General features: G+C 68.9%; 41 protein-coding genes. 14 read left to right on the plus strand and 27 right to left on the minus strand.

Annotated features, from left to right (window positions below; genetic code table 11):
• Window positions 1-31: 31 nt before the first annotated feature.
• The 3 genes from ABLE53_RS24520 to ABLE53_RS24530 all read right to left on the minus strand — a co-directional run bounded on the left by ABLE53_RS24520 (window position 32) and on the right by ABLE53_RS24530 (window position 2294).
• Window positions 32-646, minus strand: coding sequence for an SAF domain-containing protein (locus ABLE53_RS24520; RefSeq protein ID WP_348861819.1), 615 nt, complete (start codon window positions 644-646; stop codon window positions 32-34).
• Between the two features lie 68 nt (window positions 647-714).
• A complete protein-coding gene (locus ABLE53_RS24525) occupies window positions 715-1536 on the minus strand; it encodes a hypothetical protein (RefSeq protein WP_348861820.1) in 822 nt (273 codons plus the stop codon).
• Window positions 1537-1670: 134 nt separating this feature from the next.
• The gene (locus ABLE53_RS24530; RefSeq protein ID WP_348861821.1) at window positions 1671-2294 is read right to left on the minus strand and encodes a hypothetical protein; all 624 of its coding nucleotides are present in this window, start codon (window positions 2292-2294) and stop codon (window positions 1671-1673) included.
• A gap of 688 nt (window positions 2295-2982) precedes the next feature.
• Here ABLE53_RS24530 and ABLE53_RS24535 point away from each other — a divergent pair.
• From ABLE53_RS24535 to ABLE53_RS24545, 3 genes are all read left to right on the plus strand, one after another.
• Window positions 2983-3330: an ArsR/SmtB family transcription factor gene (locus ABLE53_RS24535; protein ID WP_348861822.1), complete on the plus strand. Its 348-nt coding sequence runs from the start codon at window positions 2983-2985 to the stop codon at window positions 3328-3330.
• A gap of 269 nt (window positions 3331-3599) precedes the next feature.
• Entirely contained in the window at window positions 3600-3974 is a 375-nt protein-coding gene (locus ABLE53_RS24540) for a hypothetical protein (protein ID WP_348861823.1), read from the plus strand.
• A gap of 551 nt (window positions 3975-4525) precedes the next feature.
• Entirely contained in the window at window positions 4526-6733 is a 2208-nt protein-coding gene (locus ABLE53_RS24545) for a hypothetical protein (RefSeq protein WP_348861825.1), read from the plus strand.
• Window positions 6734-6987: 254 nt separating this feature from the next.
• Here ABLE53_RS24545 and ABLE53_RS24550 read toward each other — a convergent pair whose 3' ends face one another.
• The 13 genes from ABLE53_RS24550 to ABLE53_RS24610 form a co-directional block, all read right to left on the minus strand.
• Window positions 6988-7776: a hypothetical protein gene (locus ABLE53_RS24550; RefSeq protein WP_348861826.1), complete on the minus strand. Its 789-nt coding sequence runs from the start codon at window positions 7774-7776 to the stop codon at window positions 6988-6990.
• A 32-nt stretch (window positions 7777-7808) separates the two neighbouring features.
• Entirely contained in the window at window positions 7809-8135 is a 327-nt protein-coding gene (locus ABLE53_RS24555; protein ID WP_348861827.1) for a hypothetical protein, read from the minus strand.
• 281 nt (window positions 8136-8416) lie between these two features.
• A complete protein-coding gene (locus ABLE53_RS24560; protein ID WP_348861828.1) occupies window positions 8417-9373 on the minus strand; it encodes a ParA family protein in 957 nt (318 codons plus the stop codon).
• A gap of 605 nt (window positions 9374-9978) precedes the next feature.
• Complete coding sequence (locus ABLE53_RS24565; RefSeq protein ID WP_348861829.1) at window positions 9979-11406, minus strand: type II toxin-antitoxin system HipA family toxin; 1428 nt, start codon at window positions 11404-11406, stop codon at window positions 9979-9981.
• Window positions 11403-11672 carry a helix-turn-helix domain-containing protein gene (locus tag ABLE53_RS24570; RefSeq protein ID WP_348861830.1) on the minus strand — a complete coding sequence of 90 codons (270 nt, stop codon included), beginning with the start codon at window positions 11670-11672 and terminating at the stop codon, window positions 11403-11405. The genes ABLE53_RS24565 and ABLE53_RS24570 overlap by 4 nt, the downstream gene beginning before the upstream one ends.
• A gap of 44 nt (window positions 11673-11716) precedes the next feature.
• Window positions 11717-12286, minus strand: coding sequence for a DNA N-6-adenine-methyltransferase (locus tag ABLE53_RS24575; protein WP_348861831.1), 570 nt, complete (start codon window positions 12284-12286; stop codon window positions 11717-11719).
• A 37-nt stretch (window positions 12287-12323) separates the two neighbouring features.
• Window positions 12324-12776, minus strand: coding sequence for a hypothetical protein (locus tag ABLE53_RS24580; RefSeq protein WP_348861832.1), 453 nt, complete (start codon window positions 12774-12776; stop codon window positions 12324-12326).
• Complete coding sequence (locus ABLE53_RS24585) at window positions 12773-13477, minus strand: hypothetical protein (protein WP_348861833.1); 705 nt, start codon at window positions 13475-13477, stop codon at window positions 12773-12775. The genes ABLE53_RS24580 and ABLE53_RS24585 overlap by 4 nt, the downstream gene beginning before the upstream one ends.
• A gap of 120 nt (window positions 13478-13597) precedes the next feature.
• Window positions 13598-15061, minus strand: coding sequence for a hypothetical protein (locus ABLE53_RS24590; RefSeq protein ID WP_348861834.1), 1464 nt, complete (start codon window positions 15059-15061; stop codon window positions 13598-13600).
• Between the two features lie 149 nt (window positions 15062-15210).
• Window positions 15211-16614 carry a P-loop NTPase family protein gene (locus ABLE53_RS24595; protein WP_348861835.1) on the minus strand — a complete coding sequence of 468 codons (1404 nt, stop codon included), beginning with the start codon at window positions 16612-16614 and terminating at the stop codon, window positions 15211-15213.
• Window positions 16615-16667: 53 nt separating this feature from the next.
• Window positions 16668-17051, minus strand: coding sequence for a hypothetical protein (locus ABLE53_RS24600; protein WP_348861836.1), 384 nt, complete (start codon window positions 17049-17051; stop codon window positions 16668-16670).
• A 169-nt stretch (window positions 17052-17220) separates the two neighbouring features.
• Window positions 17221-22968: an SNF2-related protein gene (locus ABLE53_RS24605; protein WP_348861837.1), complete on the minus strand. Its 5748-nt coding sequence runs from the start codon at window positions 22966-22968 to the stop codon at window positions 17221-17223.
• A 71-nt stretch (window positions 22969-23039) separates the two neighbouring features.
• Window positions 23040-23387, minus strand: coding sequence for a hypothetical protein (locus ABLE53_RS24610; protein WP_348861838.1), 348 nt, complete (start codon window positions 23385-23387; stop codon window positions 23040-23042).
• A 399-nt stretch (window positions 23388-23786) separates the two neighbouring features.
• On the opposite strand from ABLE53_RS24610, the gene ABLE53_RS24615 reads away from it, so the two are divergent.
• The 5 genes from ABLE53_RS24615 to ABLE53_RS24635 all read left to right on the plus strand — a co-directional run bounded on the left by ABLE53_RS24615 (window position 23787) and on the right by ABLE53_RS24635 (window position 34939).
• Window positions 23787-25073, plus strand: a complete 1287-nt coding sequence (locus ABLE53_RS24615) for a DUF1173 domain-containing protein (RefSeq protein WP_348861839.1) — start codon at window positions 23787-23789, stop codon at window positions 25071-25073.
• Between the two features lie 111 nt (window positions 25074-25184).
• A complete protein-coding gene (locus ABLE53_RS24620) occupies window positions 25185-26162 on the plus strand; it encodes a hypothetical protein (protein ID WP_348861840.1) in 978 nt (325 codons plus the stop codon).
• A 175-nt stretch (window positions 26163-26337) separates the two neighbouring features.
• The gene (locus ABLE53_RS24625) at window positions 26338-30348 is read left to right on the plus strand and encodes an Eco57I restriction-modification methylase domain-containing protein (protein ID WP_348861841.1); all 4011 of its coding nucleotides are present in this window, start codon (window positions 26338-26340) and stop codon (window positions 30346-30348) included.
• Entirely contained in the window at window positions 30345-33842 is a 3498-nt protein-coding gene (locus ABLE53_RS24630; RefSeq protein WP_348861842.1) for an SNF2-related protein, read from the plus strand. The genes ABLE53_RS24625 and ABLE53_RS24630 overlap by 4 nt, the downstream gene beginning before the upstream one ends.
• Entirely contained in the window at window positions 33842-34939 is a 1098-nt protein-coding gene (locus ABLE53_RS24635; protein ID WP_348861843.1) for a DUF3320 domain-containing protein, read from the plus strand. The genes ABLE53_RS24630 and ABLE53_RS24635 overlap by 1 nt, the downstream gene beginning before the upstream one ends.
• A 35-nt stretch (window positions 34940-34974) precedes the next feature.
• On the opposite strand, the gene ABLE53_RS24640 is transcribed toward ABLE53_RS24635, so the two are convergent.
• The 6 genes from ABLE53_RS24640 to ABLE53_RS24665 form a co-directional block, all read right to left on the minus strand.
• Window positions 34975-35145, minus strand: a complete 171-nt coding sequence (locus ABLE53_RS24640; protein WP_348861844.1) for a hypothetical protein — start codon at window positions 35143-35145, stop codon at window positions 34975-34977.
• Window positions 35146-35165: 20 nt separating this feature from the next.
• On the minus strand, window positions 35166-36098 hold the full coding sequence (locus ABLE53_RS24645; RefSeq protein ID WP_348861845.1) for a hypothetical protein: 933 nt from the start codon (window positions 36096-36098) through the stop codon (window positions 35166-35168).
• 372 nt (window positions 36099-36470) lie between these two features.
• Complete coding sequence (locus ABLE53_RS24650; RefSeq protein WP_348861846.1) at window positions 36471-37526, minus strand: DUF4192 domain-containing protein; 1056 nt, start codon at window positions 37524-37526, stop codon at window positions 36471-36473.
• Window positions 37527-37608: 82 nt separating this feature from the next.
• Window positions 37609-38226 carry a hypothetical protein gene (locus ABLE53_RS24655; protein WP_348861847.1) on the minus strand — a complete coding sequence of 206 codons (618 nt, stop codon included), beginning with the start codon at window positions 38224-38226 and terminating at the stop codon, window positions 37609-37611.
• 30 nt (window positions 38227-38256) lie between these two features.
• The gene (locus ABLE53_RS24660; protein WP_348861848.1) at window positions 38257-38916 is read right to left on the minus strand and encodes a hypothetical protein; all 660 of its coding nucleotides are present in this window, start codon (window positions 38914-38916) and stop codon (window positions 38257-38259) included.
• Window positions 38917-38927: 11 nt separating this feature from the next.
• Window positions 38928-39086 (minus strand): hypothetical protein, encoded by a 159-nt coding sequence (locus ABLE53_RS24665; RefSeq protein ID WP_348861849.1) that lies wholly within the window; start codon window positions 39084-39086, stop codon window positions 38928-38930.
• Window positions 39087-39241: 155 nt separating this feature from the next.
• Between ABLE53_RS24665 and ABLE53_RS24670 the strand changes: the two genes are divergently transcribed.
• The 3 genes from ABLE53_RS24670 to ABLE53_RS24680 all read left to right on the plus strand — a co-directional run bounded on the left by ABLE53_RS24670 (window position 39242) and on the right by ABLE53_RS24680 (window position 40958).
• Window positions 39242-39712, plus strand: a complete 471-nt coding sequence (locus ABLE53_RS24670) for a hypothetical protein (RefSeq protein ID WP_348861850.1) — start codon at window positions 39242-39244, stop codon at window positions 39710-39712.
• A 194-nt stretch (window positions 39713-39906) separates the two neighbouring features.
• The gene (locus ABLE53_RS24675; protein WP_348861851.1) at window positions 39907-40194 is read left to right on the plus strand and encodes a hypothetical protein; all 288 of its coding nucleotides are present in this window, start codon (window positions 39907-39909) and stop codon (window positions 40192-40194) included.
• 206 nt (window positions 40195-40400) lie between these two features.
• Window positions 40401-40958 carry a helix-turn-helix domain-containing protein gene (locus ABLE53_RS24680; RefSeq protein WP_348861852.1) on the plus strand — a complete coding sequence of 186 codons (558 nt, stop codon included), beginning with the start codon at window positions 40401-40403 and terminating at the stop codon, window positions 40956-40958.
• A 34-nt stretch (window positions 40959-40992) separates the two neighbouring features.
• On the opposite strand, the gene ABLE53_RS24685 is transcribed toward ABLE53_RS24680, so the two are convergent.
• Both ABLE53_RS24685 and ABLE53_RS24690 read right to left on the minus strand, forming a co-directional pair.
• Window positions 40993-42396, minus strand: coding sequence for a hypothetical protein (locus ABLE53_RS24685; protein WP_348861853.1), 1404 nt, complete (start codon window positions 42394-42396; stop codon window positions 40993-40995).
• Between the two features lie 127 nt (window positions 42397-42523).
• Window positions 42524-43684, minus strand: a complete 1161-nt coding sequence (locus tag ABLE53_RS24690) for a competence protein CoiA family protein (protein ID WP_348861854.1) — start codon at window positions 43682-43684, stop codon at window positions 42524-42526.
• A 446-nt stretch (window positions 43685-44130) separates the two neighbouring features.
• Between ABLE53_RS24690 and ABLE53_RS24695 the strand changes: the two genes are divergently transcribed.
• Genes ABLE53_RS24695 through ABLE53_RS24705 form a run of 3 tightly spaced genes read left to right on the plus strand, consistent with a single transcriptional unit; the run spans window position 44131 to window position 45411 of the window.
• The gene (locus tag ABLE53_RS24695; RefSeq protein WP_348861855.1) at window positions 44131-44682 is read left to right on the plus strand and encodes a TIGR03086 family metal-binding protein; all 552 of its coding nucleotides are present in this window, start codon (window positions 44131-44133) and stop codon (window positions 44680-44682) included.
• 22 nt (window positions 44683-44704) lie between these two features.
• Entirely contained in the window at window positions 44705-45097 is a 393-nt protein-coding gene (locus ABLE53_RS24700) for a hypothetical protein (protein ID WP_348861856.1), read from the plus strand.
• 8 nt (window positions 45098-45105) lie between these two features.
• Window positions 45106-45411, plus strand: coding sequence for a hypothetical protein (locus ABLE53_RS24705; protein WP_348861857.1), 306 nt, complete (start codon window positions 45106-45108; stop codon window positions 45409-45411).
• 198 nt (window positions 45412-45609) lie between these two features.
• Here the strand turns inward: ABLE53_RS24705 and ABLE53_RS24710 are convergent, their stop codons facing one another.
• From ABLE53_RS24710 to ABLE53_RS24720, 3 genes are all read right to left on the minus strand, one after another.
• On the minus strand, window positions 45610-45960 hold the full coding sequence (locus tag ABLE53_RS24710) for a hypothetical protein (protein WP_348861858.1): 351 nt from the start codon (window positions 45958-45960) through the stop codon (window positions 45610-45612).
• Window positions 45961-46078: 118 nt separating this feature from the next.
• Entirely contained in the window at window positions 46079-46843 is a 765-nt protein-coding gene (locus ABLE53_RS24715) for a hypothetical protein (RefSeq protein WP_348861859.1), read from the minus strand.
• A gap of 81 nt (window positions 46844-46924) precedes the next feature.
• A partial coding sequence (locus tag ABLE53_RS24720; RefSeq protein ID WP_348861860.1) for a hypothetical protein occupies window positions 46925-47820 on the minus strand: 896 nt, incomplete at its 5' end.

The following is a 47820-nucleotide window of genomic DNA, read 5'->3' on the forward strand; positions in this document are numbered from 1 at the left end:
GGTCAGAGCAGACAGCGAACAGCACGCGCGATCACTCCTTGGCCGTGGAGATCGGCGCCTGAACGATCGTCACCTGACCCGCCGCGGAGTACGCGGCGATCGACTCGGCGACCGAGTCCTTCACCAGCACAGTGACGACCTTGTTGCCGTCGGGCGTCTTCCCGACCGACTGCACCTGGGCGCCATCGGTGAGCGACTGCGGGTCCTGCAGCTGGCTCGCGCTCGCAGCGGAACCGTCCTGCGGGGCCACGAGCACGCTCACCACTGCGCCAGGCGCCAACCCGCCCGGCACCCGGCCCGGCGGCAGCTGGAGCGCGACCAGCCGCTGCCCATCGCCCGGGATCGGCTCACCGGTCACCGCGCCCGGCGTCAGGATCTGGCCCTCCACCAGGCCCGTCGACGCGCGCTTCCCGACCACGGAGTCGATATCGGATGCGGCGATCGCGTCCGGCACGCCAGCAACCTGGATCGCGTGCACGTCGCTCGCCTCGATCACCTGGCCGGCAGGAACCGGCTTCGTCACCGCCAGCACCTCAACCCGGTTGCCCTGGGCCTGAAACAGCGCCAGCAGACCGATCACCACGAGGACAACGAACAAGATCGCCGCCGCCCACGAACCCAGCCTCCGCGGGGCCTTCTGCGTCACCTGGCCGAACGTTGAACGAAGGTCCAGTCCACCGGCCTGGCCCATGCGCTGGCCGTTAGTCGTCGTACTCAATGGGTCACCACCGTCTGGCGCTGTCGCACCTCAATAGAAGTCGTCTGGCCCGCCGGGGCCGTTATCTCGCCGAGGTCGCCCGACGGCGTCAGGCACGTGCCGGTGCATGCCCACGTCACGGCGTACACCAGCTGCGCCGAGACGGTGTGCGTGTCGCCGTCGGGGTTCGTCAATGACGTGTAGGCGTAGCTGCAGGTCGTCTTCGCCGACTCGCCCATGCCGGGCGTTGAGGGCCGGCCCGCGTCCGCGCACTGCTTGGTCTCGCCGTTGCCCATGTTCCAGTCCACACGAACCGGCGCGGCCGTCACCGTCACCGTCGTAGGACCTGCCGAGACCGACAGGTTCAGCGTGTGCCACTGCTCCGGCGGGATCCACAGCCAGTTGTCGATGTTGATGTAGGTGTGGAAGTTCGGGCCCGGCGCGATCTTCGCGTCAGCAGTCACCAGCTTCATCCGCCCCAACGCACGCTGCGCCAGCACCGCCGGGTCCACCACCGTCGGCCCCTGACCGTTAGGCACGAAGAACGTGTTGCCGTTATTCGCGAAGTCCGTATCGCAGCCCCACACAGAGCCCTCGGACGGATCGTGCCCTTCCCACAGCGGGGAACCGGGCTTCGGCTGCGGCTGGAGCATGTAGGCGTTGCACCCGGCACCGTTCATCGCGTTCGGGAACCATGCGCCAGCGTTCGGGTCGGTGCACGGAACTTCCTCCCCCGTATAGATGTCGTCGCAGGTCGCCGGCACCGTCGACCCAGAGCCGCCGCCCGGACCCGGGTCGGTGTCGGTACCGCCTGGCGTTCCCGGAACGGTGACGACCACGCAGATCCATCCGCCGGGAATCTGGGAGGGCGTCTGCCCGGGCGGGCAACTCGGCGCGCCTCCATCCGCGCGAGCAGGGCCAGCTTGCATGAGGAGACTGCTCAGGATGAGACCGACGGTTGCGGCGATCACTCTCAGGGCTTGCATGGCTTCGGCTTCCCACTTGAGGCGTCCTCGATGCCGTAGATCAACCAGTCGTAACCCTTGGGCTTCGAGAGACTGATCGTCCGCAGGTTCGGCCGTTGCTGTGCCTTGACCGGCTTGGCGGGCTTGCCGTGCTGGGTCACCTTGATCTGCGTGTTGTCAACGCACTGGGTGATCTCGACACTGCCGCCGTCCTTCGACACTGACTTGGCCTTCGACCAGTAGATGCCGGGCGTGCCGCTCACCTTGACGTCGACCTGCTCGTAGGAGGCGAGTCGCTTGTACTGGTTCTGCCAGAACGGCGACGGGAAGTACTCCTTGAAGAGATTGGCAGCGGCCTCGGTGGCCTTGCCCCGCGCCCAGATCGGCTCGGAGCGCTGCTCGTACTCGGTCCAGCGGGCGAGGGCGTCCTGGTAGGCCTTCAGCTGCGCCGGGGTGTACTTCTTCTTCCAGGCGTCTGAGGTCGGCGACGGGCTGCTGGTTGGCGAGCTGCTCACCGTGGGCGACGGGCTGTCGTCGCTCGTCGGGTCGTCGCCGCCCCCGCAGGCAGCGGTGCCGAGCATGAGTACTGCGGCCCCAAGGGCCGCTGCGGTCTTGCGATGAAAGCGGCGCATCAGCACCGAACCTCCCGAGTGGTGTGCGACTGTCCAGTCGCAGCGTAAGGCGCCTCGGAGACAGGACGGCTCTGCAACGGGGTCATGACGGCGCTGCCTGTCGTGTCCGATCCATTGCGAGTCCTCTCCACCTGCCGGTATGCCCTCTCAGTCGGGATGGCAACCACGGCGTCGGTGGATCGGACATGCCTCTGGCAGATTCCTTCAGATTCGTCTCCCGTGGCGCTCCCGCCTGTCGCTCGAGCTGGCGGGAGCGCCACGGTCGCCTGAGTCGTTCCCGCGTTTGAGGGCGGTGGGGAACAGGCCAGGCGGGAAGGACGCCGGCGCGGCGTGGGGACGACGGTGATCCCGCCGGGCTGGCGGGTGTTGCTGCCTTCCGAGTGACCGCGGAGGTGGGCGGCAGGATCGGTGGCGTTGGCAACGCGACCGCGCCCGGGCAGGCCAGAGGCCCGCGGGTGAGGAGGTCGCCGAGTCGTCTCCACGATGTGCCCTTCCGAGACGCCCGCCCCGGTGGGGCGAGCGGATCTTCATTGTGAACGAGACCGGTGGTTCGGTCACGCCCCTCTCTTCCGTCGCTCAGCGTGGGTTGCTTCGCCTGACCCGCGCGTTGCTGTACCGTCATCATCACACAGAAACGGGTGATTACAACCCCATTAGGCCGATCGACGTGTCGGGCACAATGCGACGCATGCCGCAGCAGCCGACACCGCCTGAGATGCCCGAGGAGGTGATCGCGATCATCGATGCAGTCGGCAACCGTGTACGCACGGAGGTTCTGCGGCTTCTTGCGCTCGAGGCGCAGACGGCGGCCCAGCTGGCTGAGGCCACTGACTCGGACTATCGACAGATGCGCCGCCACCTCGCGGTACTCGAGGCCCAGGGCCTGGTCACCGCGGATACGCCCCCTGACGAGCGTGGCCCCGGCCGGCGCGGCGTGCTGTGGCGAACCAACATCGAACGGGCGGAGGAAGTGGGCCGGATGTGGGTCGACTACGTCACCGGTCGCCACTCCCCCGCCGCAAAGCAGGACGGCTAGGGCCACGCGTGCCGACGATCTCTCGGGGCGGTGTCCGATCTGGCGTGCCTGTTGTTGCCAGTCCCGACGTGAGTGTCTTCCCCCACTCAGCAGCAGCGGATGCTGCTCCGCCGAACATCCGTCGAGCTCGGAACCTCGAACACTCTCCTTTTTCTGAAATTTTGCGACACGCCGCGTGGCCGCGGTTGCAGGGCGGTCGACTGCGGAGCCGATTGGATATGCGCATGGGTCGCAAGTCCAAGGGTGAGCGCCACACGTTCATGACTAGGGTGCCGGAGCTCGCCGGGAGGCGGGTCCGGCGCGAGGCCGTTGCGCTCGGGTGTCACTACACCGACTACCTGGCGTACGTGGTGTGCCGTCACGTCGACGTGCCGATGGAGGTTCCGACTGGCGGCGTCGTCGACCACGCCTTGCCGCCGGCCGTCGACGACGGCCGGGTCCAGTTCATCGCCCGAGTGCCCATGGCGGCCGCGGCGATCGTCAAGGCCGAGGCCGAAGACATGGGCGTCTCGCTGAGCGACTACATCGCCAAGGCGATCTGCGACTTCCACGACGTCCCCTTCGAACCGAGGGTGATGAAGAAGGCTTTGAGAGCGCGGACGAAGGCCACGAGGGCCGGAGAGCAGATGCCCATGACCGGATGACCGGGTCAGGGCAGTGCCCTGAAAAACGACAACGGCCCCGTTGCAGCGGGGCCTAGTCGGAAGCTCCACCGGGTTGCCGCCCGGATTCGCAAAGTCTGAGAACCACTCAAGTAGGAGAGGAGGTCCTGTGCTACCCAAAAGAGGTTGGCGATGGCCACTGTACGACAGCTCCCCGCGAAGCGGCAGTCATTCCAGCCCCCGCGTGTCGAAACTGACAGGGCGCACTACCTCCACTCCCGCGAGTGGACGGGACGCTCTGCGACTCCAGGCCGGAGCCGAGGTAGAGAGCGCTCGGTCCACGCACTTCCTGCCCCTGCGAGCACGGAAGGCGGTGGTGGCCGGCTGCGTCCGGGACGGCCCATAGGCCCAGAAATGACGAAAGGCCCCGTTGGCGCGGGACCTGACCGTCTTAGTGAAGACCGGGAACCAGTTGGCGCTGGTGACCGGGGACCTCTGAAAGGAGGTTGCTGAAGTTGTTGCCGGTAACTGTACCGGCGTCGCGTGGCGATGCCGCACACCCTGATTCGGGTCGGCGTGTCTCGCCGGCGCTGTTGGCGCTGGATGAGCACCTGTTCAACCCCGACGCGTCGCAGTGGTTGTTGATCGACGCTGGCAACGAGGCGGTCAAGAACGCTGTCGTACCGACGCTGGTCGACGGGCTCGAGCTGATCGGCAAGGGCAGGGTCGCAGCGTTGGTGGGTCACCTGCGTGCCGGCGCTGGTGTGGTCGACATCGACGTTCCTGGCGCGTTCGGTGACTGGTTCGCGGCCGAGATCTGCGACTGGCTGCGCCGCCGGGACTGTTGGGTGCTGGAGCGTCCCTCGGGCGGCGCCACGGGCCGCGCGCACATCTTCTTCGCCCGCCCGGACTACCGGTACGCCCCGAAGGCGTCGCGGACCGGGTTCGCGGCCGAGGTCACCGAGTTCCTGACGGCCCTGGCGTTGGATGTGAAGGTCCCGCCGGGCGAGCTCGACCTGCGCGACGCCGTCCGCCCCCTTTCCTCGCCTCACCGCCACGGCGCGGTGACCAAGCCCGTCGGCGACCTGAGACAGGCGCTGCGCGACTTGAAGCGGGTCCTCCCCCAGCGCCCTGAGCCCTCCCCGCTGCGGCCACGAGCCAAGGCCAAGGCCGCGAAGATCAGCACGTCGACCACAGCGGCGGGCGCCGCGACCGGGTCCGGGCTGGTGGTGCCGCTGGCGCTGCAACGGTGGAAGCGCCAGCTGCGCGGTGAGTGGCGCCAGTACCTGCTGACCGGGCAGGTCCCGGATGGTTCGTGGTCGGCGGCTGCGACGAAGACCCGTCAGGCGGTCGAGGTCGACCGGTCGCTAGTCGAGGCTGCCTGCACCCGAGAGATGGTGTGGGCGATCGGCGACCCGGAGCTGGCGTGGCGGCTGATCCGCGAGTCCCATCCGCGAGCGATGACCAAGGCCAAGCACCAGGGCTACTCGTGGTGGCTGACCTATGTGTGGAACGAGCTGGTCCGCACGGCCGCGGAGTTCCACACCACACCCGACCACAAGCCCCGCCCGGTCGCGGCACCGCCGAGGCACGTCGTCGATGCCGTGGCCGCCGGCCGCCTCGAGCTGGAGCGGCTGATGTGGACGGTCTCGGCGCGTCAGCGGCCGGCGCTGCTCCAGGTCGGCCACCAGCTGCTGGACCGGGTCCTGCGTGAAGGCCGCCTGCGCGTCCCGTGCCCCGAACGCGACTTGCTGCTCGACACGGGCCTGGGCGACCGCAAGACCATCCGCGCGGCTCTCGCCCGCCTCAACGGACGCCTGGGGACCTTGCACACCGACTGCCTGTCGGCCACCGAGCGGGACTCCACCTCCTATGAGTTCGAAATCAACACCGCCCCCGAGCAGGGGGGACGGCAAATCCCCCCACCTGCTCTTGACCCACCCCCGGTCGCTCGCGGCCTCTGGACCACCCTGCCCCGCTCCAGCCACAGCCTCTGGCGTGCCTTGCTGACCTGCCTTGAGCCCACGGACCTGGGTGAACTGGCAGTGAAGGCAGGCCTGGTGGAAGAGGCCACGGACAGCCCGTCGAAGTCACAGCGATCCACGGCGAAGGCGGCCCTGGTCGCGCTGGCGAAGGCGGGGATGGCAAGGGTCGACGAGGACGGCCGCTGGCAGGCGGCCACCCGACCCCGCTCCCTCCAGGTCGAAGAAGCCGCAGCCGCGGCGTACGCCCGGCAACTGGAGACGGTGGAAGCCGAACGAGCCGCCTACCGGGCCCACACGACCTCGAGCTGGACCACCGGCCGTGCACGGGCCATCAAGGCAGCCAAGGCGCGGGAGAAGGCCTGGTGGGACAACCTCTCCCCCGCCGCACGCGCCGAACGAGCCGCCGCCAAGCGACTCGAGTTCGAACAGATGTCCCTCACGCAGCAGGCACAGCGGAAAGCCGAGCTCGCAGAACGACGCATCCGCGCCGGGCTGGACGAGCTCGAGAACTACCAGGCCTGGCTGCGCAGCCTTCCACCCGACGAATACGTCCAGCGAAGCCTCGAACGAAAGCAGCGGTTCAAGGAGCTCTCCCCCGCCGAACGCAGCGCCTCAGTCGCGGCATGGAACCGACACCGGCTCCGCTACGGCCTCACCGCCCAGCGACTCACCACACCCGTCGTCGACGAGCGCCCGCTGCGGCCCGAGGTCGAACAGGCTGCGCTGCTGCCCGACGGCGCCGCCGCACGCGACGCCGCGTTCCTCGAACGCCAGGGCAACCTGCTCGAACCAGACCAGCAGCAGGCCGCTGGATAAGCCGCGGGAGTGCGCGACGGCCGGCGATCAGAGCACCGCGGCCAGGTCGCCCAGAGGCACCTCAAGCGCCGTAGCGACGGCGAACAGCGTGTCGATGGGGGGTGTCTTGATGGCACCCTCGATGTTGATTGACAGTGCGGCGACCCACCCCGGACTGCTCCGCGAGCCGGTCGATGCTCCAGCCCTTCGACAGCCGGGCCTTCGCGACCTCGACACCCAGCAGATCGAGCCTCGGCGGCCGAGACGACAGGTCACTACCCCGGTGCCACGGCGAGTGATCGCGGCTCTTCGCTCGAGGTGAGTACCCGGCGGCGGTGCAGCACATCCACCAAAGCCGATGCCAGCGGGCCGCGGACGCCGAGTGCCTCGGCGAGCTCACGCCAGGTCGGCCCCTCCCCCGTGTCAGCCCACACCCGTGCGACGTGCTCGCGTGCCGCGGCCGCATGCTGGTCGGCCAGGTCCTCTGCTTGCCGACGTAGCTGCGCGGCCCGAGCCCGCCGGGCTTCGCGGCGTCGCTTCTCCTCGGCGTAGATCTCACGCACGTGGGGCACTTCCCCGCGGCCCTGGGCGCTGTTGAGCAGGGCGACCGCCGCCTTCCAGCGCGGAAGCCCCGGCTTGCCGGCGTGGGTCGCGAACCGGCGATGGGCCTCCAGCACCTCCGGGGTGATCTCCTTGTTGAACCCGGCGGCGCGCAGGAGTTCCTCGACCCGCCCGTCGTCGACCTTGGGTCGCGGCCTCCGCTCGTGCGGCTTCCTTCCATCCGGGCCAGGACGAGCATCGTCGGAGCCGGTGGTCGACGGCGTCGCGTCGGCCGGCTCAGCGGTCGGCGTCTCGTGCTCAGGCTGCTTGGGTCGTCCCCGCACGGCATGCCCGCACGACAGGCACACCGCGTAAGGCCACTCCCCCACCCCGGCCGGCCGGCGCGGATCTGCTTCTCGCCGGATTTCGACCCAGGTGTTCGTCGACCCGCAAGCTCTGCATGAGGCGCCGAGTCGGCGCCGCGCATGCGTGACCTTCCCTGCCGTGGCCGCGGCGATGCTCACCAAAGACCTCCCCCGGGCGTCGTGAACACGGTCTACTGCAGGTACGCGGACAGTGCGGCGGCGATCAGCTGTGACCGCGATTCGGCGCCGTGCTTGTCCGCGAGCTGGTCGATGACATCGAGGTTGCGCGACTTGATCCTCAACGAGACCCCGACGAACCGCTCCCCCTTCGTGCCAGGGGTCCGGTCAAACAGCCCGTCGCTCACCGTCGGCTTCTCCCCTCGCGCCGCGACCAGCTCCCCCAGATCATCTTGATGAGCAACCAAGGCGTCGAGCAGCACGTCGACCTGGGAGGTGCGGTCGCGCCTCGCGCGGTCACGCCACGCCTCAGCCAGGGTGAGCGGCACTGACGCCGACACCGGCTTCATCGTGTCCGCGCTCGCGCTCCGAGCCGGCGACATGGCCTTGTCCGCCGGCGTCTTCCGCGGCCGACCCGCTGGCTTCGACGTTGACTTCGCCCGGGCACCAGACTGCTTCGGTGCCTCAACCGGCCGCCCGTCGGCGGCCTGGTCGTCGACGGGGTCCGGCGTCGGCTCGGGACTCGGCTCCGGGACCGGCGCCAAGGTTCGGGGCCGGGGGCTGGGTGCGGGAAGGGTCGGCTTCTTCAACCCGGCGATCGGGGTCATCGGCTCGCGGCGGCTCATGCCGTCGCCCCCTGCCGCTGCTCCTCCAGGGCTGCCTCGAGCTCGTCGACCCGGGTCAAGATCGCGTTCGTCAACAGCAGGTGGTCGTCAGCGAGCGCTCCGACGCTACCCGGGATCCGCTCAGGCCGACGGCCCTCCCGAAGCGCCTTCCACCACGGCTCCCCCGCGTCTTCCTCGTTCTTGATCTCCGCGAGCTCGTGGACCAGCTTGCCGGCCGCCCGCGCGTCCACGGCCGCCACCGAATGCCGGATCGTGATGACCTCACCGGCGTCATCGAGGAACAGCGACGCGGCGCCGTCGAGCACGGTCTTGATGTCCTCCATCGCATCGCGGTTCACCCGCGTTGCCTGCTTGTCGAAGTCGAACGGCACCACGCCAAGGACCTCGACATGCGGATTGACGCGCCGCACCTCTTCCAGCTCGGCGGCAAGCTCAGCCAAGTTCCCGATGCTGGAGCGGTCACTCTTCGTGGGCACCACCAGCCACCGGGTCGCGCCCAGCACCAGCTGCAGCACCGCCGGCCGAGTCGGCGGCGTGTCGATCACGATCAAGTCGTAGTCCCGCGCCAGCGGCGCCAGCGCCTCGGCCAGCATGAGCCGGTACTCGGTTCCGCGCCGCTCCTTGCCGGCAAGAACGTCCTCGATGTTCTTCAGCGCCTCACGTCCCATCGGGACCACGTCGAGATTCGGGCGCACATCGCGCAGCACCGGCTGCAGCGGCTTGTGCTCGTCGAGCACCTCCAGCATGTGCGCGCCCTGGTCGTTGGCGGCGTCCCGCTTGTAACCCAGATCGTCGCCCGCATCGCCCTGCGGGTCGAACTCCAGGAACAGGGTGCGCCACCCCGCGGCGGCGCTCAGGCCCGCGAAGTTGGTGGAAGTCGTGGTCTTGCCGACGCCGCCCTTGCCATTGGCGAAGGTGATGACTCGGCTGAGCACGTCCTGGGTCAAGGCCATCGGGGAAGAGCCTCTCTGTGCGATTGCGTGCGAATTCGGGACCGATGATTCCGCAGCGCACCACCGCAACGCGGTAGCGACACGCGGTAACGGCGTGCGGTAGTGCACGGCGGTACCGCGCCACCGTGATGCAGGCGCTAGCGCACAGCGGTACCGCGGTCCACGACTGCGCAGCACCAGCGCAAAGCACCAGCGGGACACAACAGTCCCATGCGGCGGTGCGGACGATGGTGCACAGCAACACCGCCACGCGTCGCCGCCACGCATGACCGCCGAGCACTACCGATGACCGCTACCGCCCGCCGTACCCCAAGACAGCACATCGCGGCGGCACCGCACAGGAGTATCGCGCGCGGCACCGTGGCGCGGTGGTGCGCGCGGTAGTGGCCTGCGGTAGTGAGGCGCAATAGTGGTGGGCGGTAGTGAGGCGCGGTAGTGCGCCGATGCGCTCTCGAGTCGGCCGCGGCTCTGAGGGCCGCACCTCGTGAGGCGTGGTTGGGCCCATCGTGGCGCCCAAAGGGCGCCAGAGGCCCGTTCTCGGGCTTCTGGCGGGGCGTTTTGGGAAGGCCGTGAGCCCCGTGGAACAACAGCGGTGGGATTCGCCCTCAGGAGACTCGCGGCCCCGGGTCCGGTGGGGGAGTGCCGGGAGGCGGTGGGCCGTGCGGATCGGGTGACTTCGTTTGCTCGAGTCCCGCGGCCTGCAAGGCGGCGGATCGTTGTGCAGCGCCGGGCTGGCGGCCCGTTCCGGTGCGTGCAACGGGGTCGTCGAGTCGTTCGAGCACCAGCCGGGTGTGCGTTGCGATCGCGTCGATACTCCGCCCCCGGATGCTTTCCGCCTCGGGCGTCTCAAGGCTCCTAAGCGCATCGGAGAACCCGTCGGGGAACGCGCGAGCAAGGGAGCGGGCACGCTCGCGGTACTCGGGGGCAGGGATGCCGAGCTGTTCGGCGGCCCGGTCCCAGTGCTTGCCGAGGACCTGACCGAACTTGCGTCGACCGCCGATGCCGACGGCGACCTGACGGAACTCCGGGTTCTTGGTGTCGTACGGCAAGCCGGTGGCCAAGTCGTACAGCGGCGCCACCCGGGTCTCGTGCGGGAGCAGGAGCAGCGAGATGTTCTTGGCGTGACCATCGGGCGAGCCGGACACGTAGTTGAAGGCCACGAAGTCCCCGACGGCCCGTACGGCCGCGGCGCGATGGGTGGCCACCTGATTGACAGTGCGTGCCATGTCCCGCAGGCCCGGACCGCCGTCGGACTCGTACTTCCTCGCCGGCAGGCGGCCCGCGGCCGAGCAGAAGTCCTCCTGGTGGAGGCGAACCACGGTGTCATCCTCGAGTACGAGCCGGTCATAGCGCTCGACCACGATCGCCGGCTCCTCGCCGAAGTAGACGAACTCGGTGTTCGCCACCGCGAGACCGCAGGCCGCGGCCGCGCGCATGGTGGCGTGCTCGACCAGCGCCTGGTGGTGGAGTCGGCCGATACCGGGCTTGATGATGTGCGTCGTTGCCGCCGAGCCGTGTGCCTCGTGCCAGCCGTCCCGAAGCCGAGTCAGGGCGATCTTTGCCTGCTGGCCGGGCAGCGACCAGTGCTCATCGGGCAGCGTCCAGCTCGCTTCACCCGTGGTGCGCAGGTCGCGGAGTCGAGCGGCGATCGCCTCCTCCGAAACCGCAGGCAGGTCGTGGTTGCGGGCGAGCATCTCGTCGAGCTCGTCGACGGCGCTGAACTGCACCGCGCCCGGGCAGTCCCACCCCATCTGGGACAGCAGGCCGACGTAGTCGTCGGACTCGACCTCGAGCTGGGCTGCCCAGCGTTGTCGGATCTGCGGGTCCTCCGGCAGCAGGCCCTCCAGGAACGCCTGCACGCGCACGCCGCGGTAGGTCGTCGCAGCGACCGGCATCAGCACCGACAGGGGAGTGCGCCCCTGCTCGACGTAATCGGCGTCGTAGGTGAACTCCGGCTCGGAGGACCGGAACGGCTGGCGGATGTGGCCGACGACCTGGCCGTACATCACCACCGCGAGCTCGCGCTGCCTCACTGCTGGTTTCGCTTCGCCAGTGCCGCCATCACCTCGGCCTCGGCGGGGGAGACCCGACGGGCCGCGAGGCTCAGGTCGAGATCGAGCGCAGCCAGGACCCGGAAGACCTGCTCCAGGCTGGCGGCCGGATGGCCGGTCTCGAAGCGGGCCAGCCACGCCCGCGAAACGCCACTACGCTCGGCCAGGACGGCCTGGCTCCAGTCGCGGCGCTTGCGCTCCGCGCGCACCGCCCCGCCGAGCTGCCGTGCGCTGCTGATCGCGGCCATCACGCCTCCTGTCTACGAACGTAGGCATTCTAGTTTGTCTTCGTTCATAGACCAAATGGAATGTCTACGTACGTGGACGGCGGTGGGTTGCCCAGGAGCACCGCCGACCCCAGCTGGTGTGCCTGGCGCAGATCGACGTTCCAGCCGACCAGTGCCGAGGGGTGCGACGCGGCGACCTGTCGTCCATTGCTGCGCGCGAGGCCGAACTTCACCCGGCCCCGGATGAACAGCAGAGAGGTGGCCGAGGCCATCGCCTCGTGCCAGATCCGGGTGTCGGTGTGGGCGGGCATGAGCAACACGACCCGGGAGCCAGCGGCGCCGGCCTCGGCACACCGGCGTACCCAGCGCACCCGGACCTCGCCGTAGGGTGGGTTGCAGAACACCGTCGCGGCCGACCAGGGCAGGGCAGCTCCGTCGTCCGGCAGCGCATAGAACCGCTCCGCCCCGACCGGGTTGTCCGGAGTGGTGCACGGGTCCAGCTCGATCCGGCCACCCAGGGCGGCGCGGACCGGCTCCAGCACGTAAGGCGGGGTCAGGTGCACCTGTTCGGCGGCATCCTCGGTGCGACGCCGGAGCCCGTTGTCGAACCGGAACAGGGCGAGCTCGGTTCTCACGACCACCACCCAGCCCTCAGCACGGGCCGCCGCCCGATCACGGGCTCGGCGTCCGGGCCGGCGTCGCAGTGGGGGAGGGGAGCGGGGTCGGCGCCGGCGCGACGGTGTGCGGCGGACGCAGCGCGGCCGCCTGCAGGGCCGCCGGTGGATCCGGTGCCCAGGCTGGCTGATCGGGAACCGGCTGATCGGCCGGTGTCGCTGCCCGCTGGTCGAACCACGCATGATCTTGGCTGCCGCCCATGGCCAGCGGCACCAACGTCCGAGCCTCCAACCGCACCGCGTCCCAGGCGGCCAGCCGCTCCGGCGCCGCGTCGCCGCGCTGCAGGGGCATGATCCGGTACTCGCGCCGCACCTCCATCACCGCGGCCGAGGCCGCACGGTAGCCCGACGCCGCTGCGGTCTCCCGCGCGATGCGGCGGATGTGGTCGACCGCTGCGATCGGGTCGGTGAAACGGGTCGCGTGGTCGGTGCCGAACGGCTCGCGGTTCATCGGCCCGGCCCCGAGGGCGGCTGTGACGTCGAGGTGATCCCGACTCGGGCCGGTGCGGGCGTGTCCGGGGCGGTTGTGAGCGCGGAGCGCATCAGCGGTACACCCGTCGAGGTAGCGGGCGGGCTCGGCTCGAGAGTGGGCGAGGGCTGCCCGGTCAGTTCGGCGAGCAGGGCGATCGCTCGGTCGGCCAGGTCGCATCCGGCGTCATCGCTGTCGTGCCACTCCGATGCCGCGGGGAAGTCGCTGGCAGACTCGGCGGCCGAGGGGCCAGCTCGTTCCGAACGCCACTGGGCGTGTTCGGCGAGAAGGTCCGAGGCGGCGCGCAACTGGTCGACCGTCGGCCCGTTGACGCTTGTTCCGAGGGCGTCGGCGAGCAGCGGAAGCAGTTCTTCGGCGGTCGGAAGATCCACGTCCGCGGCCGCTTGGTGCTGATGGTCCCAGTCCGGGCGGGCACCCGCTGGGTGGCCTTCGTAGTCGCAGTAATGCCCGTCCTCGCTGCCGTCGAGCGGATAGCCGTCGACCGTCACGCCCGACACGACCCACCGGCCGCCCCCACCTCCGGCTTGCGGCTCCTCGAGGTGGAGGTAGACCTTGACGTGGTCCTCGATCCGGTGCGGATAGTCCGGGGCGTCCTCCCAACGCTCTGTCCCGGTGCGGGCGCTGGTCCTGGTGTCGGGTGAGGGGGTGTGGTCGTCGCTCATCGTCTCTTCCTCTCAGGTGGTGTGCTCGGCCCCGCAGGTACACCTCCCGTAAGGAGGGCCGGGATCGTGGGTGCCCTTCGCTGCGCCATGGAGCGGCGTTGACGGGGCCGAGCAGGGTCTTTAGAAGGCCGGCGCGCTGTAGGTGACGCTGCGCGCGGCCGGGAACGGCGTCGGCGCGCGGGCCGACGTGGTCGGGGTCATGGTCAGGGTCTGCTGGAGCGCGGCCCGCTGCAGCGGGTTGCCGAACCGGGCCGCCGGCTCGCTGGGGGCAGGCAGGTTGACCAGGTCGGTCAGGGTCATCTCCAGCGGCGAACGACGGTTCACCCGCGCCGGGCCGTCTCGACGGCGCGGGTCGGCGTCGATCAGGTGGCTGTTGCCGCGGAGCAGCTCGCGGCGCAGCGCCTTGCCCAGGTTGTGGGTGACCTCGTGGGTCGCCTTCGCCAACTCGGCCATCTGCGGCGGCTGCAGCCGGATCGCCACCCCGCGGTCCTGCATCCGGGCGACCGCGGTCGTCAGCTCGCTCTGCTGCCAGAAGGTGCGCTTGTTCGGGTCGCGGCCGTCGGAGACGGCGGCGAGATACCTGATCCGCGGCTGGAGCTCCTCCAGCACCTCGGCACGCTCGGCGAAGAACGCCGCGAGGCTGCGGGTCCTCGTTGACTGCTCGGCAGCCTGGGCGAAGACCTGGCACAGATACAGCTGGCTGGCCGTGACCTGCCGTGCGGCGTCAGCGGTGATCTCCGGCTCGTCGTCGAAGAAGGCGTCGTTGGCCCTCATCGGCTTCAAGAACCGAGCCAGCCGCCGCTGCGCCGCCGCCAGGTCCTCCGGCGCGCCGACCAGTGCCACCGGCTGGAGCACGGCGGAGGGCTCGACCTGGCGCAGCCGCGGGGTGGCCTCCTCGGGGCTCGCGCTCGTGGCATGCCAGGTGGCGATCCGAGCGGTCTGGGAGAGCACCATCCGCTTCTCGTCCAGCCCCATCGCGTACTCCGGCCGATGGTGATCGTTGAGCAGCCCGACCTCGTCCAGTCGGGCGTCGAGCACGAGTACTGCCTCCAGGGCGACCGCGACGTCCCGCATGACCCACCAGCCGGCACCGGGGTCGGTGCGCCACGGCTGCTCCTCTGCGGCCGAGAGCGCATGGGAGCCGGCCAGCAGCTCGATCGCCGCTGCCCGCCACGACTCCACGGTCGGGTCGGTCGCCTCCTCGGCGAGGACCTCGACCGGGGAGCGCCGCTCGTCCCAGGGCAGCGACGGCAACGAGAAGGCGATGTTGTCCACCAGGCTGGCGAGCTTCTCGTCCAACCCGGCCAGGGCCGGTGCCGGTGTACGCGCAGGCAGATGGTCCACCGGCGGATACCAGTCGTCCTGGCCGAGGTCATAGAGCCGCTGGCGAAGCGCGTCCACCACCGCCTCCCGGCAGTGCAGCAGCTGGTCGACCGCAACCGCGTCGGCCGGCAGCTCATCGGCGACGACCAGCGCATTAAGAGCCCGCGCCGCGTTCTCGGCGTGCTCGCCGTAGGTCGCCACCGTCATCGCAGGCCGCCCGGCGACCACGATCGGGATCCAGTCGTGCTCATGCCGGGACAAGCAACCCTCGCCCCACCGGATCGGACGCGGCGCAGCGAACAATCTGCGGACCGCCTCTGCGTACGCGAGGGCGACCTCCGGCAGAACGGTCCAGCCCGCGTGGCCCGGCGGGGCCGGGGGATTAGGCCCGGGCCGGCGCTCGCCGCGCGTCAGGTGATGCCCGGGTTCCCGCTCTCAGGTCCCGGATCCTGTGGGGCGGGCAGGCCCCGCGGCGGGGACGAGGTGCCCGACGGCCGCGCTGGATTGAGCGCGGCGGTCTGCAGAGCCACCGGGCCGTCCACCGCGTGCGCGACTGTGGCGGGAAGCCGCGCATGCATCTCGTCGAGGGTCGCCAGTTCTACGCGCGCGTCCTGGTGACGATCCGGGTAGTGCGCCAGGGCGTAGCGCACCATGGCCGGCGAGGCGAGCTCGAGACGACCACGGGACGGTGCCGCGATGGCTCCCTTGTGCAGGGCGCCCTCACGCGCCACCGACCACTGGCGGCTCTGGCGGCCAAGCAGCTGCTCCAGCTGGGCCACACTGGCCCGGCCGCCGCACAGCGCGATCGCCGTCACCAGCTCGGCCTCACGGTCGGACAGCTTGCGCCAGTCATCACCGAGGCTGCGCTCGTTCTTCCGATCGAGCAGATCCATCGCCTCCGGGATCGCTGCCGCCGCGTCGCCACCGGTGACCAGGTCGGGCCGCGACCCCTTGGCCCACACCGCGTCCGCGAAGTACTGGACATGCGCGGGAAAGCAGTCCGAGGCCACCAGGACTGCGTCGACGGCCGCGTCCTCCCAGTCCACCCCGACGCCCCTCGCAGGCTCGACGATCGCTCGCCGGGCGTCGTGCTCGGTCAGGCGGGTGGGCAGGAAGATCTCGTTGAAGAGTCGCTCGGGATGAGTGACACCAGCCGCGATGAGAGCATCGCCGGTCGTTGGCAGACCACTGCCGAGGAACAGCACCGGCGCATCGGCCCTGCCCGACGGCGGTTCCTTGTTGAGCCGCCCCAAGGCAGCCCCGAGCAGTCCCAGCTCGGCCTGGTTCCCGGCCTGCACCTCGTCCACCAGCAGCAGGAGGCCGGCCGCGCCCCGGCGCTCTGAGTGAACAGCGGCGGCGAGCTCCGCCAATGCTTCCGCCAAGGCTTCCGGCGTGCGCCGGCTCGATGCCTGATCCTCAGGGCTGAGCGAGACGCCCACACTGATCCCACCCGCGCCGAGCGTGATCCCCGCGAAGCGCTCCAATGCAGTCTTGGCCCGTTCCCACGGGGTCGAGTTCGCCCGGAGCCGATCACTGGCCTGCTGCAGCAGCGACGGGATCAGTGTCGGCTGCTGGTCGACCGCCTGCACGCTGACGACCTCGAAGCCGCGAGTCTGCGCCATCACGGCAAGCTGATCGGCGGTGACCGTCTTCCCGATGCCTCGCGGCCCGGTGAACAGCCAATCGTCCACCCCTCGTCGCCCGTTCCGGCAGACCTCGCCCAGCTGCCCGTCCCACGCCCGCAGCAACTCGTCGCGTCCCACGAGCAAGGGCGGCTTCTTCGAAGCACCGTAGTTGTAGATCCGAGGACGCATGCCGCCAACCCTGCCTTAGAAACCCTTAGAAAGCCACATGTTTCTAAAGGTCTCTAAGCCCGCTGTGCGGGTTGCTGTCCAGCCCCGAGGCGGGGCGCGCCCAATGTGGTCAGCCCGCGGCGCAGGATGCGGCGGGCGGCGTCGAGGCGGAGGCTGTGCTGGAGGACCGTCGAGTCGGCCAGCAGGGCGGTGATCCGCTCCTCGAGCTCGGCCAGCCCGGCGCGGAGATCGTCGACCTGCACCGGCAGGTAGCCGACGGGGCGGCGCTGGCCGAAGTCGGTGAGCTCGGCGCGCGCCATCCCGAGGAACGGCAACGCGCTCGCGTGCCCGGCCTGTCCGGCGACGCCCTCCAAGGCGGCGAGGAGCGAGACGGCGTAGACGAAGTCCGGGGTTGCGTCGTATCCCTCGCGCTCACCGGAGGTGGTGGCAGTCGGCATCAGCGGTGGTCCTTTCCAGACAGGCCGGCTAGCGGGATCGGCCCCGCTATCCAGTGGAACAGATGACAGTGGTCGGACGCGCCAGCCGCGCCCGAGCCAGTGGAGAACCCGCTCCTTGGGCGGGCTGTGGACGAACACCGGCAGGCGCGGCCGCCGCCGAGTATCGGGATCACCGTGACCACCCCAGCTGGGCGGTGGCGGCGAGGATGCCCCGATCGGGGGCGGGCGGCGGTGGGGGAGGGGGCGCGATCGCGGGCCGCTGCGCAGGGCTGGAACCGTTAGCCGTCGACGGGGCCGCGGCGGCTGGCCGGAGTGCCCCGGACACGGCTGTCGTCGTCTCGGGGTCTTCGGAGGCGTCACGGGCGTGGATCCTGGGCCGCGGTGCCGGCTCTCCCCGGGCCTCGCGTGCCCGCTCGGCCATCTGCTGCTTGATCCGGCGCCGTGACGTGCGGACCGCCCCCATCTCGGCCGGCTTCACGTTCCCGGGTGCATCCAGTCGGGCGTCACGCAGGGCTCGCCACTTCTCGGTGGCGGCGTTGTAGGTGGCTTCGGCCTCCGCGACCAGGGCCGCGTGCTTGCGGGCCGCGTCGTCCGTCGCGCTCGCGGCCGCTGGCTCGGTCGCGGCGTCGGCGTCCGGCCCCGAGGACCGAGCCGGATCAGGCTGGCGTGCCGTGCCGGCAGGACCGGGGCGGTCTGCTGCGACCAGCCGCATCAGCTCGGTCAGCGCCTGGTTGCGCTCCTTGAGGGCCTCGAGCTCGGCGGCCGCCTCGAAGGTCATGTCCTGCTCGGCCGCGGAGACCTCGACTTCCTTGCGCAGCCGCTCGACGCGCGCACCCAGAACGGCGGGGCGCTCATGGATGCTGCGGACCAGGTTCTCCAGGCGGGTGATCGCTCCCGTGTCGATCTTGCCGGGCACCAGCTCCGCCGGGGTCAGGTCGAGCAGCTGCGGAGCCCACTCACGGGTGTTGGCCGGATCGTCGACCCCGACCCGGTACGCCGGCTTCCCGATCCCCGGCCGGTAGGTCCAGGCGTAGAGCCGCACCCCACCCAGCCGCCCGATCAGGAAGGGCCGGCCCGCCCCGAGTGGGGCGTAGTCGAGGTTGCCCGACAGGCCGGGGGAGGCGGCCAGTCGGAGCGCCGCCTGCTTGCGCTCGACGACGGGTCGATCCTCCAGCCGGCCGTAGTTGTTGGTCAGGTGCATCCGGAACGCCTCCCCGGAGGTGTCGATCACCTCCCGAGCCGCGGACTCCAAGGCCCCGATGTTCGCGGTGAGGGTGCCGATCATGCGGTTGCCCTGGGAGACGACGTTCGCGTGGTACTCCTTCGAGGCGTCGAAGGTGTCGGCCTGGTTCTGCATCCGTCGCAGATCGAGGTCGAGCTGCGTCTTGTCCATCAGGAGCGGGTTGTTCGCCGCCAGGGCCTTCAACATCGCGGCCTCGGACTGGGTCGCCGACTCGGACTGCCCGATGATCGTGGCGTCGAGGTCGGCGAGCGCGAACGCGCGGAGGAAGTTGTCCTTGCGGGCCACGTGCGCCCATTGGAACCCCTCGGTCGAGCCCTCCAGCGGGTAGTAGAGGACCCGGACCTCGTCGAACTGGTTGCCGCGGCGGATCGCGCGGCCGTTGCGCTGCTCGATCTGGTCGGGCCGGTAGGCGCCGTCGACGTGGTGCAGCGCGGAGAGCCGGTTCTGCACGTTCAGACCGGTGCCCATCTTCGCGGTCGAGCCGATCAGCACCTTGATCTCGCCGGTGCGGCACCGCTCGGTGAGCTTCCCGAGCTTGGTCGCGTCCCCCTCGGCGTCGTGGATGAACGCCACCTCCTCGGGCTTGAGCCCGCCGGCGACCAGGGCGAGCTTCAAGGCCTCGTAGAAGGAGTGCTTGCCCTCGCTGTTGGGGATGCCCTTGTCGCAGAAGACCAGCTGGAAGCCTCCCCGGATCGGTGCGACCTCGCTGGATCCGCGGCGCACCTTGAACTCCATGTCGCGAGTGCGGCGCCACTCCTCGAGCACCTGCTCGGCGACCAGCGGCACCTTCGAGTCCGCATCACTCAGCGCGGCCGGGTCGATGCCCGCCTCGAGGAGCTTGTGCTCGGGGATGAGCCGCAGGTCGACGGCCGAGGTGAGTCCGTCGGTGCCGATCGCGACCACCGTGTCCTCGCCCGGCTCGGGCTTGAACTTCGGCTTGATCGCCTCCCGTCGCACGTTGAGGTGCCGGATGAAGGCCTGCTGGTGTTCCGAGACGCCGCGCAGGATCTTCTCCGCCTGCCCGCCGCGCAGCGCGGGGCGCTCCATGCCGACGTCCTCGGCGGTCACCTCGTCGGCGAACTGCACCCAGATCCGCTTCAGCTCGCCGGCGTTGACCAGGCCGTCGCCCTCCCGCATCTTCACCTGCAGGCGGCCGGTGACGGTCGGCTCGATGGACTCCTCCATCTGCAAGAACGCCTTGCGGAAGTCGTCGAACTCGGCCACCCCGGCCTCGGCGAGCAGGTCGGGTCGCAGGAACCGGATCATCACGTAGAACTCGCGGGTGGAGTTCGAGATCGGGGTGCCGGTCGCGAACAACGCCAGCGACCGCTTCCCCAGCTCGCGGTTGCGCTCGCGCAGCCAGTCCAGCTTGGTCCGCAGGTCCACTGCCCCCAGGTTGGGCTTGCCCTTCGCTAGTGTGCGCACCGAGGACTCGACCTCGTCGTTCTTGTACTCGTGGGCCTCGTCGACCACGATGTAGTCGAAACCGGCGGTCTCGAAGTCCAGCGGCCCGACGTCGCCACCGATCCGGTCCTGCAGCTCGCGCAGCGAGGACTCCTCGCGTTCGATCCGCTCACCGATCCGCTTCACCGCCTTGGTGTCACCCTCGGCCAGCGCCTCCTCCCGCTCGCCTCGCAGCTTGTCGAGCCGCTGCTGGATGTTGTCCTCGATCGTCTCCTCCGACAGCGGCAGCAGCCGGAAGGAGGAGGACGTCATCACGACCGCATCCCAGTCATGCGACGCGGCCTGGGCCACGAACCGGTGGCGTGCGTCCGGCCCGGAGATGCCCTTGGTGTCGGTGGCCAGCAGCTCCGCGTCGGGGTACAGGATCGTGAACTCCCGAACCCACTGCTCCAGTAGGTGGTTGGGCACCACCACCACCGGCTTGTGGATCTGCCCCAGTCGCCGCTTCTCCATGATCGTCGCGGCCAGTGTGAACGTCTTCCCGGTTCCAACTTCGTGGTGCAGCAGCACCGCCTCGGAGTCCTTGGCCATCGCGACTGCGTCGTTCTGGTGCGGGTCGAGCACGATCGCATCCGACATGCCCGGGTAGGCCGAGTAGGGGGAGTCGACGTAGTTGACGTCGGTGTAGGACCGGTACTTGTCGTTGTAGGCGGCGTGCAGGCGCTGCTTGCGATCCGGGTCGCGCCACAGCCACCGGGCGAACTCCTTCTCGATGACCTCCATCTGCTCGCCGGCCGCCTCGGTCTCGGCGCGGTTGATCCGCTCCACGCCCTCGGCGTCCTTGTCGGTCACCTGTGGCCGCTGCCCCTTCAGCGCGGTCTCGACCAGCTGGTAGGTCGTGCGCCGCGAGGTGCCCCACTTCGCCTTCAGTGGCTTGCGCCAGTCGTGGCCCGGGGGAGCGCCCATGCTGCCGCCGCCCTCCAGCGCCGGGTTGCGGCTGCGGCCGCCGCCGGGCGAGCACTTCCAGCCGTCCTCCTCCGAATGGGTGACGGTGGCCCGGTCGTTGCCCGTGATGTCACGCACGAACGCCTCCACATCCGAGGCGGGGATCCAGACCATGCCGAGCTTGACGCTGATCTTGGTGACGTCCTTGTCAGGAGGTACTGCCGCCCGCATCGCGGCCGCGGCCTCCCCCCACTTGTCCGGGTCCGTCGTGGCCAGCTCCTCGAGCTCGGCGGCCTTGCGGCGCACGTTGCCGGACAAGAACAGGTGCGCCGGCACCAGTTCACCGGTGCGGTGGTCGGTGAACACCAGGCCGCGGGTCAGTGCCCGTGCCTCCTCGAGGTTGACGCCGAGCAGGCCGGCGATGCGGTCCATGTCGACCCGGCCGTCGTGCTCGCGGCTGATCGCCACCGCGTCCGCAGGCGACTCCGCTCGCGTCGGCAGCTCGCGGAACCCGACCATCCGCTGGGTGAAGAACTTCGCCTTCGTGGCGGTGTTGGTGAACTCGTCGTAGGAGGACTCCAGGCCCGTGAGCGACCACCAGGTCGGGTCCTTGCGGATGCCGCCCATCCCCGGCTTCGTGTAGGTCAGCGAGTACCACTCGCCGTCATCGCCCTCGACCAGGCCCTCGGTCTGGTTAGGGTCCTCGGGGTCTTTGACCGTGACCTTCTTCTGCGAGGCCTTCATCCGGCTGATCGGGCCGTAGTCGGCGACGTAGGCGTCGTAGCAGGCGTTCAACTCACGCCGCAGCTCGGCAATCTCCTCGGTGTCCTCGGTGGTCTCACGCTCCGCTTCACGCAGGTCCGCGGCCAGGTCACGCATCCGCAGCAGGCTCACCAGCTCATCGGCCTGGGAGGGATGGTGCCCATCCCTGGTGCGGCGGCCCGCCGTCGCTGCCCCATCCGGCACGTAGGGCACCTCGGTGCCGTCGTAGTCGACGACGGTGAACGAGTGCTGCAGCGATCCCGCCGACCCGGGACGCTTGCCGACGACCGCGATCGTGCCGGTGTGCGTGATCTGCCCAACCTTCTTCGGTCGAGCGAGGGTGCGGGCCGACCGCACCGGCCCCTGCACGGGCGACGGCTGCCGTGTCGGCCGGCGCTGAGCCGAGCTGGCATCCGGTTTGGTGACCGTGTTGGTGGACGGGCTGGTGGACGGGCTAGTGGACGGGTTGGTGGCCGGCGGGGTGAACGTGGGCGCAGCCACACCGGCCGGCGTGGGGGAGTGGCCGCGTCCTTCGGCGACCGCCGCACGTGCGATCGCCTCCAGCCGGTACCGCAGCTGCGTGCCCAGGCTCGCGGCGGTCACCAGGTTCCGCACCTCCAGCACCTCCCGGCCCATCGCGGCCTGACCGGTTGCGGTGGCACCGAGGATGTTCTCCCGGTGCGCGGTGAAGTAGCCGTTGACGTACCGCTCCGTGCCGTCGTCTAACCGCGTCGGCACCGACGTCACCCACGCGTCGTCGCCCGGTTCCCGGTCCGCTTCGCGGCGCCGCAGCAACAGGACGTCGGTGACGACCTCGGTGCCCGCGGCCGCGCGGTGAGCGGCATTCGGCAGGCGCACCGCGCCGAGCAGGTCGGCCTGCTCGAACCAGCTGCGCCGCACGGTCGAGAGCTGCTTGTCCAGGGTGCCGGCCGAGGTGATGACCGCCATCACCCCGCCGGGCTTCAACCCGGCCAGGGACTTGGTGATGAAGTGGTCGTGGATCAGCAGCTGGTTGCGCGGGTTGTGGACCCGGTCGCGCACCGGGTAGTTCCCGAACGGGACGTTCCCGATCACCGCGTCATAGGTGCCCGGCCGCACCGGGGTCTCGCCGAACGACTCCACCCGCACCTGCGCCGAGGGATACAGCAGCCGGGCGATGCTGCCGGAGACCTCGTTGCGCTCCACCCCGACCATCCGCGCGCCCGCGGGAGCGAAGCCGATGAAGTTGCCGATGCCGCAGCCCGCCTCCAGCACCAGCCCGGACTCGAACCCCAGGGCTTGCAGGGCGGCCCACATCGGCTCGACCAGACCGGCATCGGTGAAGTGGGAGTTCAACGCGTTCTGCATCGCGTCGTCGTACTCGGCCGGCGACAACAGGCCCCGCAGCTCCTCGCGCACAGCCGCGTAAGTGTCGTCACCGGTCACGAAGACCTTCGGCAACGCACCCCAGCCCGCGAACCGGGCCAGGACCTGCTGCTCATCTGCGGTCGCCGGGCGGTCCTCTGCCTCGATCCGGCGCAGCAGCCGCAGCGCCGCGAGATTCGCCTGAACCTTCGCCGCCACCCCGGCCGGCGCCAGATCGTCCTGACCGCCGGGCTTGAAGTCCGGTGCCGCAGCAGCGGGGGAGTGCGGTGCTACTCCGCGGTCAGCGTCGTCGGCATCTCGCGGGCCAGCGTGCCGGGCTCCTTCGGCAGGTACACCAGCTCGGCCAGCGCCTCCTCCTCGGCCCGCATCCGCGCCATCGTCGCCCGACGCCGGGTCAGCTCCGGCGGATCGTGCGGCCGGCTCGAGGCCCGCAGGTTGTCCTCCGCCAAGTAGTCCACCATCTCGGCCACCTGCCGACCCAGGTCCTCGAAGAACGCTCGACGATCCGCGTCCGGGATCGTCGCCAGGCGGCTCGGCAGGTACGTCGCCCAGTACCGCGCCGCCACCGAGGCGTACTCCATCGTCGGATCGGCCTCGCTGCTGGCCTGCTGACTCATCGCCTGCTCCTTCCGCCTCACCTCTAGTGTGCGCCCCCGCGCCGACACTCGTCGCGACCACCGGGTCGGGCGCGCCGACGGGCTCCCCAACTGTCGAGGCGGTGGGCGTAGCCGGCGGCGCACCGACCTCCTCGGTGGGCTCCTCGCCCACATCCCACAGCGCCAGCTGATCTGAGTCGTCCGCGCTCGCTCGACGTCGCGCCACCGCTCGGCACCTCCACAACCGTTTGGAGAGGGCGTAGGTCGCGACCCGCGCCACGGCTCACCACCGCTCTCAACCGGGACAGGCATCCACCCGGGCCGCGGATCGGACATCACGCGGGGAAATTTGTGGAAAACGGCGTCGCCGAGGCGCGCGTAGGCGTCCGATCCGCCCGCGGTTCCGTTGCCTGTCCCGACATGACCACGACACCAACGAGAACCCCGGCTGCAGGGCGGGCCGACCCCGACCACGCCACCGAGCGACAGGTCTTCGAGCTCTACGGCCACCGCATCACCCAGAGCAACAACCCCGACGTGCAGCAGCTGCTCGCGGCCGCGCACAGCGACCGGGTCCGGCCGCTGTGCCTGTGCCGCCCCGACGGCGTCGCCATGTACGTCGCCAAGATCGGATCCGACAAGTACGTCATCAAGCGGATGCCGGACTCCGGACTCGCGCACACCCACCGGTGCGCCTCCTACCTGCCGCCCGAAGAGCTCTCCGGCCTCGGGCAGGTCCTCGGCTCCGCGATCACCGAGGAAGCCGACAGCGGCCTGACCGCCATCAAGCTCGGCTTCCGCATGTCCAAGGCTGAGCGTGCCGCACCCGTCGGTGCCGGCAGCGGGGGAGTGGCCGACTCGGTCGCCGCCGACCCGAACCGGCTCACTCTGCGCGCGGTCCTGCACTACCTGTGGCAAGAGGCCGACCTCGCCACCTGGTCACCCGCCATGGCGGGCAAGCGCAACTGGCGCATCGTGTCCTGGTACCTGCGTCAGGCCGCGCGCGGCAAGTTCACCAAGGGCAAGCCGCTCGCCACGAGGCTGTACGTCCCCGAGCCGTTCACCGCCGAGAAGAAGGCGGAGATCGCGGCCCGCCGGCTCTCCGCGTGGGCGTCGATCCAGCAACACGGCTCCTCCCAGCAGTTCATGATGCTGATCGGCGAGCTCAAGGCCATCGAGGCCGCACGGTTCGGGCACAAGCTGGTCATCAGGCACCTGCCCGACGCCCCGCTCATGGTCGACGACACGCTCCTCAAGCGCCTCCACAAGCGGTTCGGCGACGAGCTCGAGCTGTGGCAGGGCGACGACGAGGGCCACCTGATGGTGATCGCGACGTTCTCCGTCGGGCGAGCCGGGCTGGCCACCGCCGAGGAGATCTCGCTGGTCATGACCGACCGCAACTGGCTGCCGTACGAGTCGCTGGCCGACAAACTGCTCCTCGACACCGCCCTCGAGGCACGCCGCCGGTTCACCAAGTCCCTGCGCTACAACCTCGCACCCGACAAGCCCATGGCCTCCCTGGTGTTCACCGACACCGAGACCCCCACCGCGGCGTTCCTGCTCCACAGCGACGAGGACCGCGAGACCGTCACCCAGATCGCAGCCGACACCGGCACTGGCGTCTGGGCCTGGGTCATCGGCGAGGACATGCCTGAACTCCCGCCCGCCGCGGCCCATCGTCGGCCCCGGCCCAGCAGCGACCACTGACCCAACACCACAGGCAGGTCCGTCACGGCGCGCCTTCGCCGAGCCAAGGCCAGGGACGCTGCTCGGCGATTCCCGCCCCCACCGTCGGCGCCGCTCGCGACACTTGGCCTCATGGAGTTCGAGGCACCGTTCGTCGAGGCGATGCAGGCCGCAGTCACCCCCAGCGAGGCCGACGTGCTGGTCGCCCGCACAGTGATCCTCGCCGCCCTCGCTGAGGCGACCGAACCCGTGCGGCTGACCGACTTCGAGGACCGGTGGCTCACCGCGACCGGCGGCCAGCGACCCGCAGACCGCACGACGTTCACGGCCCAGCAGTCCACCGATCCGGGCCGGCGCCTCGCCGACCCCGACCCACACGATCCCCACCTGACCGTCTTCCGCTGCCGCCACGCCGTGCGCCGCGCCCTGGCCCAGCTCGTCGCCGAGGGCGTGCTCACCCGCGCCGAAGGCAACCAGTACGACATCCAGCCCGAACGCATCTCAGTCACCTACCCCGGCGGCGGATCCAGCGTCCCCGTCCTGGTCCATTCCCCCCACATCGGCGACCAGGGCAACACGCCCCGCTTCATGCCGGTCCGACCACTCGACACCGATCCGAGCGAGGTACTGCTTCCCGTCGAAGAACTGCTGGCCGACCTCGCCCCGATTCTCGGCACCCGCGGCATGACCATGGTCCGCGAAAGCCGCCGCGCCCTCCAGCGCGGGCTCTACCTCGCCTCATCCAGCCTGCTCGCCGCCGCCTCCGAGGCAGCATGGTTCAACCTCGCCCGCGCCGTGCCGTCCCCACCCCCGGCACTGGCCAAGAAGATCGAGGACGGCCGCGACATCGCCGAAGTCATCCGACTCACCGAACAGAAGCTGCGCGACCTCAAGCCCTCACCCGGCAGCGCGACCATCACCGAGGTCGTCACCCAGGCCCACATGTTCCGCGAAGTCCGCAACTACGCACTCCACCCCGTCGAAGCGCACGACGGCGACCGCGAAACCTGGCTCACCGAGACAGGAGCCACCCTCCTGGCGATCGCAGCCCGCCGATACTTCGTGAAGCTGGAGGGACTCCGTGTACGCCTCGCCAAGGGCAGCGGCTGACCTTCGCCTCCGCCGGAACGCGGCGAGCGCTCCTCATCCCGACGCAGCCCGGCCCACCTCGGCGGACCTTGCGGAGAGGCCTGCTGTTTTCAAGTTTTCAGTCGGCCCGCGTCGGTAGGGTTTCAGATCGGGTTGCAACGCTCGCGGCCCTCAGCCAAAGCCCGAGGGAGCAGTTGTGCGTCTGACCGCCGACAAGGTCGTGACTTGGACCGATCCGTCCGCGCCGGCAGGCGTCACCACCGAGAAGGTCTATCTTGGCCCGGACCCGCACGGCCTCGGCGGCTTCCAAGTAGCCGTCGCCACCTCTGTCGCCGCGCCGTCGCGCCAGAACCTCCGCGACCTCTTCACCGCCCGTACCGGCCGAACACAGGTCCAGCTCGTCGTCGCCGTCGTCCACGACGGATCGGCGCATCTCTTCGGTCCCGATCCGCAGGCCCAGCCAATCGTCCTGCCGGTCGAGCAGGCCCAACGACAGCTGCAGTCCGTGCTCGCCGAGCCCGACCTCCTCGCCGCCACCGAACGGTTCGCCGGCTTCCGCAAGGCCAACGACTCCACCGGTGTCGCCGGCTTCACCAACAGCGGCCTCTTCGCCTCCCACCACATCACCAGCAACGTTCCCAAGCGCCCCGACTGGGCGGCCCTCGGCCACAAGGCCAGTGGGCTGCTCAGCAAGCGCGGCAAGCAGCTCGTCGAGGCCCTCGGATTCGGAACCCACCCCGGACCGAACGGCACGATGCTGCTCTCCATCGGCGGGCACCCGCCCCGCGCTGTCGCGGTACTGCTCGACGACACCGAGCAGTTCGACGCCAAGACCCAGCGCTTCCAACTCTCGCCGGTCGCGTTCGGTCTCGCCGTCGCCTCCAAGCAGGAGGTGCCCTGGCTGGTCGTCCTCCGCAAGGACCAGATCCGGCTCTACCCCGGCCGGGACGGCGTCGGCGTCGGCTCCAAGGGCCAGGCCGAGACCTTCTTCGAGGTCGACCTCTCCACCGTCGACTCCGAATACGCCGCCCTCCTTCCGCTTGTCTTCTCCGCCGAAGCGCTCAAGGCTGACGGCACCGCCGACGAGCTCCTGCGTGACAGCTCGCGTTACGCCAGTGAGCTCGGCGCCCGTCTCCGCGAGCGGATCTACGACGAGATCGTGCCGCCCGTTGCCGTCGAGGTCGCCCAGCGCCTCGCCAAGGACGCAGCCGTTGCACTCGACGCCGATGGACTCGCGCTCGCCTACCGCGTCACCCTGCGCATCCTCTTCCGGCTCCTCTTCCAGGCTTACGCCGAAGACCGCGGCCTCCTGCCCTCCGGGCGCAACGAAGGCTTCGACGCCAACAGCCTCAAGACCAACGCGCGCCGCCTCATCGACTCCGACACTGACGAGTTCGGCGACTCCACGACCATCTGGTACGACCTGGTGCAGGTCTGGAACGCCATCGACCAAGGCAACCCCCAGTGGCAGATCCCTTCCTACAACGGCGGCCTCTTCTCCACCGACCCCGACCGCTCACCCGAAGGCGCGCTCATCAAGAAGATCGAGCTCCCCGACAGCGTTCTCGGGCCCGCGTTGAAGAGCCTCCTCATCGACGTCAGCGACGACGGCGTACTCGGCCCCGTCGACTTCCGCTCCCTCAGCGTCCGCGAGTTCGGCACCATCTACGAAGGCCTCCTCGAGAGCTCGCTCTCGCTCGCCGAAGAAGACCTCACCACCGACGACAGCGGCGCCTGGGTCCCCGCCAAACCCGGCGACACCGTCTACGCCACCGCCGGCTCGGTCTACTTCCACACCGCATCCGGTGAGCGGAAGGCCACAGGCTCCTACTTCACCCCCAAGGTCGTGGTCGACCACCTCATCGAACGTTCCATCGTCCCGGCACTCACCGCCCACCTCGAGAAGATCGCGGACCGCCTCAACAAGGGCGACGCAGCAACTGCGGCGCGGGAGTTCTTCGACTTCCGAGTCGCCGACCTCGCGATGGGATCCGGCCACTTCCTCGTTGCGGCCGTCGACAAGATCGAAGCGCTCATGCGCACCTTCCTCACCGAGCACGCAGTCCCAGGAGTCACCGAGGAACTGCTCCGGCTCGCCGCCGTGGCCCGCGACGCCCTTGGTACCGACGATGTCGCGAAGAGCGAGGTCGACGAAGTGGGCCTCCTACGCCGCCAGGTCGCCCGGCGCTGTATCTACGGCCTCGACATCAACCCCATGGCGGTCGAGCTCGCACGCCTCGCACTCTGGATCCACACCTTCGTGCCCGGCCTGCCCATGAGCAACCTCGACCACGGCCTCGTCAATGCGAACAGCCTCACCGGTATCGGCACGATCGACGAAGCCCTCGACGCGCTCCAGCCCGGCCGCAAGCCGGGAGAGATCAGTCTCTTCGACGAGATCCTGACCGACCAACTCGCGTCCTCAAAGACTCTTCTGATCGACCTCGCCAACGCCAGTGAAGCCAACAAGGCCGAAGTAGAAGAGGGAGCACGACTCCTGTCAGAGGCTCGCACAGCCGCCGATACGGCGCGGCGCATCTTCGACGCCGCGATCGCGGCCCGGATCGGCAACATCCAGCCTGGCCTGATCCTCGACGAGGAATCGCTTCACGCGGCGCTCAACCGGCCCGAGGTCGAAGCGGCCGCGGTTGAGTTGCAGCCTGCGCACATGCCGTTCCTGTTCCCTGAAGTCTTCCTCCGCGAGAGGCCGGGGTTCGACGTTCTCCTAGGAAACCCACCGTGGGAGAAGGTCAAAGTCGAGGAACACCAGTTCTGGGGCGCCCGATTTCCCGGCATCCGAAGCGCACCTCAGGCTGAGGCAGAGCAACTCATTGCGCTGCACCGCGCTCAACGCCCCGATCTGGTTGCCGAGTACGACGCCGAAGTCGAGAGGGTCAGACGCGTCAAGGAAGCACTCGCGACCGGACCCTACGTCGTTAGATCCTTCACAGACGTCGACCTCTTCCAGGCCTTCGCGTGGCGCAACTGGCAGCTTCTCGCGGACGGAGGCCGGTCCGCCATCGTCCTACCCAGAAGCGCGCACTCCGGCTCAGCCCTCGCGACATGGCGCCACGAAGTCCTCAGCCAAGGGTCCTTCGCCGATGTGTGCTTCATCGTCAATGCTGCGCGCTGGGCGTTTGACATGGAGCCGCGCTGGACAATCGGTCTCACCGTCATCGAGAAGGGCGGCGACCGCGTCGTCCGCTTCTGCGGCCCCTTCGCCAGCGAGCAAGAATTCTTGTCCGGTGCTGACACTGTCGCCGAGGTTCCGAGCGCTGAGTTCTCCACGTGGTCGACGAGCGACGCATTTCCTCTGGTGCCCGACACCGCGGGAGCGATGGTGTTCCGGCAGATGAAGCGGAGCCCACGGTTGGACGTCGAGAAGGACGGCCTCGCGGTGCGAGGACTCCGTGAGCTCCATGCCACCGACGACAAACACCGATTCGTCTTCGCGCCACCCACCGAAGGCATGGTCCCCGTATACAAGGGCGACTCCTTCAACCTTTGGTCGCCCGAAACGGGATCGGTTTACGCCTACGCGGACCGCGAATCGATTACTGAGGCGCTCCAAACTCGGCGCTTGAACCAGGTCCGGACGCGGCGGTCAGCGTTCTACGGCATGCCGGCCACGTGGGTCAACGACATGGCAACGCTTCCGATGCACTCGCCCAGAATCGCGTGGCGCGACACCGCGAGAGCTACCGATTCCCGGACGTGCATCGTCGCATTGATCCCGCCCGAGACAGTGCTCGTTCACCAGGCCTACTACCTGTTCTTCAGGGAGGGCACCTCTAGCGACACCGCGTACGTCCTGGGCGTGCTCTCATCGCTCCCGTTCGACTGGTACATGAGGCTCATGGTCGAGAATCACGCGACCGTCGAAATCGTTCTTGGAGCGCCCGTTCCCCGGCCGAGGCTCGGGGACCCACTCCGCGGGCGTGCTACGGAGATCGCGGGGCGTCTCGCGGCCGTTGACGATCGGTACGACGCGTGGGCTCGCGACGTCGGCGTGCCCGTTGGGTCTGTCAAGACCGATGCCGACAAGGACGATCTCATCGCCGAACTGGATGCTGTCGTGAGCTTGCTCTACGGCCTTACAGAGGACCAGGTCGAACACATCTTCTCCACCTTCCATCGCGGCTGGAACTACGAGCCGCGCCTCAACGCTGTGCTGAAGCATTACCGAGAGTGGAGGGGCAAGGCATGACCCAGCTGCCCGACTTCGCTACGAACTTCGCGCCGAGCGAGCCGGACGCGACGGTCGCGGACAAGGTCAACGAACTCTTCCGACGGCTCCGAGAAAACAAGGTGACGGCGCCTCCGATCGCGATCGCGACGGCGTACATCAACCCTGCCGGGTTCGCGCTGCTCGCCGGCGAGCTCGAGACCGCGCCGCGCGTGCGGCTCCTGCTCGGCGCCGAACCGGAGGAGGACTCGGTCCGGGCGATGACGTCCGGCGACGCCGACCAGGACGCCCGGCGGGACGCGGCGCTCGCCAACCACCAGGCCTGGCTGGAGGCCGAGAGGGACACGATGGGCTTCGCGCGCGTGCCCACCTCCGAGGCCAAGCGGATGGTCGAGTGGCTCCAAAGCGTCGACCCCGATGGGGCCGCGAAGGTCGAGGTCCGGCGTTACACCGGTGGCTTCCTGCACGGGAAGACCTACCTGGTCGAAGACAGTGCGGCCCAGGCGGCGATCGCGGGCTCGTCGAACATGACCTATGCCGGCCTGGCCCACAACGCCGAGCTCAACCTCGGCACCGGTGGCGGCACAAGCTCGGCGGGCAAGGTGCGCGAGTGGTTCGAGCACCTCTGGGACGTCAGCGAGCCCTACGACCTCGCCGAGCTGTACGGCCGGCTCTGGGACCCCCACACCCCATGGTCGGTCTACCTGCGCATGCTCTGGGAGCTCTACGGCGAGCACCTCGACGCTGATGAGAACCCGAACGTCCGCACCGGCCTGAACCTCACGCGCTTCCAGGCTGACGGCGTCACCCGCATGGAACGCCTCCTCGACGAACACGGGGGAGTGCTGGTCGCCGACGAGGTCGGTCTCGGGAAGACCTACCTGGCCGGTGAGGTCATCTACCGCACCGCCAACGTCAACCGGCAGCGCGTCCTGATCGTCGCTCCCGCCGCGTTGAAATCCTCGATGTGGGAGCCGTTCCTGGAGACCCACGACTTCAGCCGCTGGGTGAAGGTCTACTCCTACGAAGAGGTTCGCAACCGCCTCGACCCCGACCGCGGGTCCATCGAGGCTTTCCTCCAGGAGGTCGAGGACTACTCGCTCGTCGTCATCGACGAAGCCCACAACCTCCGCAACTCGGGCGCCCAGCGATCCGGGGCTGTGGACCGCGTGATCACCGCGGGCAGCCCCAAGCGTGTCGTGCTGCTCACCGCGACCCCGGTCAACAACTCGCTCAACGACCTCGAGACGCTGGTCAAGTACTTCATCCGCGACGACGCTCGGTTTGCCTCCCTCGGGATCCCCAGCATCCGCGAGTACATCAAGCAGGCCCAGGCGATCGACCCCGCCAACCTCACCCCCGAGCATCTCTTCGACCTGATGGACCAGGTCGCCGTCCGCCGCACACGGAAGTTCGTCAAGGAGCACTACGCCAACGAGCTCATCATCGGCCCGGACGGAAAGCCGACCACGATCAAGTTCCCCCAACCCAAGGTTCGCCGCATCGACTACGACCTCGACGCCGATGGCCTCGCGCTCATCGACGCCATGGTCTACGCCCTTGACGACCCGACCGACCCCCACGCGCCGCGTGCCTGGGAGGACCGCAGTCGCGACCCCAAGCGCCTGATGCTGGCCCGGTACCTGTCCAGCATGTACACCGTCGACCACGACCTGCAGGAGTACCAGATCACCAACGCCGGCCTGCTCCGCTCGGGCCTGTTGAAGCGACTGGAGTCCAGTCCCCAGGCACTGCACGCCTCGCTGGAGAAGATGATTCTCTCCCACGAGTCGTTCCTCGACGCGCTGGGCAAGGGCTACGTGCTCAAGGGCGAGGCCCTCAGCGAATGGGTTACCTCGGACTCCGACGACCTCGACGAGTTCGTGTTGGAGTTCGACCAGGACGACCAGATCGAATCGGTCGACGGCTACCACCTCACCGAGCTGCAAGCCGACGTCGACTCCGACATCACCCTGCTGCGCGAACTGCGAGACCTTGCCGAAGTCGTCATCGACGGTCTTGAACCGAAGGTCGAGCGCCTTGTCGCCGAGCTGAACCAGATCGCGGCGGACGCCCAGCGCGTCGACCCCCGGGGCTTGTCGCACGCGGACCGGCGCAAGGTCATCATCTTCTCGGCCTTCACCGACACCGTCCTCCCCATCCATGAGGCCGTCGTCAAGGCGATCGAGAACGCGCCCGCCGGGTCACCGCTTGCCGACTACCGAGGCCGTGTCGCGCCACCGATCATGGGCTCCTACGCCAAGACCCACGTGCGCGGTGCGTCTGGCGGGGTCGACCAAGGTGGCCGCGCATCGACCATCGCCGGTTTCGCCCCCGCAACAGCCGGACCCCGCAACGCCGCCGGCGAACCGATCGCCAAGGACGAGTTCGACATCCTGTTCACCACCGATGTGCTCGCCGAGGGCGTGAACCTCCAGCAGGCCGGCCAGATGATCAACTACGACCTGCCGTGGAATCCCATGCGGATCGTGCAGCGTCACGGCCGCGTCGACCGCATCGGCTCCAAGCACGACTACGTCCACCTCGGCCTCTTCTTTCCCGCCGAACGGCTCGACACCCTGCTCGAGCTGGAGGCACGCCTGGAGGCCAAGCTCGCGCTTGCGGACGCCGCGGTCGGCGCCGGCGAGGTCCTGCCCGGCCGCGGGCCGGGTCACGAGGTCAACCTCGCCGACGACCAGGTGATCGACGAGTTCGAGAAGCTCCTGGACTCCGGCGGCTCCAGCGCCTCGCTGTCCGGCGAGGAATACCGCCGCAGGCTCTTCGGCGCCTTCAATATGGAGCCGGTTCTCAAGTCCGACGTCCTGTCCCTCCCGTACGGATCGGGCAGCGGGTTCGTGAACCCGGTCGTGCGCGGCAACGGCTACGTCTTCTGCGTCAAAATCGGCAAGAGCGCCAAGCCGTGGTTCCGTTACGTCCCCGCCCACGACGACTGGACGCTGCGCCGCACCGAGGACGGCGAACCCATCGTCTCCTCCGACACCCTCATCTCGCTGCGGGTCGCCGACCCGCAGAACTCCAACGCCGAGCGCTGGCTCCCCGAGGACGTCTACGACCACGCCTTCGACGCGTGGGAAGTCGCCCGTAACAGCGTCTATGCAACCTGGAAGGAACTGACCGACCCCAACGCCTTCCAACCCGACCTGCCGCTGTCCTTCCGCGACGCCTACTCGCTGGTGCTCCGCAAGGGCGGCTATCTCGGCAAGGACGCCCAGATCGCCCTCGCCAACAGGCTCCGCAGCGTGCCCTCGGCCAAGGTCGCCCGACAGGTGCGAGGAGCGCTCAACCAGGGCGCCACCGACGAGCAGCGCATCGGTCTCGTCACCGAGGTCCTCGACGAGGCCGGCATCACCGCACCCCCGCCCCGCGAACCCCTTCCGGACATCGAGGAGCACGAGGTGCGGCTCGTGACCTGGATGGCCGTCAGGGGAACCCGCGGCCAGGAAGAGACGCTGGGGCAGATCCCCGGAACCAAGCAGTCGGGAGAGCTCTTCTGATGCTCTTCGACCCCCGCTACTCCGTCGACAAGGGCCTGCACCACCTCGCGCAGCGACTTGACCCAATCATCGGCGCCCGCCTGGCCCCGAACCTCGGCGGGCTGCCCTGGCCGACCGTGCTCACCGAGCTGGACAAGATGCGCGGCAAGCCACCGAAGTCGTACGCCGCCACCGACCTGCAGTCCCAGCTCAAGGCGATCACAGAACGCCTCGGCAATCTGGGCTTCCCCTTCGATGACCACACCCGCCTGGTCAGCGCACTCGGCAGCGAGCTGCGGATCGTCCGCAACCGGTGGGCACACCACGACGAGCTGACGACCCTCGACGCATGGCGCGCCCACGACTTCGCCGTGCGGCTGCTGGAGCACTTCGACGACACCGAGGGCGCCGCGGAAGCCAGCAGGCTCCGGGAGGAGGCCTTCCACGCGCTGGCCGAAGAGAAGGGCGTCGCTGCCCACGACGCCCCCGTGATCCCCGAACCCGTCGCCGCCGCGCCGTCACCGGCCAACGACCCAGCCGCCGAGGACGTGGTCCGGCCCGACCCAGGCGTACTCACCCGGGCCGACGCCAACGCCACCCCGACCATCGGATCGGGCCGCCTCGAGTTCGAGCCCTGGGCCGTGGTCCCGGTGGGCGACGTGACGGTGCTCGATGACCTGCCCAAGAAGGCTGCGAAGGAGAAGGTCCGCGCCGTCGCGACAGAGATCGCAGAGTTTGAGGGACCGATCCACATCGACCGGCTCGCCCAACTCACCGCCGCATCCTTCGGAGTGCAACGCCTGTGGCCGGCCCGCGAGAAGAAGCTGACCTACCAGATCCGGCAGACGGGCCTCTTGGTCGACGACGGCAAGTTCGTGTGGCCCACCGACCTCGATCCGGGTACGTGGCGCGAGTTCCGACCCAACGACAGCACCGTAGAACGCCCGTTCACCCAGATCAGCCCGGTCGAGATCGCAAACGCGATGCGCCTGCTCAAGGACGGCCCCCCGAGCCTCGACACCGCGGCGCTCGACGCGGCGACGCTGCAGACCTTCGGACGCAGACGCAAGACGAAGCAGTTCGCGGCCCACCTCGACAGAGCCCGCGCGCTCCTCTGACGGCTACCGCCGCCCGAACGGCCCCGCGAGGGCGTCTACTCGGCGTCTTCGGAGGCGTCCGCGCCGGTGATCAGACGCAGATGATTCCGGTTGGGCCACCCGCTATCCACCCGCAAGCGCCCGCTCTCAATCAACTGGACGGCGGGACAGTCGGGGTCGTTGCAGGGGCCGAAGAAGAGGTCGGCTTCGAGGTGCAGGTCATCCATGCGCCTTCTCCTTTGCGGAACTAACGGAGTGCGGTGGGGTGGGCCAGCACCAGCGCACCGCCCGGACCTCTGTCGGTGACTCGTGGGTGGTGGTGCACCGCCTGCTTCCGCCGCTGGCGCTCGTCCGCGGCCGCGTTGATCCGGTGCACTCGTTCCAAGGAGCTGGCACCGTCCTGCCACTGTGCGTAGTGGACCATCGACCCGGCCAGGCCGGCGAGAGCCACGATCCTGTCGGCGTCTCGTTGCACCCGTCGACGCCAAGCGCGGTCGGCGGCGGGAGCGATGTAGCTGATCGCGATAAGGCTGCCGGTGGCGATCCCAAGCGCAGGATCACCGCCGGGCTGGAATCCCTGGACCACCACGATCACGCCGATGACGATCCGCATGTGCCACGCGAACCCCGCCGCGGGCACCCACGAGAAGGCGCGGGCGATCTGACGGATCGCCACGTACAGCAGCGTCCAGGGGAACGCCCACAGCCGCGCCGCAAGATCGAACCTCGCCGGGCCTACGCGCTGGCTGGCCACCGCGTGGCCGATCGCCGCGGCCGCATCCTCATTGGTCAGTCGACGCTCATAGAGACCCTGGATCAGGGTGGGCTCGATGATCACCGTGCGCCGGCCGATCGGGGTGGCAGGCAGTCCGCCGGTGTCGGTCAGCCGCATCAAAACCCGGCCCGGCTCCAGTTCCAGCACCTCCAGCAGCGCCAGGGTGTGAGCCAGCTGAGCCTGCTCGCCGGCCCGCAGGCCGCGCGCGAATCCGAGCACTCGGGCGGCCTGGGGCTCCCACAGCCCGCACGCCAACACGATCGACGCCAGGAGCGTGGCGACGAACGCGGCTACGAGTCCAGCGTCGGGCAGGAACCCAAGGCTCATGACCGCGACGAAGCTCCCGGCCAGTGACGCAGGCACCACCGCGCAGAGGCGGATCACCTTGGTCGACGTTCGCATCATCCTCACGCCCCTTCTCCGGGAGAACCCAATGCTGGGTCCGCCCCGGCCGGCAACACCCGATCGTGCCGACCTCACAGTCGAGTCTGGCCCGATCTACCGACACCGCAACCCGACCGACCCTTGCCCTGTGGACAGAGGATCGCTATCCACAGGGCAAGGGCAGCGGGCTTGACCTGTTGCCGAGGATCGCCTAGTCGCGGACGCTGTCTTCGAGCCGGCTCCGGTCGGTCTCGCTGGGATAGACGAAGTCGATCCGCGGCGTCGCCTCCGTGGTCTCACCAGGTGTTGGCGGGGGAGTGGTGGTGAGCAGTCGCGCAAGTCGCTGCTCTACTCGCGAGCGAAGGTTCTCCATGGGTGCTTCTCCGTTCGTTCTCATCGGCCCGGTGCAGCCGAGCCGGGGCCGCCGACACCGGGCGCGCCGGGGCCTTGCTTGTCGGGGCCGCGGCGGTCATGGGTGACCGGGTTCTGCAGTGCGGCCTGCTGCATCGCGGCCGCGCCGCCCCTGGGCGGCTGGATCCGGTCCCACTCCTTGGGGTCCACGGCCTGTTCGAGGGCGATCGTGACCAGGTCGGCGAGGCGATCGTGCTCGGAGAGCTGATCGAGCGCGGTCCACGCCTTCGCGCCGTCGCCGCTGAGGAATGCGCTCAGCGCCAGCATCGTCGCCGGGCTGTCGCGCACCTCCGTGGGGGAGCGGCGCACCAGGTCCTGCCAGAACTCGGCGAGCACGGGGGCGTTCTCGCGGGTCATCTTCGACACCGCTGCGTCTCGGGCGCCGCTGTCGTGCATGAAGGCCAGCACCCGTGCGGCGTCGCCGTCGGGGAGGTAGCTCCGATTCTGGATGAACTCCTCGAGCGTCGATTCGAGCCACGCCACCTCGGCCGTGCGTTCCCCGGCGTCCAGGCCCATTGCCCGCTGCTCCGCTGCCTCGAGGTGCCTGGCCACGCCGGCCGGGTCGCCCTGCATGGCCGCGGCCAGGTCCTCGCGCCGATCGACGGGCATGACGCGGCCCATCAGCGCGAACTCGGCATCAAACCGGGCGCGGACGCTCGGGTCGACGGTCCCGCTGGTGCCCTGGAGCACGTCGAACCACTCGTCGCCGTGCACCCACAGCATCGGCCCAACCTCGGGTCCCTTCGGGTCCGCGATCAGCCTCTCGCCCAGATCCGAGAGCGCTTCGAGACAAGCACGGCCGTCCTCGCCGTACGCCACGAGTGCGACCCGCCTGGTGGGGTGACGGTGAAGGTAGACGTCGGCGAGCATCGAGAGGAACGGCTCCTTCTCCCGCGGGGTGGGTGGCAGGTCGACCCGAGAGATCGGACCCCCGCCCATCGGAAGGCAGACCATGCCCTGAGGCCTTCGGAACCCCAGGACATGGGGAACGTAGGAGAGCAGCTCGTCGTGCGAGCTGATCGTGAGTGTGCGGTTCATCGGTCGGCTACCTCCAGGTTGAAGATCGTGCTGCTGACGGGAGAAGCAACAGGCGCGCTAACGGATCGGACGCCTCAGGCCCTTACCGGTCGGGGGCTGCACTCGCTCGCGTCTGACCGGGAGCATCCGGCGGCATCCAGCGCGCCGGACCCGACGCCAGCTGGTTCAGCGCGGCGGCCTGGAGCGGGGCCGAGGCCGGGGGAGTGTCGCGGTGAAGCACGATCCCGCCGTTGGCTGCGGCGAGGGATTCCAGCGCCATCTCCCAGGTGCGACCCGTGAGATGACCGAGCTGTACTCGATCACCGGCGGCAGCGCCGAACAGTCGGTCGACCTCGGCGCTACTGAACATCGGCCGGCCCTGGGCGTCGCAGTCCGCGACGTACTCACCCAGGTCCGGGTGGTTCAACACGAGCTGGCCCAGGTGCTCGTACGCCGGGTCCTCCCACACCTTCCACGCGGCATCCCTCGGCAGCGCCTTCGCAACCTGGACGCTCGTCCCGACAAGGGTCTCTGCGCGGATGTAGCCGCGGCCGAGCTCGAGGCTGGTGCGACGGCTCGACCCGGCAGCTGACGGCTCCCGATCGCCCGGCAGCACGTACTCGTGGTCCAGGTTGAACTCCTCGAATACGTCGAGGACCTGGCCGACGCTCTCGGGCGGGCAGGAGTAGATGACGATCTCGAGCGGCGTGCGGTCACCCATGGAGTGCGTCCTTTCCTTCGCTCTGGCGTCCTAGATCGCGAGGCCGGACTGGCCCGGCGGTTCGCTCGACGGCTTCGGTGGGTGGCTGGCGGTGTAGCTGAGGGACCCGGCGAGGGTGGCTGAGGTGTGGGCCCGCATCTGCGCGCTTTCGATGACCGAGCGCATGACGGACACGCCCTCGTCGGCCCGGTTGACTTCGCGTTCCGCGTCGTGGACGTGGGAGTCGAGCAGCATCAGCGCGGTCGTCGCCGTCGTGGACTCGGCGGCGTGCTGGGCGTGGCGAGTGATCTGATCGGCGACCGGCCGGGCGAGGGCCACCACCTGGCCGAGCACCTCGATCTGGGTTCGAAGGGCCTGCACCTCCCCGTCGCGGTCGTCCACGTCCGTGCTCCGGCCAAGCTGGTAGCCGGCCTGTTCGATGGCGGTGCTGGCCGTGGTGAGGTGGCGGGCCAAGTCCTCGCCCAGTTCGTTCATCGCACCCGAACGGAGCCTCAGGCGTGCCAGGTGCTCGCTCGCAGACTCCACGTAGAAGTCGCGCCGCTCCTCCTGGTGGGCATAGAACGCATCGGTCGCGGCTTCGTCGAGGACGCGCAGCGACGAGGCGGCGAGGTCACCCAGCTCATCGACCGTGTCGGCGGCGCGGCGTAGTGCCCGCTCGGCATCGAAGACGGCATCGGCGGCGGCGAGCATGCCCCGCCGGTTCATCGCGACTCACCCACCCCACGACCGGGGTCCTCGATCGCCGACAAGATCACCCGCAACTGGCTCGCCGCCGTCATGGCGTGGGTGAGTTGCTCGCGCAGCGCCGCCACCGGGTGCGGGGTGCCACCGACAGCGGAGTTGGTCGTGGAATGGCTCATCGGTGGTCTCCTCAGATTCGTTGTCCCTGAGCGGGAGTAGCAACCGATGGCGCGCTGGATCGGACATCCGTGCCGGGAATCTTTCGGCGACCTGCCCGGGGCTCTGGGGGGAGAGGGGCTTCCCACCGGGCGCGAGGTCGTCAACACTGCAAGTCATGGACGACGAGCAGGTGTTGCGGGCCCGGCAGGTTGCCGTGGCCGCGTCGGCGTGGTTCCACGCCCGCTCCGACTCCGAGGCCTACCGCCGGCTCCTACTGGCCTCCGCGCAGTGGGTCACCTACCGCGCTCCACGACTCGACGAACCGGCCTCCGATGAGCTCGCCGCCCACCTCAGGCGCGCGGCTCGCCTGGCACTCGACGTGATGGACGACGACGCCGCCCAGCTGGCGACGAACGTGGCCGATGCGTCAGTCGCCTGGCTCGGTCCCTCCGGGGACGGCGCGGCCTACGACCACTTCGAGAACAAGGTCGCCGAGTGGGACAACTACTGCACACCGCCGCTGCCTGAGCCTGCTGTCGAGGAGCTGCTCGACGAGCTGGGGGAGGACCGGGCGCCGGTCGCCCTGCGCGAAGCCATCGAGGTGGTTACGGCCCAGCTCCACGGCGCCGTCCCAGAACCGCGCTGACGCCGAGGCATGGCTGCGCACATTGAGAGCCCGCCGGCGTCTCGGGTCGCCAGCGGGCTCTCAATGGAGAGCGTCGCATGCCCCACGAGGTTCTGTCCTCGCAACGATCAACGTCCTCGCGCCCTAATCGGGGCGCCTTGGAGTCCAACGCAGTTCTTCTGTAAGGAGCGCCAGAGTTCCTTATGGTGGTCGGCGTGGCACTCACCCGACGTACCCAACGTTTCGGCGAGCTCGCGCACGCCGTGGAGGCCGAGTTGCTGGCCCGCGACATCGACCTCGACGCCGAGGTCGTCGACCAGATCCTCCGCAACCGAGTCGATGCCGTCGCTGAGTTGATGCGCGTGACGCCGCGCACCGCGCTCGGCTACGCGCCCGAGGATCTTCCCAGGATCATCGCCGACGCGGTCGTCGAGGCTTCGCAGGGTCTCCCGGAGACGATGCCATGCGGTCGCCGGCGCCCACACCTGCGCCTCGTCGAATAGACGCATGACCTCGGGCGCCGGGACTCGGGTAGGTCTGACCCGATGCGCCACCCCGGACAAATGCACGGTGCCCGGTTCGCATCTGCGACGATCACCGCATGGCCACCGTCTCGGAGGCGGCCCATGAGCTCATCGACAGCCGCACCGCCGCCGCCATCCTCGGCGTCACACCGGGGCAAGTGAGCTGGCTGGCCGGACAGGGTCGCGTGACCCGGATCGTCGAAGGCCGCCGTCACTGGTTCGACAGGTCATCGGTCGAGCGCGAAGCCGACCGCAGGACGAGGGAGTCCCAGTGGGTCTCCTACCTCGAAGCCGCCCGCATCGTCGGCTGCTCGCCCGGTGCGATCGCCACCGGCGTCAAACGCGGCGAGATCGCCCACCGGCAGGCGTCCCGCGGACCGCGAGGCGGCAGAGCCTCCCTGGACATCGAATCGGTCTATGCCTTCCGTGACGCCAGGACTGCTCGCATCCAAGCGGCGAAGGCACGCACGGAGGAACGGCTCGCGCGAACGAGACCTCCAGACGACGGCGACGTCTGGGTCTCGACCGAGGTCGCCGCCCTCATCCTCCGACTCTCGCCCAGCCGGGTCCGTCAACTCGCCCAGGCCGACCGCCTCCCCTGCGAACGCGTGGGGCGACTGCTCTGGTTCCGCCGTAGCGACGTCGAGCGGATCTCCTCGGCCCGCAGCTTCACGGCACTCATGAAGGCGGCACGAGCCGACGCGGCGCGCGAGAACCACCCCGCTCCTCAGCCGGTCGAGTGACCTTCGTCGTCGCGCTCCAACCCCGCCCAGGGTTTCACTCGGGGCGCTCGACGTACCCCAGGAGCCGGGACAGCGGCGTACCGGGCAGGTCCTCGGGCGCCGGCGTGTCCATCACCGCCTGGTCCACAAGGCGTTCGACAACGGCGGGCATGTCATCGAGGCGACTCGCTCTCGACGACCACGAGCGGTCGACATCGACCTCGACCGGTACACCCAGCCCGGGCAGCGACCGGGCCGCGGCCTCGACACGCTCCTTGAGCGCCTGTCCGTACGCGGCGATCTCGCGCGCGCGCTGCTCTTCGAGCTGCTCCTCCAGCTCGGCGACCGAGGCCAAGCGGGCCTCACGTTCGTCCACCAGGCGGTCGTACTCGGCGCCGAGCTCCGGCGACTTCGGCAGATACGCCTCCGTGATGGGCTGGTCCCGCCCCCAAGCCATCTCCTGGCCAAGGATCATGCGCTCCCAGTACCTCGCCTCATCCTCGCTGCCGAAGGTGTTCGCCGCCCGCCATGCTTCCAGCGACCATGCCGGCGCTGCCGGATCGACCGGCTCCCACGGGCCTACCGTCGCGGCCTCGCCTTCGCCGTCGACCGTGCGCTGGTAGCGCCACAGATAGGGCTCGGGGTCAATCGGCGGGTTAGCGGCCTCCGCCTCGCGGTACATCTGCTGCACCGCGGCCTCGGCGTCGTTGTAGCCCTCCCACATGCGGGTCCGTTCGGCGACCAGGTCCTCGACAAACAAGGTGATGGTCAGCGGTTCCGTGCGGTGGCGCCACAGGTCATCCTCGTCCGGCCCAACCGTGCTCTCCAGGAGGCTCCGCACGCCGGCGGCCTCCCAGGAGCCGGAACGGCCAGCCAGTGCGCTGTCGATGCCGCCGAGGTTCGCCGTCGCGCCCGCCAACGCCAAAGTGACGAACTCGGCCCAATCAGCCTGCTCGGACCTCCCGGGGTCGACCTCCCACCGCACGTCGCGAAGAGAGCCGTCGGCAGGCACCTCGACCGGCCGCAGCAGCGGCCGGCGCAGGCGGCCAGCCTCAGTCAAGACCGCGATCGCATCCTTCAGAACGCTCTCGTACGGGCGCGCAGGCGGCGAGGTCGGCATCACCGCCGTGATCACCCCGTAGGTGATCGGGTTGCGCGACGCGTTGGGCAGCGGATCCCGGTGCCCAACGAGCGGATGGTCGACCACGAGACGCCCATCGATGGCCACCCGGTCCTCATGAGGAACGATCGCCTCGACCATGCCCACCCCGACGACCTTGTCGTCGTACACAATCACCGCCAGCACGCACTCCGCGAGCGTGGCCAACTTGGCCTTCCACACCCCGCGAGCACGCTCCCACAGCTCGGCAGGCCGCAGGTCGGCCGCGTACCCGAGATGCGTACGCCCCAGCGGATCCGGCTGAGGCGCGGGCCGCTCGTCGGCGAGCCGGATGCGCACGGCCTGAACGTCCTGAGGATCCGTCCACCCAGCATCAGCGGTGGCTGATGGAGACGTCTGGCCCTGAGTCATGCCGCCACCCTATGCCCGACTCTCTAACTAGTCAACTAGTTACAGAGTCATGGTTTCAGAAGAGCTGGCCCTGCACGACGGTCCGCTTGCCGCTCGCTGCGAACTCCTTCGCGGAGACGACGAAGATCCAGCCCTCGGCCTCCAACACGTCGAGCCACGCACGCACGGCCTCGAACTCGGCCGGCGACCAGCGGCCGGGAGCGCGTTTCCCGCTACGAGCGACGGCGCGGGTGATGTCGACCCACGTGAAGACCGTCCAGTTCGCCCGACCCTCGATGCATGACTCGAAGATGGCCGACTTCCACTCCTCGGGCACTGCCATGGCATCGCCGGCTGCAGGTACTTGCTGGCGCTGCTTCGCCTCAGACCTGTCTTCGCGGGGGAGGGGAGCAGCGGGCATTTCGCCGCGAGTCCGGCGAGGAGGTGTTCGGGCCGCACGCTTGGCCGCCAGCTCGCGCGCGGTCTCGTCGTGACGCAGGTCAGCCGGTGTTGCGATGAACCGGTTCTTCGTCAGCTCGTCGTGCCAACAGTCAGCGAGTGGGGCAATCGCGATACGAGCGGTCGTGTACGTGCCCGTGTAGCGCGCGTCGGCAGTCGCGGGATCACACAGTGTCCCGATCTCCCGCGTCGACGGATTGACCACCAGCACCCGCGCCCCATCCTCGACCAGGACCGCGACGAACGCGGGGAGCTGAACCCGCCCGGACTCGTCCGGCCAGGCACGCACACGAGAGTGACCCAATAGCCACAGACAGTCGACCCCCGCTGCCTCATAGTCGGCCCGCTTCGCGAGTGCGGCCTCGATGGTGAATGCCTTGTACTCGACCTCGATCGCAAGCGGACGCCCCGCGTGAGGCTGCACCAGAACGTCAGCTCGACGATCGGTGCCGGCGACTGCCGCCTCGACCTGCACACTGGCGACGTCCGCCCGTCGGAGGAACCAGTCCGCGATCATCAGCTTCGCCTCGACGTGGTGCAAAGACTCCGGTCCGCCTGGATGCGTCGTGTCCGTCAGGTGCCGAAAGTGATGCCGCTTCTCCCCACCCACCGTCGTGATCGGACCGGCACAGTCCGGGTACGGGCAACGCAGATCGGCGCGAGTCCGCGGTCGCATCTGCTTGGCAGAACCGTCCTCGAGGTACACCGACTCGCCCGTGACGCGATCCAGCGCCCACACCTGGCGCGCGTCGTCGTCGAGGAACGAGTAGAGGTCCACGGGCGGATCCTTTACGGGACGTCCGACACTTTTGATCGCCCAACGCCCCCAGCCCCACGGCATGGCCCAGGCCCGGCCGCTCGCATCGTCGTCGAGTCGACCCTGATCGACGACAAGGCGTGCGACGACTCCAGGTGCGGCATCCCCTCACAGCGGCCCATAGCCCATGAGAAGGCCCATTCACGATGCCCACGGCGTAGCCGGCGTGGAGGTGCTGGGGCATTGTCCGGCGTCGTTGTCGCCAGTCATGAGCAGGAGCAAGGGGCCGGCCAGGCGGTGCGCCGTCGCTGCCCTGGGGCCGTCCGGCTGAGGCACCTCTGCCTGTTGCAGAGCGGCGGCGCGGGCCCGTCCTGCATCGGTCGCCCTGATGCGAACCCAGCTCCACCTCGGCATCCACTCTTCATCGATAGTGGCGTGGCCTCGTTCCTCGCTTTACCGTGAACGGCGTGACCACCACGACAGATCCCGACACGGTTGGCAACGTTCAGGAGGTGTTGAAGCGCGCGCTGAACCAAGCCGGCTACGTCCTCGACCACGTCCAGGCGGACGCGCTCGAAAAGCCGACGCCGTGCGAGGAATGGACGGTGAGCGAACTTGCAGACCACCTGATCGCCGCGCCGCGCCGCTTTATCACGATGATGCGCGGCGAGCAGCCCGACCGGGCAGCCGCACCCCCTCACGTCGAGGACGGTTGGGGTGCCGCGTTCCAGAGCGCGGCCGACGACCTCCTCGACGAGTTGCAGCGACGCGGTGGCGAGGTCGCCGTACCGCTCGAGATGGAGATCGCCGAGCTCGCTGTACACACCTGGGATCTGGCCACGGCCCTCGGCTCACCACCCATGAGCTCCCTGGACCCGGACGTCGCCCGGATCGCCTTGGCGTTCATGCGCGCCAACCTCACCGACGACAACCGTGGCGCGGCGTTCGGTCAGGCCCGGAGCGTGCCCGAGGACGCCGATGCCTATCGCCGGCTGGCCGCCTTCGCGGGCCGTCGTTAACAGCCGACCAGGCACCGTCGACGTGGAGTTGCGCGACGACGGGACCAAGGTGCAGGAAGTCGACGTGGTCCTCAGCTGCAACGGCCGGCTGCACCTCATCGACTGCAAGCTGCACGACGGAAAGAAGCGGACCCGGCGGGTGCTCATGAACAATGGCGGCTATCAGCCAATGCCCCTGAGCAGCCAGAGCCGTGCGGCGTTCGCCACCCGCCGGCCGCTCGGTGACGGGTGGCGACCAAGGTCACGCTCCTGCGCTCCAAGATGGATGTGCGTGATGAGATCCGCAGCCGGCGTGCCGAAGTACCGGATCGACGCAATCGACAAGGTCGATCTCGTCAAAGTGCCACTCCAGACCAAGTTCGAGCAGCTGTCGAGCCCCCTGCACCACGGTCACTCTGGTTCCGATCTGATCTGAGGGCGTTTGTGGGGATTCAGAGCTATCGGGTCGTCGGAGAGCTGGCAGACGGAGAGGCTCTCAAAGAAGCGCTTAGGCTTGCATTGCGCGCGAACTCGGTCGTCGTGGTGCGTGCTGTGGAGATCTTCAACGAGCTGGCGGCACGGCGCGGTGATCCTGCTCGAGAGTTCGTCCTGGCGATCACAAGTACGGGCTTCTCATATCCCGAGCCGAACTCTGAGCCCGAGCAGTTCTGGCTGCACGACGAGGCGTCAGGCGACACAGTGACCTTCTGGGTCATGCACGGACGGTCTGAGCTCATGATCATCCGTTGACCGCAGGTGAGCCAGACATTCGCGTCGCGTTCACGAGGCGGTTGCGGCGCATGTCCCAGCGTCGGGAGCCGCGAAGCCTGGTTGGTCCCCAGCCGATCGCGTCTCGGCCGTAACGGGCTGGGAGATCGTCGACGGTGTGCAGTGAGTCGGAGGCGAGAGGCCGCTTCCACGGACCATCTGACACACCCCACCACGGGCTCACAGATGGCGCACGAGGGCCCCCCATGCAGGATCTGACGGCCGACGCGAAGACTCGGCTTCGGCAATACCCCTCAGCCGGTCGATGAAGGGCGCCAGTGCCTCGTTCTCGGTGACCAAGCGCTCGCCGAGAGTGCTCAAGGCTGCGACCTGCCGCGGCTCGAAGGTGCCCGCGCCGCCGATCTTGCTGACGACGGCGATCCACATCTGTTCCATCATTTCGGCCTGCTCGGAGGTCGCCGTCGGGAAGTCGGCAGCAATGTCGAGTTGACCTGCCTCCTCGAGAGCCTTCTGAAACGCTTGATCGTTCTCCGGCGCGGTCGTGGACTTCTTCTTGCTGAACAGACCCATTCCGGATGTCCTCCTATGCGCGGTGCTCGCTGGCGGTGCCCCCAATGTAGCCGGGTTCCCGCCGCGCCGAGCTGCTATCGCCGCTCTTTCCTCAGGCCCGAACGCCCGCGCCGCGGCGCTACAGCCTTGCTCCGCGGGTGAATGCTCGCGCGACGATAGTGAAGCCCACGGCTGACACTGCTGCGACGACGCCAAGCCAGCCATCTGGTCCTCCGAGCATCACGGCCAGTCCAACGACGGCGATTCCGACGAGCCCGAGTGTCGCCTCAGAGACGGCCCAGCCAAGCGCGAACGCCACGCTGCTTGCAACGAAGAGGAAGAGTAGGTGGCTGATCTCGTCCAAGTTGAACATGTCCGCGCCAGTCGGCCTCGTGAGGAATCCAACGATATCCACGAGGCCGAGTAGGGCCAGCCCGCGTTCGCCTCGGAGAGCAGAGGCACGGTTGAACACGAGCGTTCCGAGCAGGAAGCATGCGAAGACCAAGAGGACAAGTGCGAGCCGGTAGCCGGATTCGAGGGCATCGTACGCTTGGCCGCGGACAATGTGGACCATCTGGATGAGCGCGCACACAAAACCGACGATCCCCAACGCGGTGACCGTGAGTCGTTCTGCTGCCCGGAAGGCCATGAACACGGCGACGACGGCGCCGATCAGTATTCCGGTTTGGCTGTCGGCTCGGGCGTCGGTGATGACGATGGCCGTGCCTAAGGCGTAGGCGCCGAGGGCGGCGGCGGGAATCGGGGAGTCGGCAGGCGAGGCGAAGCGGGTGCCGATGCCTTTCGGTGGTCGGCCAACTCGGCCGTCGCCGCCGAAGATCATGAATTTGATAATCCAGGCCAGGCACCCGAGGACGAGGATGCCCGCTAGAAGTTCATGCAACATGCTTGAGTCTTCCAAGGGGCTGCTCGGAGGCAGTTCGGAGCCGAGCGGCCGGAGGTTGCGACGGTCGCTGGCGATCGGTCGTCAACATCTCTTCGACGTGTCGACGCTCTTGAGGGGCACCTTGAAGGTCTTGTCATTCGCGAGGTCGGCGAGGAAGACAATCTGACTCGCTGGGAGTGACTTGTCGTCGGCGTTACTGGAAACGCTGCTGCCCAGGACATTGTCCTGGATCCACGCACCCGAGGGAAGGTTGATGGTCTTCACAGGGCACCACCCGCGGTATATCTCCACTCTATTACATCCTTCGTCGGCTGTTCCTGAAATGTGAGCGGAGAATGCCGATACAACGTACTTTGTCCCGTCGTCCCGGGTGAATGTGAGCGTGTCGGAGCCACAGGTCTTGTATCGGTCGCTGAAGGGAAACGCTGTCGTCTCAAGGAGCATCGCGGAGTGTGCTTCCGCTTCGCTCCACTTCGAGATCGCAATCGGCCGGAGGTAGAACAATGCCGCGCCGATCATTGCGAAAGCCATAGCGATGGAGAGGATTCGTCTGGGCCAGTATCGTCCGGCCAAAATCACTACCCCGGCGACAACGAGGATGACGCACGTCCCACTGAGCCAATCAGTGAGGAAGTAGTCACCAGCCTTTCGTACCGCTGGATCGAACACCGCCACCGAGGTCGCACGTCCAAACCTGTCGCGCAGCGCGAACCTACCGATGAGCCATGGGACAAGAACCGTGACGCATGCTCCCACGGCAAGTACGACCACGCTCCAGTCGAACGTGCGGCGGTTTGCCGCGCCCCGTGCCGCAGCGGCTGCTGCTGTGGCTTTGCGTTGCCGGTCTTCCTCTTCGTGCTGTTCGCGTTGTCGTCGCTCCTCGGCTTCTCGGATGCCTTTGAGTCGTGCGGTTTCGGTCTTCTCGGCCGCAGGGAGTGTCGCAAGCGCGAGCGCAGCGTGCTCCGGACCCGCGGTGG

This window comes from Nocardioides asiaticus (genome assembly GCF_040049175.1).
Taxonomy (GTDB): Bacteria; Actinomycetota; Actinomycetes; order Propionibacteriales; family Nocardioidaceae; genus Nocardioides; species Nocardioides cheoyonin.

What these genes read in the sequence shown, in the direction of transcription:
- ABLE53_RS24655 (WP_348861847.1), bottom strand. Translation starts at nt 38,226, where the DNA reads ATGGGTGACCGCACGCCGCTCGAGATCGTCATCTACTCCTGCCCGCCC.
- ABLE53_RS24650 (WP_348861846.1), bottom strand. Translation starts at nt 37,526, where the DNA reads ATGAACCGCACACTCACGATCAGCTCGCACGACGAGCTGCTCTCCTAC.
- ABLE53_RS24635 (WP_348861843.1), top strand. Translation starts at nt 33,842, where the DNA reads ATGCTCTTCGACCCCCGCTACTCCGTCGACAAGGGCCTGCACCACCTC.
- ABLE53_RS24710 (WP_348861858.1), bottom strand. Translation starts at nt 45,960, where the DNA reads ATGGGTCTGTTCAGCAAGAAGAAGTCCACGACCGCGCCGGAGAACGAT.
- ABLE53_RS24595 (WP_348861835.1), bottom strand. Translation starts at nt 16,614, where the DNA reads ATGCGTCCTCGGATCTACAACTACGGTGCTTCGAAGAAGCCGCCCTTG.
- ABLE53_RS24660 (WP_348861848.1), bottom strand. Translation starts at nt 38,916, where the DNA reads ATGCTCGCCGCCGCCGATGCCGTCTTCGATGCCGAGCGGGCACTACGC.
- ABLE53_RS24530 (WP_348861821.1), bottom strand. Translation starts at nt 2,294, where the DNA reads ATGCGCCGCTTTCATCGCAAGACCGCAGCGGCCCTTGGGGCCGCAGTA.
- ABLE53_RS24585 (WP_348861833.1), bottom strand. Translation starts at nt 13,477, where the DNA reads ATGAGCGACGACCACACCCCCTCACCCGACACCAGGACCAGCGCCCGC.
- ABLE53_RS24615 (WP_348861839.1), top strand. Translation starts at nt 23,787, where the DNA reads ATGACCACGACACCAACGAGAACCCCGGCTGCAGGGCGGGCCGACCCC.
- ABLE53_RS24630 (WP_348861842.1), top strand. Translation starts at nt 30,345, where the DNA reads ATGACCCAGCTGCCCGACTTCGCTACGAACTTCGCGCCGAGCGAGCCG.
- ABLE53_RS24670 (WP_348861850.1), top strand. Translation starts at nt 39,242, where the DNA reads ATGGACGACGAGCAGGTGTTGCGGGCCCGGCAGGTTGCCGTGGCCGCG.
- ABLE53_RS24610 (WP_348861838.1), bottom strand. Translation starts at nt 23,387, where the DNA reads ATGAGTCAGCAGGCCAGCAGCGAGGCCGATCCGACGATGGAGTACGCC.
- ABLE53_RS24620 (WP_348861840.1), top strand. Translation starts at nt 25,185, where the DNA reads ATGGAGTTCGAGGCACCGTTCGTCGAGGCGATGCAGGCCGCAGTCACC.
- ABLE53_RS24535 (WP_348861822.1), top strand. Translation starts at nt 2,983, where the DNA reads ATGCCGCAGCAGCCGACACCGCCTGAGATGCCCGAGGAGGTGATCGCG.
- ABLE53_RS24715 (WP_348861859.1), bottom strand. Translation starts at nt 46,843, where the DNA reads ATGTTGCATGAACTTCTAGCGGGCATCCTCGTCCTCGGGTGCCTGGCC.
- ABLE53_RS24645 (WP_348861845.1), bottom strand. Translation starts at nt 36,098, where the DNA reads ATGATGCGAACGTCGACCAAGGTGATCCGCCTCTGCGCGGTGGTGCCT.
- ABLE53_RS24665 (WP_348861849.1), bottom strand. Translation starts at nt 39,086, where the DNA reads ATGAGCCATTCCACGACCAACTCCGCTGTCGGTGGCACCCCGCACCCG.
- ABLE53_RS24560 (WP_348861828.1), bottom strand. Translation starts at nt 9,373, where the DNA reads ATGGCCTTGACCCAGGACGTGCTCAGCCGAGTCATCACCTTCGCCAAT.
- ABLE53_RS24570 (WP_348861830.1), bottom strand. Translation starts at nt 11,672, where the DNA reads ATGGCCGCGATCAGCAGCGCACGGCAGCTCGGCGGGGCGGTGCGCGCG.
- ABLE53_RS24600 (WP_348861836.1), bottom strand. Translation starts at nt 17,051, where the DNA reads ATGCCGACTGCCACCACCTCCGGTGAGCGCGAGGGATACGACGCAACC.
- ABLE53_RS24580 (WP_348861832.1), bottom strand. Translation starts at nt 12,776, where the DNA reads ATGAACCGCGAGCCGTTCGGCACCGACCACGCGACCCGTTTCACCGAC.
- ABLE53_RS24640 (WP_348861844.1), bottom strand. Translation starts at nt 35,145, where the DNA reads ATGGATGACCTGCACCTCGAAGCCGACCTCTTCTTCGGCCCCTGCAAC.